Annotated in this window: 51 protein-coding genes and 1 other RNA gene (2 of these 52 cut by a window edge); 24 read left to right on the top strand and 28 right to left on the bottom strand. The window is 64.3% G+C overall.

Going from position 1 to position 56,919, the window contains the following annotated elements; all coding sequences use genetic code 11:
• The 4 genes from BLV27_RS03890 to BLV27_RS03875 all read right to left on the bottom strand — a co-directional run.
• On the bottom strand, nt 1-43 hold the 5' end (the start) of the coding sequence (locus tag BLV27_RS03890) for a hypothetical protein (protein ID WP_092642682.1). 587 nt of this gene lie to the left of the window's left edge; only the first 43 of its 630 coding nucleotides appear in the window; the start codon lies at nt 41-43; the stop codon falls past the left edge of the window.
• A gap of 97 nt (nt 44-140) precedes the next feature.
• Nucleotides 141-1,670 carry a cryptochrome/photolyase family protein gene (locus tag BLV27_RS03885; RefSeq protein ID WP_092642679.1) on the bottom strand — a complete coding sequence of 510 codons (1,530 nt, stop codon included), beginning with the start codon at nt 1,668-1,670 and terminating at the stop codon, nt 141-143.
• Nucleotides 1,664-2,311, bottom strand: coding sequence for an SDR family NAD(P)-dependent oxidoreductase (locus BLV27_RS03880; protein WP_092642676.1), 648 nt, complete (start codon nt 2,309-2,311; stop codon nt 1,664-1,666). The genes BLV27_RS03885 and BLV27_RS03880 overlap by 7 nt, the downstream gene beginning before the upstream one ends.
• Nucleotides 2,312-2,410: 99 nt before the next feature.
• On the bottom strand, nt 2,411-2,743 hold the full coding sequence (locus tag BLV27_RS03875; RefSeq protein ID WP_092642673.1) for a hypothetical protein: 333 nt from the start codon (nt 2,741-2,743) through the stop codon (nt 2,411-2,413).
• Nucleotides 2,744-2,993: 250 nt separating this feature from the next.
• Between BLV27_RS03875 and BLV27_RS03870 the strand changes: the two genes are divergently transcribed.
• From BLV27_RS03870 to rodA, 6 genes are all read left to right on the top strand, one after another.
• Nucleotides 2,994-4,568 carry a 2-isopropylmalate synthase gene (locus tag BLV27_RS03870; RefSeq protein ID WP_092642671.1) on the top strand — a complete coding sequence of 525 codons (1,575 nt, stop codon included), beginning with the start codon at nt 2,994-2,996 and terminating at the stop codon, nt 4,566-4,568.
• A 418-nt stretch (nt 4,569-4,986) separates the two neighbouring features.
• Nucleotides 4,987-6,024 (top strand): rod shape-determining protein, encoded by a 1,038-nt coding sequence (locus BLV27_RS03865; protein WP_092642669.1) that lies wholly within the window; start codon nt 4,987-4,989, stop codon nt 6,022-6,024.
• Between the two features lie 6 nt (nt 6,025-6,030).
• Nucleotides 6,031-6,951 carry a rod shape-determining protein MreC gene (mreC, locus tag BLV27_RS03860; protein WP_092642666.1) on the top strand — a complete coding sequence of 307 codons (921 nt, stop codon included), beginning with the start codon at nt 6,031-6,033 and terminating at the stop codon, nt 6,949-6,951.
• 3 nt (nt 6,952-6,954) lie between these two features.
• On the top strand, nt 6,955-7,482 hold the full coding sequence (locus tag BLV27_RS03855) for a hypothetical protein (protein ID WP_092642663.1): 528 nt from the start codon (nt 6,955-6,957) through the stop codon (nt 7,480-7,482).
• 36 nt (nt 7,483-7,518) lie between these two features.
• Complete coding sequence (mrdA, locus tag BLV27_RS03850; RefSeq protein ID WP_092642660.1) at nt 7,519-9,462, top strand: penicillin-binding protein 2; 1,944 nt, start codon at nt 7,519-7,521, stop codon at nt 9,460-9,462.
• A gap of 1 nt (nt 9,463) precedes the next feature.
• Nucleotides 9,464-10,630: a rod shape-determining protein RodA gene (gene rodA / locus BLV27_RS03845; protein ID WP_092642657.1), complete on the top strand. Its 1,167-nt coding sequence runs from the start codon at nt 9,464-9,466 to the stop codon at nt 10,628-10,630.
• 231 nt (nt 10,631-10,861) lie between these two features.
• Here the strand turns inward: rodA and BLV27_RS03840 are convergent, their stop codons facing one another.
• Nucleotides 10,862-11,644 carry a Bax inhibitor-1/YccA family protein gene (locus BLV27_RS03840; protein WP_092642654.1) on the bottom strand — a complete coding sequence of 261 codons (783 nt, stop codon included), beginning with the start codon at nt 11,642-11,644 and terminating at the stop codon, nt 10,862-10,864.
• A gap of 248 nt (nt 11,645-11,892) precedes the next feature.
• Here BLV27_RS03840 and BLV27_RS03835 point away from each other — a divergent pair, with 248 nt between their 5' ends.
• Nucleotides 11,893-12,783: a LysR family transcriptional regulator gene (locus BLV27_RS03835; RefSeq protein WP_092642651.1), complete on the top strand. Its 891-nt coding sequence runs from the start codon at nt 11,893-11,895 to the stop codon at nt 12,781-12,783.
• A gap of 66 nt (nt 12,784-12,849) precedes the next feature.
• On the opposite strand, the gene BLV27_RS03830 is transcribed toward BLV27_RS03835, so the two are convergent.
• Nucleotides 12,850-13,809, bottom strand: coding sequence for an NADPH:quinone oxidoreductase family protein (locus BLV27_RS03830; RefSeq protein WP_092642648.1), 960 nt, complete (start codon nt 13,807-13,809; stop codon nt 12,850-12,852).
• Nucleotides 13,810-14,097: 288 nt separating this feature from the next.
• Here BLV27_RS03830 and BLV27_RS03825 point away from each other — a divergent pair, with 288 nt between their 5' ends.
• Genes BLV27_RS03825 through BLV27_RS03815 form a run of 3 tightly spaced genes read left to right on the top strand, consistent with a single transcriptional unit; the run spans nt 14,098 to nt 16,615 of the window.
• Nucleotides 14,098-14,457, top strand: coding sequence for a helix-turn-helix domain-containing protein (locus BLV27_RS03825; RefSeq protein WP_092642645.1), 360 nt, complete (start codon nt 14,098-14,100; stop codon nt 14,455-14,457).
• Between the two features lie 48 nt (nt 14,458-14,505).
• Nucleotides 14,506-15,294, top strand: coding sequence for a histidinol-phosphatase (gene hisN, locus BLV27_RS03820; RefSeq protein WP_092642641.1), 789 nt, complete (start codon nt 14,506-14,508; stop codon nt 15,292-15,294).
• Entirely contained in the window at nt 15,287-16,615 is a 1,329-nt protein-coding gene (locus tag BLV27_RS03815; protein WP_092642638.1) for an 8-oxoguanine deaminase, read from the top strand. The genes hisN and BLV27_RS03815 overlap by 8 nt, the downstream gene beginning before the upstream one ends.
• On the opposite strand, the gene BLV27_RS03810 is transcribed toward BLV27_RS03815, so the two are convergent.
• The 7 genes from BLV27_RS03810 to carB all read right to left on the bottom strand — a co-directional run bounded on the left by BLV27_RS03810 (nt 16,612) and on the right by carB (nt 25,982).
• Nucleotides 16,612-17,214: a thymidine kinase gene (locus BLV27_RS03810; protein WP_092642635.1), complete on the bottom strand. Its 603-nt coding sequence runs from the start codon at nt 17,212-17,214 to the stop codon at nt 16,612-16,614. The genes BLV27_RS03815 and BLV27_RS03810 overlap by 4 nt on opposite strands.
• A 40-nt stretch (nt 17,215-17,254) precedes the next feature.
• Nucleotides 17,255-18,382, bottom strand: a complete 1,128-nt coding sequence (locus tag BLV27_RS03805; RefSeq protein ID WP_092642632.1) for a beta-ketoacyl-ACP synthase III — start codon at nt 18,380-18,382, stop codon at nt 17,255-17,257.
• A 146-nt stretch (nt 18,383-18,528) separates the two neighbouring features.
• A complete protein-coding gene (locus BLV27_RS03800; protein WP_092642629.1) occupies nt 18,529-19,089 on the bottom strand; it encodes a PDDEXK family nuclease in 561 nt (186 codons plus the stop codon).
• Nucleotides 19,090-19,600: 511 nt separating this feature from the next.
• On the bottom strand, nt 19,601-20,524 hold the full coding sequence (locus tag BLV27_RS03795; protein ID WP_092642627.1) for a homocysteine S-methyltransferase family protein: 924 nt from the start codon (nt 20,522-20,524) through the stop codon (nt 19,601-19,603).
• A gap of 104 nt (nt 20,525-20,628) precedes the next feature.
• Entirely contained in the window at nt 20,629-20,994 is a 366-nt protein-coding gene (locus BLV27_RS03790) for a hypothetical protein (protein WP_092642624.1), read from the bottom strand.
• A gap of 42 nt (nt 20,995-21,036) precedes the next feature.
• Nucleotides 21,037-22,278 carry a calcium-binding protein gene (locus BLV27_RS03785; RefSeq protein WP_092642621.1) on the bottom strand — a complete coding sequence of 414 codons (1,242 nt, stop codon included), beginning with the start codon at nt 22,276-22,278 and terminating at the stop codon, nt 21,037-21,039.
• A 383-nt stretch (nt 22,279-22,661) separates the two neighbouring features.
• Nucleotides 22,662-25,982, bottom strand: coding sequence for a carbamoyl-phosphate synthase large subunit (gene carB, locus BLV27_RS03775; protein WP_092642614.1), 3,321 nt, complete (start codon nt 25,980-25,982; stop codon nt 22,662-22,664).
• Nucleotides 25,983-26,257: 275 nt separating this feature from the next.
• Here carB and aspS point away from each other — a divergent pair, with 275 nt between their 5' ends.
• The 3 genes from aspS (at nt 26,258) to BLV27_RS03760 (ending at nt 30,777) form a co-directional block, all read left to right on the top strand.
• On the top strand, nt 26,258-28,198 hold the full coding sequence (gene aspS, locus BLV27_RS03770) for an aspartate--tRNA ligase (protein WP_092642611.1): 1,941 nt from the start codon (nt 26,258-26,260) through the stop codon (nt 28,196-28,198).
• 69 nt (nt 28,199-28,267) lie between these two features.
• On the top strand, nt 28,268-29,614 hold the full coding sequence (locus tag BLV27_RS03765; protein ID WP_092642608.1) for a DUF1800 domain-containing protein: 1,347 nt from the start codon (nt 28,268-28,270) through the stop codon (nt 29,612-29,614).
• A 5-nt stretch (nt 29,615-29,619) separates the two neighbouring features.
• Nucleotides 29,620-30,777 carry a DUF1501 domain-containing protein gene (locus tag BLV27_RS03760; protein ID WP_092642605.1) on the top strand — a complete coding sequence of 386 codons (1,158 nt, stop codon included), beginning with the start codon at nt 29,620-29,622 and terminating at the stop codon, nt 30,775-30,777.
• Here the strand turns inward: BLV27_RS03760 and BLV27_RS03755 are convergent.
• The 8 genes from BLV27_RS03755 to gatC form a co-directional block, all read right to left on the bottom strand.
• Entirely contained in the window at nt 30,774-31,286 is a 513-nt protein-coding gene (locus tag BLV27_RS03755; RefSeq protein ID WP_092642602.1) for a GNAT family N-acetyltransferase, read from the bottom strand. The genes BLV27_RS03760 and BLV27_RS03755 overlap by 4 nt on opposite strands.
• A gap of 403 nt (nt 31,287-31,689) precedes the next feature.
• Entirely contained in the window at nt 31,690-31,857 is a 168-nt protein-coding gene (rpmG, locus tag BLV27_RS03745; RefSeq protein WP_055082637.1) for a 50S ribosomal protein L33, read from the bottom strand.
• A gap of 122 nt (nt 31,858-31,979) precedes the next feature.
• Nucleotides 31,980-32,357, bottom strand: coding sequence for a hypothetical protein (locus BLV27_RS03740; protein ID WP_092642596.1), 378 nt, complete (start codon nt 32,355-32,357; stop codon nt 31,980-31,982).
• A gap of 124 nt (nt 32,358-32,481) precedes the next feature.
• An RNA gene (rnpB, locus tag BLV27_RS03735) (RNase P RNA component class A) lies at nt 32,482-32,876 on the bottom strand.
• 103 nt (nt 32,877-32,979) lie between these two features.
• The gene (locus BLV27_RS03730) at nt 32,980-33,651 is read right to left on the bottom strand and encodes an N-acetylmuramoyl-L-alanine amidase (protein ID WP_244504522.1); all 672 of its coding nucleotides are present in this window, start codon (nt 33,649-33,651) and stop codon (nt 32,980-32,982) included.
• A 13-nt stretch (nt 33,652-33,664) separates the two neighbouring features.
• Entirely contained in the window at nt 33,665-34,456 is a 792-nt protein-coding gene (locus BLV27_RS03725) for a hypothetical protein (protein WP_244504521.1), read from the bottom strand.
• 28 nt (nt 34,457-34,484) lie between these two features.
• Nucleotides 34,485-35,972, bottom strand: coding sequence for an Asp-tRNA(Asn)/Glu-tRNA(Gln) amidotransferase subunit GatA (gene gatA / locus BLV27_RS03720; RefSeq protein ID WP_092642590.1), 1,488 nt, complete (start codon nt 35,970-35,972; stop codon nt 34,485-34,487).
• Complete coding sequence (gene gatC, locus BLV27_RS03715) at nt 35,969-36,256, bottom strand: Asp-tRNA(Asn)/Glu-tRNA(Gln) amidotransferase subunit GatC (protein WP_092642587.1); 288 nt, start codon at nt 36,254-36,256, stop codon at nt 35,969-35,971. Before gatC ends, gatA begins: the two co-directional genes overlap by 4 nt.
• A 533-nt stretch (nt 36,257-36,789) precedes the next feature.
• Between gatC and BLV27_RS03710 the strand changes: the two genes are divergently transcribed.
• Nucleotides 36,790-37,122 carry a GYD domain-containing protein gene (locus BLV27_RS03710; protein WP_170831343.1) on the top strand — a complete coding sequence of 111 codons (333 nt, stop codon included), beginning with the start codon at nt 36,790-36,792 and terminating at the stop codon, nt 37,120-37,122.
• A gap of 80 nt (nt 37,123-37,202) precedes the next feature.
• Here the strand turns inward: BLV27_RS03710 and arfB are convergent, their stop codons facing one another.
• From arfB to BLV27_RS03695, 3 genes are all read right to left on the bottom strand, one after another.
• The gene (arfB, locus tag BLV27_RS03705) at nt 37,203-37,619 is read right to left on the bottom strand and encodes an alternative ribosome rescue aminoacyl-tRNA hydrolase ArfB (RefSeq protein WP_092642581.1); all 417 of its coding nucleotides are present in this window, start codon (nt 37,617-37,619) and stop codon (nt 37,203-37,205) included.
• Between the two features lie 319 nt (nt 37,620-37,938).
• On the bottom strand, nt 37,939-38,541 hold the full coding sequence (locus tag BLV27_RS03700) for a queuosine precursor transporter (protein WP_092642578.1): 603 nt from the start codon (nt 38,539-38,541) through the stop codon (nt 37,939-37,941).
• Between the two features lie 60 nt (nt 38,542-38,601).
• A complete protein-coding gene (locus BLV27_RS03695; protein WP_092642575.1) occupies nt 38,602-39,678 on the bottom strand; it encodes an NAD(P)/FAD-dependent oxidoreductase in 1,077 nt (358 codons plus the stop codon).
• A 10-nt stretch (nt 39,679-39,688) separates the two neighbouring features.
• Between BLV27_RS03695 and mnmC2 the strand changes: the two genes are divergently transcribed.
• Together mnmC2 and BLV27_RS03685 are read left to right on the top strand one after the other, a co-directional pair.
• Nucleotides 39,689-40,342, top strand: coding sequence for a tRNA (5-methylaminomethyl-2-thiouridine)(34)-methyltransferase MnmC2 (mnmC2, locus tag BLV27_RS03690; protein WP_092642572.1), 654 nt, complete (start codon nt 39,689-39,691; stop codon nt 40,340-40,342).
• On the top strand, nt 40,339-41,199 hold the full coding sequence (locus BLV27_RS03685; protein ID WP_092642569.1) for a DMT family transporter: 861 nt from the start codon (nt 40,339-40,341) through the stop codon (nt 41,197-41,199). Before mnmC2 ends, BLV27_RS03685 begins: the two co-directional genes overlap by 4 nt.
• Here the strand turns inward: BLV27_RS03685 and BLV27_RS03680 are convergent.
• Nucleotides 41,196-43,166, bottom strand: a complete 1,971-nt coding sequence (locus BLV27_RS03680) for a lytic transglycosylase domain-containing protein (RefSeq protein ID WP_244504520.1) — start codon at nt 43,164-43,166, stop codon at nt 41,196-41,198. The two genes, BLV27_RS03685 and BLV27_RS03680, sit on opposite strands and share 4 nt — an antisense overlap.
• Nucleotides 43,167-43,304: 138 nt before the next feature.
• Here BLV27_RS03680 and dapA point away from each other — a divergent pair, with 138 nt between their 5' ends.
• The 4 genes from dapA (at nt 43,305) to BLV27_RS03660 (ending at nt 47,091) form a co-directional block, all read left to right on the top strand.
• Nucleotides 43,305-44,177 (top strand): 4-hydroxy-tetrahydrodipicolinate synthase, encoded by an 873-nt coding sequence (dapA, locus tag BLV27_RS03675; RefSeq protein ID WP_092642566.1) that lies wholly within the window; start codon nt 43,305-43,307, stop codon nt 44,175-44,177.
• 20 nt (nt 44,178-44,197) lie between these two features.
• A complete protein-coding gene (locus tag BLV27_RS03670; RefSeq protein ID WP_170831342.1) occupies nt 44,198-45,364 on the top strand; it encodes an MFS transporter in 1,167 nt (388 codons plus the stop codon).
• Between the two features lie 10 nt (nt 45,365-45,374).
• The gene (gene smpB / locus BLV27_RS03665) at nt 45,375-45,851 is read left to right on the top strand and encodes an SsrA-binding protein SmpB (protein WP_092642560.1); all 477 of its coding nucleotides are present in this window, start codon (nt 45,375-45,377) and stop codon (nt 45,849-45,851) included.
• Between the two features lie 97 nt (nt 45,852-45,948).
• The gene (locus tag BLV27_RS03660; protein ID WP_092642991.1) at nt 45,949-47,091 is read left to right on the top strand and encodes an MFS transporter; all 1,143 of its coding nucleotides are present in this window, start codon (nt 45,949-45,951) and stop codon (nt 47,089-47,091) included.
• Here BLV27_RS03660 and BLV27_RS03655 read toward each other — a convergent pair.
• Nucleotides 47,054-48,235 (bottom strand): alpha-hydroxy acid oxidase, encoded by a 1,182-nt coding sequence (locus BLV27_RS03655; RefSeq protein ID WP_092642557.1) that lies wholly within the window; start codon nt 48,233-48,235, stop codon nt 47,054-47,056. The two genes, BLV27_RS03660 and BLV27_RS03655, sit on opposite strands and share 38 nt — an antisense overlap.
• Before the next feature lie 77 nt (nt 48,236-48,312).
• Nucleotides 48,313-49,083, bottom strand: coding sequence for a tRNA pseudouridine(38-40) synthase TruA (gene truA, locus BLV27_RS03650; protein WP_092642554.1), 771 nt, complete (start codon nt 49,081-49,083; stop codon nt 48,313-48,315).
• A gap of 136 nt (nt 49,084-49,219) precedes the next feature.
• On the opposite strand from truA, the gene BLV27_RS03645 reads away from it, so the two are divergent.
• The 3 genes from BLV27_RS03645 (at nt 49,220) to BLV27_RS03635 (ending at nt 54,911) form a co-directional block, all read left to right on the top strand.
• Nucleotides 49,220-50,629, top strand: a complete 1,410-nt coding sequence (locus tag BLV27_RS03645) for a YcjX family GTP-binding protein (protein ID WP_092642551.1) — start codon at nt 49,220-49,222, stop codon at nt 50,627-50,629.
• Between the two features lie 66 nt (nt 50,630-50,695).
• Nucleotides 50,696-51,742 carry a YcjF family protein gene (locus BLV27_RS03640; protein WP_092642548.1) on the top strand — a complete coding sequence of 349 codons (1,047 nt, stop codon included), beginning with the start codon at nt 50,696-50,698 and terminating at the stop codon, nt 51,740-51,742.
• 343 nt (nt 51,743-52,085) lie between these two features.
• Entirely contained in the window at nt 52,086-54,911 is a 2,826-nt protein-coding gene (locus BLV27_RS03635; RefSeq protein ID WP_170831341.1) for a DUF2339 domain-containing protein, read from the top strand.
• Nucleotides 54,912-55,075: 164 nt separating this feature from the next.
• Here BLV27_RS03635 and BLV27_RS03630 read toward each other — a convergent pair whose 3' ends face one another.
• Nucleotides 55,076-56,254: an FAD-dependent oxidoreductase gene (locus BLV27_RS03630; RefSeq protein ID WP_244504519.1), complete on the bottom strand. Its 1,179-nt coding sequence runs from the start codon at nt 56,252-56,254 to the stop codon at nt 55,076-55,078.
• Between the two features lie 173 nt (nt 56,255-56,427).
• Here BLV27_RS03630 and ileS point away from each other — a divergent pair, with 173 nt between their 5' ends.
• A protein-coding gene (gene ileS / locus BLV27_RS03620; protein WP_092642539.1) for an isoleucine--tRNA ligase crosses the window boundary here: on the top strand, nt 56,428-56,919 show its 5' portion. The gene runs 2,499 nt beyond the window's last position; only the first 492 of its 2,991 coding nucleotides appear in the window; it begins with the start codon at nt 56,428-56,430; the stop codon falls past the right edge of the window.

Below are 56,919 nucleotides of genomic sequence, written 5' to 3'. Positions count from 1 at the left end.
TGATACGTGTCATGGCCTTGGCCATCAGGCGATCGAGCTGCATGTCGGGACCTCGGGTAAACGTTACTGAGGCTTTGTTTGAACCCAAGACGCGGCTTAATTGGGGCGAGCCTTGGGAAAATCGGCGGTCTTGTCGTGCCTCAGATGCGTTTGCCCTCGTCCAGCCGGGCCAGGATCGAGGCGGCATCCGACAGCACCGTCTCGCGCCGCGTTTCGTCCATCCGGTCCCACGTGCTGTACATCTGCGCCATGCGTGGATTGTTCTCGAACCGGTCGCGGTGACGGTTCAGGAAATCCCAGTAGAGCAGGTTGAACGGGCAGGCCCCTTCTCCCGTCTTCTGGCTGACGGAATAGGTGCACGTCTTGCAGTAGTCCGACATCTTGTTGATGTAGTTGCCGCCCGAAACATATGGCTTCGATGCGACAACACCGCCATCGGCAAACTGGCTCATCCCGATGACGTTCGGGGCTTCCACCCATTCATAGGCGTCGGCATAGACGACGAGGTACCAGTCGCTGACCTGTTGCGGGTCCAGTCCGGACAAGATCGCAAAGTTCCCCGTCACCATCAGGCGCTGGATATGGTGGGCATAGGCCTCGGCCATGGTGGTGTGTACCGCCTCCGAGACGCATTTCATGTCCGTATCGCCCGTCCAGTAGAAATCCGGCAGCGCGCGCGTGGCCTCAAGGGCGTTGCGCGACGTGTAATCGGGGCCTTCTCGGAAATAGATGCCGCGGATGTATTCGCGCCAGCCGATGATCTGGCGGATGAAACCTTCGGCCGCGTTGATCGGCACGTCGCCCGCCTGCCAGGCGGCCTCCGCCGCCTCGCAAACCTCTTGCCAGCCCAAGAGCCCCGCATTGATGTAGGGCGACAGCAGGGCGTGAAACATGAAAGGCTGCCCGCTGACCATCGCGTCTTGGTAGTCTCCGAACGTCGGCAGGCTGTGGTCGACAAAGTGCTCCAACGACGCCAACGCCCCTGCCCGGTCTGTCGCGAACCAGAAATCATCGACCGAGCCGTAGCGGTTGCCGAACCGCGCGCGCACCAGTTCGATTACATCTTCGGTCACTTTGTCGGGCGCGTGCCGCAGCGGTCCGGGCGGGTCGAGGTCTTTGGGTGCGCGTTTGCGGTTGTCGTGGTCGAAATTCCACTTGTCGCCGGCGGGCTCGTCGCCCTCCATCATCAGGCCCGTTTTGCGGCGCATCTCGCGGTAGAACCATTCCATCCGCAGTTCCTTGCGCCCCTCGGCCCACTCCTCGAATTCGGCGTGGGAGCACAGGAACCGGTCGTCGGGGAAAAGGTGAACCGGTATCGGGGCGTCTTCCAGCGCGGCGATCAGGCGAAATTCGCCCGGCTCGGTGCTGATCGCCTCCTCCGCGCCCGTCGCCTCGGCGGCGCGCAGCAGTTCGCCGGGGATCGACTGGGTGTTTTCGACATCATCGAGCGTGGTGTAGCGCACGGTCCACCCGTCGTCTTTTAGGTGGGCGGCAAATTTGCGCATCGCGGCAAACAGAAACGCGATCTTTCGTGGGTGATGGGGGACGTAATCCGTCTCGGCCTGGACTTCGGCCATGACCACCACGTCAGTTTCTTTGGACCCCTCGCGCAGCGCGCTCAGGTTGTCGGAAAGCTGGTCACCCAGGACAAGGATTAGACGCGTCACCACTCGATAACCTTGCCTGCGTAGTCGAAAAAGCCGCCGGTGTCCTCGGGTGCCAGGCCCATCAGTACGTCGGTGAGGTTTGCCGCCGCCTCCGCCGCCGAGACCTTGGGGGCTTTGTAGTCCTTCGTGAAAGGCGTTTCGACCGTACCAGGGTGAAGTGCCACGATGACGGCCTTCTTGCATTTGCGCCCGATTTCGATGGCGGCCCCATGGGTGATCTGGTTCGCCGCCGCCTTGGACGCGCGGTACGAATACCACCCACCCATCCGGTTGTCCCCGATGGAGCCGACCCGCGCGGTAAGAACACCCACGCGCGCCGTGTCGGTAAGCTTGGGAGCCAGATGTTTAAGGATCAGCGCGGGGCCGATGCTGTTGACCGCGAAGGTGTGCGCCATGGCGGTCGCGTCGATCGCATCCAGCGCCTTTTCCGGACCGCGTTCGTCGGGGGCCAGAATGCCCGTCGCGACGAAGGCGATGTCGACCGGATCAAGGTCGGCGAGGGCTGCAGCGACGCTCGCCTCGTCGGTGATGTCGAGGCCAGTCGTGCTGCGACCCAGGCGGGTGACTGTATGCTCCGCGGCAAGGTGATCGGCCAAAGCCGCGCCAACCCCGCCCGAAGCGCCGATAATGAGTGCGTGTGTCATGCAAGTCGACCTAGCGGGGTGGCGCGCGACGTCTAGGGGCGGGGGGGAACTCCGCCCCACGCAAGGGCCGTTCTCGAAGGAGGCGGTGTCATGGAACGGTTAACCCAGCTGCCGCAGCCAAATGCGTCGGATGTAGTCGATTGAACACCGCTGGCCGCCGCCGTGGGTGCAATGCTCAGGCATCGCATCGGCGTCCCCGTCCCACCGGGCGCAGATCAGGCCGTCGGGCGAAGGCGTGCGCATGGTGCCGGTTAGTCTGCGGTTGGCGACGTAGAAGGCGATGGCCGTGGCTATATCGCCTTGTCGCGTGGGGCAAGTGCGCCGCCCGCCGATTGGCACAACGCGGTTGGCGGTTCCGTGTACGTGGGTGACGATCGCATCCGAGTCGCAGGCGCAAGGCGGGCCCTTCCAGACGGTGCCAGGCAGGGGCAATCGGTATCCGTCCCGCAGGCGAAGGTTGGAGGGGCATGCAGGGCGAAAATCAGGAGAAGAAAGCGCATCGGGCAAAAATTGCGCTAAATCGGGGCTTCACATCCCCACGCGTTTCCGTATCTTAAGCGACATGACGAAGAGCCTACTGATCCTGGACCTGCTTCTTACCCGCTCCTGAGCGTGCCTTTCGGCGCGACCGCTCAGGAGGGATGCAGCGCCGGACCGGATCAACCAACCTCAGGACTTCGCCATGACCACCTCCACTCCCCCGTCCGACAGCCGCGTCATCATTTTTGACACCACCCTGCGCGACGGTGAGCAATCGCCCGGCGCTACCATGACCCACGACGAAAAGCTGGAGATTGCCTCCATGCTCGACGACATGGGCGTCGACGTGATCGAAGCGGGCTTTCCCATCGCCTCCGACGGGGATTTCGCCGCCGTCTCCGAGATCGCGAAGAACGCCAAGGACGCCACAATTTGCGGTCTGGCGCGGGCGAACTTCAAGGATATCGACCGCTGCTGGGAGGCGGTGAAACACGCGAAATCTCCGCGTATCCACACTTTCATCGGCACGTCGCCGCTGCACCGCGCCATCCCGAACCTGACCATGGACGAGATGGCCGAGCGGATCCACGACACCGTCACCCATGCCCGAAACCTGTGCGACAACGTGCAATGGTCGCCGATGGATGCGACGCGGACCGAGTGGGACTACTTGGCCCGCACGGTCGAGATCGCCATCAAGGCCGGGGCAACCACCATCAACATCCCCGATACGGTCGGATACACCGCGCCCAATGAATCCGCCGACCTGATCCGCCGCCTGATCGCCGAAGTGCCCGGCGCAGAGGACATCATCTTCGCGACGCACTGTCACAATGACCTCGGAATGGCGACGGCCAACTCGCTGGCCGCGGTCGAAGGCGGCGCGCGACAGATCGAATGCACGATAAACGGTCTGGGCGAGCGGGCGGGCAACACCGCACTTGAGGAAGTCGTGATGGCCCTGAAGGTGCGCCACGACATCATGCCTTTCAGCACCGGCGTCGATTCACGCAAGCTGATCGCGATCTCCCGCCGCGTGGCCAGCGTTTCTGGCTTTGCCGTGCAGTTCAACAAGGCCATCGTCGGCAAGAACGCCTTTGCCCATGAGAGCGGCATCCACCAGGACGGAATGCTGAAAAATGCGGAAACCTTCGAGATCATGCGCCCAGAGGATGTCGGCCTGACGGAGACCAATCTGGTCATGGGCAAGCATTCGGGCCGGGCGGCGCTGCGCTCCAAGCTGAAGGAGTTGGGCTACGAGGTGGAGGGCAACCAGTTGGCCGACGTCTTTGTGCGCTTCAAGACGCTGGCCGATCAGAAGAAGGAAATCTACGACGAGGACCTGATCGCGCTGATGCAAGCCGAGGAACGCGCCGGAGAGGACCGCATCAAGGTCGAGCATCTGCGCGTGGTCTGCGGCACCGATGGGCCCCAGACGGCCGATTTGACCCTTATGATCGACGGCGAGGCGAAGTCGGCAAAGGCGACAGGCGACGGCCCCGTGGACGCGGCGTTCAACGCCGTCAAGGCACTGGTCCCGCACGACGCGCGGCTGCAACTCTACCAGGTGTCCGCCGTGACCGAAGGCACCGACGCGCAGGCCACGGTGTCGGTGCGGATGGAGGAAGACGGTCGCATCGTGTCGGGCCAGTCGGCGGATACGGACACGGTCGTGGCGAGCGTGCGCGCCTATGTGAATGCGCTCAACCGTCTGCTGGTGCGTCGGGAGAAGGCTGGCAAGGACGCGCGGGAAATTTCTTACAAGGATGTTGGCTAGGCCTGTTTCGGACCCGACAGGCCCGTCCACTTTGCTCCGTGCCGCAGGCTTTCCTTAATTGCGATTGCCTGCGCCGCACGGCTCCCCAGGGATCGCCCCCGGTCAGATGTGGAGCATGGCGACGCGGGCGACTGTTATTTGCGAGGCGAGTGCAGTCAAACGCGGCCTGTCGCGGACGATAAAGGCGAAGCCGGGTCCCGGTGCCGGGACCGGCATATTTGGTGCACATTGCCCTCAGGCGGCGACATTGTTGGTTGCCTATGTCGATATTCGACTGTGCCCCCAGATCGAATTCAGGCGTACCTCCGCCGAAATCGGTCCAAACCGGCACTGGAACCCATGATCCGAAACAGATAAACCGCACTAAATCTTCCGGGCTATCGGCCACGGGGGCAGGCATGGTTTGGGGACGCTTGACATGAATATCTTCGGAAGCCTGTTCAGCTCGGACATGGCCATCGACTTGGGCACGGCGAACACGCTGGTCTACGTCAAGGGCAAGGGCATCGTGCTGAACGAACCCTCGGTTGTCGCCTATCACATGAAAAACGGGCGCAAGGAAGTGCTGGCCGTGGGCGAGGATGCCAAGTTGATGCTGGGCCGCACGCCGGGCAGTATCGAGGCGATCCGCCCAATGCGCGAGGGCGTCATCGCCGATTTCGACACCGCCGAAGAGATGATCAAACACTTCATCCGCAAGGTGCACAAACGCTCTACCTTCACCAAGCCCAAGATCATCGTTTGTGTGCCCCACGGTGCCACGCCGGTGGAAAAGCGCGCGATTCGTCAGTCGGTTCTGGGGGCAGGTGCCCGTAAGGCCGGGCTGATCGCGGAGCCCATCGCGGCGGCCATCGGGGCGGGTATGCCGATCACGGACCCAACCGGCAGCATGGTTGTCGACATCGGTGGCGGCACCACCGAGGTGGCCGTGCTGTCGCTGGCGGATATCGTCTACGCCCGCTCGGTCCGCGTGGGCGGAGACCGGATGGACGAGGCGCTGATTTCCTATCTGCGTCGGCATCAGAACCTGCTGGTGGGCGAGGCCACGGCCGAGCGTATCAAGAAGGAGATAGGCACCGCCCGCATGCCCGAGAACGGGCGGGGCGAAGTCATGCGCATCCGGGGTCGTGACCTTCTGAACGGTGTCCCCAAGGAGACCGAGATCAGCCAGGCGCAGGTTGCCGAGGCGCTGGCCGAACCGGTGCAGCAAATCTGCGAAGCGGTGATGACCGCGCTCGAATCAACGCCGCCTGATCTGGCCGCCGACATCGTGGACCGGGGCGTGATGCTGACCGGGGGCGGCGCGCTTCTGGGCGACCTCGACCTGGCCCTGCGCGAACAGACGGGGCTGAATATCTCGGTCGCGGACGAATGCCTCAGTTGCGTTGCTCTGGGGACCGGCAAGGCGCTGGAATACGAGCGTCAGCTGAGTCACGTCATCGACTACGACAGTTGATCCAGGGTGGCGCGGACTCGGCCCGGCGAAGATATCTACAGCCGCCCGTTGCGGCGGCTGTTTATCACGCTGATCTGTGTCGTGTTGGTGGCGCTTGTCCTTCTCTGGCGCATCGACAATCCGCGCGCCGAACGCATTCGCGCGGCACTGGTCGACCGGGTGGTCCCGAACGTTGAATGGGCTCTGATCCCGGTCACTTGGGCGGGCCGCCTGGTCGAGGATTTTGAAGGCTACGCCCGCGTCTACGATCAGAATCAGGAACTGCGGCGCGAACTGCAGCAGATGAAGGCCTGGCGCGAAGCGGCGATCCAGCTAGAGCAGGAAAATGCGCGGCTGCTGGACCTCAACAAGGTGCGGCTGTCACCTGAACTGACTTACGTGACCGGTGTCGTCCTGACCGATTCCGGGTCGCCGTTCCGGCGTTCGGTGTTGCTGAACATCGGGGCGGATGACGGCATTCAGGACGGCTGGGCGGCAATGGATGGCCTGGGCCTGGTTGGTCGGATTTCGGGCGTCGGCGTACGCACGTCGCGGGTTCTGTTGCTGACCGACGGCAACAGCAGGGTGCCGGTCACGATCGAGCCATCGGGCAAACGTGCGATCCTGGCGGGCGACACGACCGCAGCTCCGGCGTTGGATTTCGTGGAGAACCCGGAGGACGTGCGCGCGGGCGACCGTATCGTCACCTCGGGTGACGGTGGCGTCTTCCCGCCGGACCTGACCGTGGGGCAAGTCGTGCGTGGGGCCGACGGTCGCCTGCGGGTGCGTCTGTCGGCGGATACGAACCGACTGGAGTTTCTGCGCGTCTTGCGCACCCGCGAGGCGCAGACCATCGGCACTACCGGCGACCTTCTCCCACCGCTGCCGGGACCGGAACAGGGCCCGCCGGCCCCAGTGGCGACCGACGCGCCTGCGGACGGGGGTTAGGGCATGGCCGTTCGTCTGGTCTGGCGGTACCGTGCGATCTTCGTGGCGCTTTGTGCGGCGGTCATCTTCTTCGCGATCCTGCCCTTTGATACGGGGCAGGGCGGGGTTCCCGGTCCCGACCTGATCTATTGCCTGATGGCGGCCTGGATCCTGCGACGGCCCGATTACCTGCCAGTCTGGCTTCTGCTTGGTGTGTTTTTGCTTGCCGATTTCCTTCTGATGCGACCGCTGGGGCTCTGGACACTGATTCTGATCTTGGTCAGCGAATACCTTCGCCGCCGGGTGGACCACGCGGAGGCATTGCCGTTCTGGTCCGAGGTGGGGTTGGTGTCGGCCTGCATTGCGGGTGCATTCGTGGTCGATTATCTCGCGCTTGTGCTGCTTCTTGCCAAGACGCCGCCTTTGCTGGGACAGGGGTTGCATGCGCTGGCCACGATTGTCTTTTACCCTGCTATCGCCATATTCTCTCAAATGATCGGGGTGAGACGGCTCGCCCCCGGCGAGTTGGACAGCCTCGGCACCCGCGCCTGACGCGGACACCCGACCTTTGACCCATCAAGGCAGGCCATGAAACGCAACGCGCACGACATCTCGCTGTCCACCCGCCAGATCAGTCGCCGGGCCCTGCTGCTTGGCGGGGCGCAACTGGGATTTGGGGCGCTGCTTCTCGGACGTATGCGGCACCTTCAGGTGGATCAGGCAGACGAATTTCTGCTCCTGGCGGAAGAAAACCGCATCAAGGTGCGACTGATCGCCCCTGCGCGGGGCATTATCTATGACCGCAACGGCGTGGAGCTTGCGGGCAACGAACAGATCTACCGCGTCTCCATGATCCGGGAGGATGCCGACGATGTCGACGCGGTCATCACACGCCTGCGCGGGTTGGTCCGCCTTGATGAGGAGGTGTTGCAGCGCGCCCTGCGCGAGATGGATCGCCGGCCGCACCAGGCCGTGACGCTGGCCGATCGGCTGAGCTGGGAAGAGCTGTCCACGATTGCGGTCAATGTTCCCGCGATGCAGGGCATCACGCCCGAGGTGGGGCTGAGCCGTATCTATCCGCTGGGCCAGGATTACGCGCATGTCGTGGGGTATGTGGGGCGCGTGTCGGAGCGGGATATCGAGGCGGCCCAGACGCCGGATCCGTTGCTTCAGACACCGCAGTTCCAGATCGGCAAGCTGGGCGTGGAGCGCCAGTTAGAGGATGTCCTGCGGGGCAGGGCGGGTGCGCGCCGCGTCGAACAGAACGCCGCCGGCCGGATCATGCGGGAGTTGGGCCGCTCCGAAAGCACGTCGGGCGGCGATGTCCAACTGACCATCGATGCGGGGCTGCAGAATTTCACACAGGCGCGTCTGGGCCAGGAATCCGCCAGCGCCGTTGTGATGGATGTGCGCAACGGCGACTTGTTGGCGGCTGTGTCGTCGCCCAGTTACGATGCAAACAAGTTCGTTTCCGGGATCAGTGTGCCCGACTACGCAGAGTTGCGTGAAAACGATCACCGTCCGCTGCACAACAAGATCGTTCAGGGCCTGTACCCGCCGGGATCGACTTTCAAGATGGTGACCTTGCTGGCCGCACTGGACGCGGGCGTGATTACCCCCAGCGATACGTTTTATTGCCCTGGTCATACCACCGTGGCCAATCGGAGGTTCCATTGCTGGAAGCGGGCGGGCCACGGTTGGGTCGATGCGGCTATGTCGCTACGGGAAAGCTGTGACGTCTTCTATTACGAACTGGCCCAAAAGGCCGGGATCGACAACATTTCCAAAATGGCACGCAAGCTTGGCCTGGGTGTCGCGCACGATCTGGAGATGACCTCGGTGAACGAGGGGCTGATCCCCGATCGGGACTGGAAACGCGCGCGGTATGGCGAGGCCTGGGTTGTCGGTGACAGCCTGAATGCCGCCATCGGACAGGGTTTCGTTCTGGCCTCGCCGATGCAGCTGGCGGTGATGACCGCGCGGATCGCCAGCGGGCTGGAAGTGTCCCCGCGGTTGGTGCGGTCGGTCGATGGCATCATGCGACCGACGGGCGTGAAGGGGCCGCTGGACCTGCCGCGCAGCTGGCTCGACCGTGCGCGGGACGGTATGTACCAGGTCGTGAACGCGCGCGGCGGTACGGCCGGGCGGTCCAAGTTCGACATGGGTGGTCTGAAATGGGCGGGCAAGACTGGCACCAGCCAGGTCCGCAACATCACCGCGGCCGAACGCGCGCGCGGCGTCAGCCGCAACGAGGATCTGCCGTGGGAACGACGGGATCACGCGCTGTTTGTGGGGTACGCGCCGTATGACGACCCGAAATACTCGGTCTCTGTCGTCGTGGAACATGGCGGCGGCGGATCGACCGCGGCGGCTCCCATCGCCCGTGACGTGATACTCTATGCGCTCAACGGGGGTATGCCGCCGTTGGAGGCCTATCCCAGCAGCCAGAGAGAAGAAGCGGAACAGAGGCTATCATCGCTTGAACTGAACCCGGCCGTCGTTCGGCGCGGGTCCGGCATCTCAGAGGCCTGAGATGAGCTATCTTGAATACAACGTCGCCCGCGTCCCAAGTGGGCTGGGCAAGGTTGTCGCGCTCAACTGGGGTTTGATCCTGCTGGTGACGGCCGTGGCCTGCATCGGGTTCTTGGTGCTCTATTCCGTGGCGGGCGGCGACTGGCGCTGGGCCGAGCCGCAGATGCAACGGTTCGTGCTTGGCTTGGGCGTGATGCTGATCGTAGGGATGATCCCGATCTGGTTCTGGCGCAACATATCGGCTGCGATGTACGGGATTTCGGTCCTGTTGCTGCTGGCGGTGGAATTCGTGGGCTCGACCGGGGGCGGGGCCCAGCGATGGATAGACATTGGTTTCATGCGCCTGCAACCGTCCGAGCTGATGAAGGTCACGCTGGTTCTGATGCTGGCGGCGTACTACGACTGGCTGCCTCCGACCAAGGTCAGTCGCCCGATCTGGGTCATCATCCCGATTCTGTTCATCTGCGTGCCGACCGCGCTTGTCCTCAAGCAGCCCGATCTTGGAACCTCAATCCTGTTGCTGACCGGGGGCGGGGCCGTGATGTTCCTCGCCGGTGTCCATTGGGCCTATTTCGCCACTGTCATCGCGGCGGGCGTGGGGCTGGTGACGGCGGTGTTGCAGTCGCGCGGCACGACCTGGCAACTTATCAAGGACTACCAGTATCGCCGGATCGATACCTTCCTCGACCCTGACAGCGATCCCTTGGGCGCTGGATACCACATTACCCAGTCCAAGATCGCGCTCGGCTCAGGCGGCTGGACGGGCAAGGGTTTCATGCAGGGCACGCAGGCGCGGTTGAACTTCCTGCCCGAGAAACATACCGACTTCATCTTCACCACACTGGCCGAGGAGTTCGGCCTGATCGGCGGGGTCAGCCTGCTGGCGCTCTACCTGCTGATCATCGCGTTCTGCGTGGCTTCTGCCCTGCGAATGAAGGACCGGTTCGCGTCGCTGGCAACGCTGGGCATCGCGGTCGCGTTCTTCCTGTTCTTCGCAGTCAATATGTCGATGGTGATGGGGCTGGCCCCTGTGGTCGGCGTGCCGTTGCCCTTGGTGAGCTATGGGGGATCAGCGATGCTGGTTCTTATGCTCGCCTTTGGGATCGTGCAGTCTGCTCACGTGCATCGCCCGCGCGCGCAGGGCGAAGGACAGCTTTTCAAGCGCTAGCAGGGGGGGGCGGGTCAAGTAGCCGCTCGCTACGCCGGATCACGGATGCACCGGAGTTATCGTGCGTGACCCGGTAACAGGACACCAAGACGTGCCCGAAGCCGACCACGTCTGCCTTTGCACGGTCGGGCGTGTGTGCGTCGCTACGTGGCACGGGACAATCCCGCATGTAGCCGTCAACCAAAAAGGGCCGCCCCGAAGGGCAGCCCTTTGTCCGTCATGTAGCGCAGGTTACTCGCGGTTGCCGAGGAACTGTAGCAGGAACATGAACATGTTGATGAAGTCGAGATAGAGCATCAGCGCGCCCATGATCGCAGACTTCCCAAGCCACTCACTGTCTGCATGCATCGCGTGGGCGATGTACTCGGTCTTGATCTTCTGCGTGTCGTAGGCGGTCAGGCCCGCGAAAATCAGCACGCCGAGGGCCGAGATAGCCATCCCGAGGGGACCGGACTGAATGAACAGGTTCACGATCATCGCAACGATCAGGCCGATCACACCCATCATCAGGAACGTGCCCATCGCGGACAGGTCCTTTTTGGTGGTGTAGCCGTAGAGCGACAGGGCCGCGAAGGCGATCGAGGTCACCAGGAAGGTCTGCGCGATCGAGGTACCGGTGAAGACCAGGAAGATCGAGCTGATCGAGATACCCATTACTGCGGCGAAGGCGTAGAAAACGATCTGCGCAGTGGCGGCAGACATCTTGTTGATCATCGCCGAGAAACCGAACACGAAGGCCAGCGGCGCAAACATCACAACCCACTTAAGCGGCGAGGCGTAGAGCGCATAGCCGAGGTTGGTCAGGTACTGACCTTCCGACAATTCTGCGACGCCAGCACCGGCATCTGCGGTTACGGCCAAACCCGACAGAGCCCAGGCAGCCGCGAATGTGATCAACATGCCCACGGACATCGTGCCGTAGACCTTGTTCATATGAGTACGCAGGCCCTGATCGATCTCGGCGGCACGGGCGCCACCGATCGCTCCGGTCTGCATGGTGTCGAATTGTGCCATTAGGCTCCTCCAGAAGGATAACACGTTGGGTGGAGCGCGGTATGCGCCCCTCACGAGGGAATATCGGGCGCACCGGAGCGATTTTCAAGCGGTCATTATCATCGTTTGGTCGCTTTTTGATTGATATTAGCTATTGAAATGTCGCAGTTCCCCTATTGATGCCATCGCTTTTGGTGATGGATGACATAAGGCCTTCGAACTTCCTTTGATTGTTCCGGGTTGCTAGCCTATCGGGGAAGGAGCATCAGATGGTCCGAAATATTGATACAACCGCACTCCGCGCCTTTGCGACCGTAGTGGCCGCAGGCGGCGTCACGCGCGCCGCCGCTTTGCTGCACCTGACGCAATCCGCTGTGTCCATGCAGGTCAAGCGATTGGAGGAGGCGCTGGACGTGCAGTTGCTGGACCGGACGGGCCGGGGAGTAACGCTGACCCCCCAAGGAGAGCTAGTGCTGGCCTATGCCCGGCGGATGCTGATGCTGAACGACGAATTACTGGACCGAATGCGCGAGAGCGCGCCTGCGGGCGAGATCCGGCTGGGCGTCCCCCACGACATTGTTCCACGCTGTATTCCGGCGATCCTGCGGGCCTTTGCCGCAGACTATCCCAGGGTGACGATCACGCTGATCTCTGGTGCGACCCGCATGCTCAAAGAGATGTATGCTGAAGGGGCCTGCGACGTGATCCTGACCACCGAAGCCGCGCCCGACGCCGGTGGGCAGGAAATCGTGCGTCTGCCCCTGATCTGGGTCGGCGCGGAAGGCGGGACGATGTGGCAACAGCGGCCGCTGCGCCTGGCGTTTTCGCAGAATTGCATTTTCCGCGCGGCGGCGCAGGACGCGCTGGACCGGGCTGATATCCCCTGGGCAATGGCGCTGACCGCCGACAGCGACCGGGCCGTGGATGCAACCGTCAGCGCCGATCTGGCCTGCCACGTGCTGATCGACGGATTCGACATGATGGACTTGGCCCCGGTCCCCCATGGTGGCAGCCTGCCGAATTTGGGCGAACTGGGCATCTCACTCTACTCTGCGCCCGGCGCGCCCGATCCGGCACGCGCGCGGCTGCTTGAGATTATCCGCGATACCTATAGCTCGCTGCGCTCGGAACGAAAGCGGCCGGTTCTGGTCAGCGGCTAACAGGTTGTGGGGCTGTCGACTTACCTTAGGATGGCAGTGCCGCGATCGAACAGCGCACACTCGACTTCAAGGCGTAATGACTACTTTGCCAGTTGATTTGCGGTCCCGCAGAAGGGCGAGGCCGTCCTCAACCTGTTCAAGTGGCAGGACGTGGCTGATGTGAGGGCGGATCTCGCCGGACTCGTACATCGCGAACAGGGCTGCGATGCTGTCTGTCACCGGCTTGGGATCAAACTCCATGTAGCCGCCCCAGTAGAACCCGATCAGGTCGACGTTCTTGACCAAGAGATGATTGGCCGGGAACACCGGAACATCGCCGCTGGCGAAACCGATCACGACATAGCGCCCGCCGGGGTTGGTGGCGCGGAAGGCCGCCTTGGCAGCGGTACCTCCGACGGCGTCATACACAACGTCCGCGCCGCCCAGGGCCTTGATCTGTTCCCGCAGGTCGGTGGCCTCGGCATCAATGAGGTGGCATGCGCCGTGATCGCGTGCGACGGCGAGCTTTTCGGCCCCGCGGGCCACCGCGATGACGTCGGCCCCCATTTTTGCCCCCAGTTCCACTGCTGTCAGGCCGACGCCGCCAGCCGCCCCCAGCACGACAAGGCGTTCGCCGGGTTGCAATCGGGCCCGGTGCGTCAGGGCAAGGTGGCTGGTCGACCACGCGACGATGAAGCCCGCCGCGATGTCCGATGGCATATCCTCCGGTACAGGCACCAGGCGGTCGACCGGAAAAACCCCGTATTCGGCCAGCCCGCCCTGACCGCCGAACACGGCAACCCGCGTGCCTACGGCGGGGCCGTTGGTGTTTGGGCCGATCGCGGTTACCGTGCCGCAGACTTCCAGACCGGGAATGAAGGGGGTGGGCGGGGTCGCCTGATATGTGCCCTTCACCATCAGCAGATCGGCGAAGTTCAGGCCGGTCGCCTCGATCCGAAGGGAGACTTCACCCGAATCAGGTGCCGGAATGCCCTGATCGGACATGAGAGCGGCTTCGTCCGCCCCAGTTACAACGTATCCGCGCATATTTTGTCCCGCTTTTCCTGTGTTACCTTGCAACTAACGCGCGCGGGCGAAAGCCCTTTCCGCAGGCAGATGATATCGGGCACGATCTTGCAACGCTCTGGAAACAGGAGAAATTTGGTCGCCGGGAAAACTCCGGATGGCGTGAGGGACCTTGCCCCAATGGATCATCCATCGCGGTGTGAGCAATATCTAAAAGATAGTTTTGTGTTTGTGCATAGGGATAACACACCGCAACTCTGTCAGCATAATCCGAGTTTTAGAGTATCGCCGCCGAAAGGGATCACGCAAATGAAACACCCCGTGGATGTGCATGTGGGCGCACGTGTACGCCATCGGCGATGGCTGGTGGGGATGACGCAACAGCAACTCGCCGAGGCGGTGGGAATCAAGTTCCAGCAAATCCAGAAATACGAAACCGGCACGAACCGCGTTTCGGCGTCCCGCCTGTGGGAAATTTCTGAAGCGCTCGATGTCCCCGTCGATTATTTCTTTCAAGGCTTGAAGGAAGGCACCGCGTCTGCGGAGGGTCAGGATATCGTTGCCGATAAGGAATCGTTGGAGTTGGTCCGCGCCTACTACGCGATGCCCAAGAACCAACGCCGCCGCTTGTTCGAGCTGGCGTGCTCACTGTCGGAGGGGGCGGCCTGATCCGCGCGGTGACTTGACCGTCTGGCAGCGGGATGCGACCTGCGACGCATGAAATCAGAACCTTTCGACGAAGCGATCCGGGCCGTTGCCCACAAGGTGGCCGACGCCGCGCGTGTCGTGACCCTTGGGCACTTCCGCCGACCGCTGTCCGTTGAAAGCAAGGCCGCAGCGTTCGACCCCGTCACCATCGCGGACCGCGAGGCAGAAGCGGCGATGCGAGCGATCCTGGCCGAGTTGCGCCCCGACGACGGCATCCTGGGCGAGGAGGCCGAGGCCGTCGCGGGGACCAGCGGCTTGACCTGGGTGCTCGACCCGATCGACGGGACGCGGGGTTTCATCTCGGGCACGCCCACCTGGGGTGTCCTCGTTGGTCTGCGCAACGCGGAGGGGCCGCTTTTTGGTCTTATCGACCAGCCTTTCACCGGTGAGCGGTTCGAGGGCGGGTCCTTCGGAGCGCATTGGACACGAGGCGAAGAGCACCGCCAGCTAGCTGTCAGTGAAACCCGTACGCTGGCCCAGGCGACGATTCTGACCACTTTTCCGGAAGTCGGTACGCCGGATGAAGGGGCCGCGTTCCACCGCGTCGCGCGCCAATGCCAGCTGACGCGGTATGGGATGGATTGCTATGCTTACGCGCTTTTGTCCGGCGGGCATGTCGACCTGGTGATCGAGGCGGGACTGCAATCCTACGACATCGTGGCTCCAATCGCAGTGGTACGGGCGGCGGGCGGTATCGTGACCGATTGGTCGGGCAATCCGGCGCATGACGGCGGCACCTGCATCGCCGCTGCCACACCGGAGTTGCACGCCGCCGCATTGGCCCTGCTAAATGCCTGATATCCTGATCCGGGGGGCGGGTGACGTCCTGACGATGGATGCGGCCGCCGGTGGCCCGGACATCCTGATCCGCGATGGCGTCATCGCGGCGATCGGATCGGGGCTGCAGAACCAGGGTGAGGTGATCGACGCAAACGGATGCTTTGTTACGCCGGGCCTCGTGAACACGCACCACCATCTTTATCAGACGCTGACCCGTGCCGTGCCTGCCGGTCAGGATGCGCTCCTGTTCGGGTGGCTCAAGGCGCTTTATCCCATCTGGGCGCGTTTCACGCCGGAACATGTGCATGTCGCGACGCAAATCGGGCTGGCGGAATTGGCGCTTTCGGGCTGCACCACGTCTTCGGACCATTTGTACCTGTTTCCCAGCGGCGTGCGTCTGGAAGACACGATCCACGCAGCGAACGAGGTCGGCCTTCGGTTCCACCCGACCCGGGGCGCGATGTCCATCGGCGAAAGTGCGGGGGGCTTGCCCCCCGATTCGCTGGTCGAAGGGGAACGCGCAATCCTGAACGATGCAATCCGGGTAATCGACGCCTTCCACGACCCCGCGACAGGGTCGATGTGCCGCGTCGGCGTGGCTCCTTGTTCGCCATTTTCGGTCAGCCGGGAGTTGATGCGCGACGCGGCCCTTCTGGCGCGGGACAAGGGCGTGATGCTCCATACCCACCTGGCCGAAAACGAGGAGGACGTGCGCTACTCCGAGGCGATGTTCGGCTGCCGTCCCGGCCAATATGCGCAGGACCTGGGCTGGACCGGGCCAGATGTCTGGCACGCGCATTGCGTCAAGCTGGACGCTGGCGAGATCGACTTGTTCGCCCGCACCCGGACCGGGGTCGCCCATTGCCCTTGTTCCAACTGCCGCCTCGGCTCGGGTATTGCGCCGCTGCGCGCGATGCTGGACGCGGGCTTGCCGGTGGGGCTGGGTGTCGACGGGTCCGCGTCGAACGACCGGGCCAACCTGCTGGACGAGGCCCGGCAGGCGATGCTTTTGCAGCGGGTATTGCACGGCGCGGATGCGATGTCGGGGGCGGAGTCGCTGCGCGTAGCCACGGCAGGCGGGGCGCAGGTGCTGGGCCGCGACGACATCGGGCGGCTTGTCGTGGGAATGCGCGCTGATATCGCCATCTGGGACATGTCGGGCGTCGAGGTTGCGGGCAGTTGGGACCGCGCCGCCCTTCTGCTGGCAGGGCCGCGCCGGGTGCGTGACCTGTTCGTCGAAGGCCGGCAGGTGGTGCGTGACGGTCAAGTCATCACCATCGACCTGCCGCGTGTGATCGCGCGGGCCGAGCGGCTGCTGCGCGATCTGATGACAGGCTAGACTGGCGGATCCGGCGTGACGCGGTCGCCGGTTGCTTCGCGGAAATGGCGGCGGCACAGGCTGACGTAGCGGTCGTTACCGCCGACCTCGACCTGTGCGCCCTCGGAGAGGGCCTGCCCGTCTTCGCCCACGCGGATCACCATCGTCGCCTTGCGCCCGCAGTGACAGATCGTACGCACTTCGCGCAAATCGTCCGCCAAAGCCAGAAGCGCGGCCGAGCCTGGAAAAAGTTCTCCACGAAAATCGACGCGCAACCCGTAAGCCATGATCGGCACGCCCAGATCATCGACAGCGCGGGCCAACTGCCAGACCTGTTCACGCGACAGCCACTGCGCCTCGTCCAGAAAGACGCAGTGACACGGTCCCTGCGCCAGGCGCGCCTCGATCATTTCGTAAAGGTCGGTCGTAGCCGCATAGGTGTCCGCCTCGGCATCGATGCCGATCCGGCTTGCGATGCGTCCCGTCCCCGCGCGGTCGTCAAAGTTCGCCGTCAGCAGATAGGTCTGCATCCCGCGCTCGATGTAGTTGTACGACGCCTGCAGGAGCAGCGTGCTCTTGCCTGCATTCATGGTGGAGTAATGAAAATACAGCTTGGCCATGGTCGCTCCTTGCCGCGCCGGGCTGCCGGGGGCAAGGCCGTCAGGCGCGGGTGACCAGCACAGATCCAACGGAATAGCCCGCCCCGAACGAACAGATAAGCCCGGTGTCGCCGGGTCCCAGATCGGCGGAGTATTTCGTGAAGGCGATGATCGACCCGGCGGAGGACGTGTTGGCGTAATCCTGAAGGATATTGGGCTGCTCGGCGGGGTCGGGCACGCGCCCCAGGACCTTCTTGCCGATGAAGTCGTTCATTGCCTTGTTCGCCTGATGCAGCCAGAGCCGCTTCAGGTCGTCGGGTGCCACACCTTCGTCGGCCATGTGGTCCGCGATGTGCCTCGACACCATCGGCAAGACTTCCTTGAATACCTTGCGGCCGTTCTGCACGAACTGCATATCGCGCCGGTCGTCCATGGCGTCGCGGGTGCGGCGCAGGAATCCGTCGTTGTTGCGGATATTGTTGGAGAACTGCGTGGCACAGCGGGTCGAGCGGATGACGAAATGGTCGCTCTGCGCCAAGTCCTCGGCCTCCAGCACCAAGGCGGTGCAGACATCTCCGAAAATAAAATGGCAATCGCGGTCGCGCCATTCGAGGTGGGCAGAACAGATTTCGGGGTTCACCACGATGGCACGACGGATCGACCCCGCGCGGATCATGTCGGCGGCGGCCTGAATGCCGAAGGTGGCCGACGAACAGGCGACGTTCATGTCGAAGGCAAAGCCGCCGGTGCCCAGCAGGTCCTGAATCTCGATCGCGATCGCCGGGTAGGCGCGTTCGTGGTTCGAGGCGGCGCAGATCACCGCGTCGATCTCTCCGGCGTCCACACCCGCCTGCGCCAACGCGTCGGTGCAGGCGGCAACCGCCATCTCGGCCATTTGGCATGGTGCGTCATCGGGGCGCGGGGCCAAACGCGGATACATCCGGTCCGGGTCCAGTACGCCGGCCTTGTCTAGGACGTGGCGTTGTTCGATCCCGCTGGCGGACTTGATGAAACCAGCGCTGGACTGGGGGATGGCGTCGCGTTCGCCTGCCGCAATTGCATCGGCATGCAGTGCGTTCTGACGATCGGCGTAGGCGTTGAAGGCAACAACAAGCTCGTCGTTCGTGATGATCTGCGAAGGTGTGAAAACGCCCGATCCGGTGATCGCGGCGCGGCGTTGGCTCGGCATCTTGGCCTCCTCCTCGGGTTGAGGAGGTGTGACGGGCAGGGCCGTTCAGGTCAAGGCGGATGGCGGTGCCGTGACGCCACGGACAAACGCAACGCAGCCCCGGATGACAGGTCCGGGGCCGCGGTCACGGTCGCGTAACTTCAGGATCAGGCGGCTTCGACGCTGCCTTCTTCCTGCGGATCGTTCACCGGATCATCGTCCAGCCGAAGTGCATTCACCAGCTGGCAACGGCAGACATTCCAATCGGCGTAGTCGTGCAGGGTCAACAGCGGCAGCTTAGCGCCGTCAAATGCCATGCGGCGGACCGCATCGCGGTACGCGGGGCCGCGTCCGGCAGGCAGTTCGACACCGCACAACGGCGTTCCGTCCATATCGGAAATCACGACGTCGACGCGACGCTGGCGCAGGGCGCTTGCCACGTCGCGATCTTCATCGTCGTCGAACAGAGCGGAGAGGGAGACCTGCATATCGATGCGCAGGCCCTGACTGGCGGCAAAACGCGCAAGGGCGTGCAGCATGTCGGATTGGCCGGGTGCGAAAAGCTTGCGCTTCTTGAGGCCCGCGGCGAGGGTCGCGAGGACCGACGTGCGGGGTGACGCGTCAACGCGGTGTGCGGGAAAGTCGATAACACCATCGTCCCTGACCGAGCGGCATGCGGCCAAGCCACAGGAGCTGATCGCAAGAAGGGACATCGAGATCGGTTCCATAGGAAGCTCCGGTTCTGGTTTGTTACTGGAATCAGGTTAGCGCCCGGTGGTGGCCTGATCTGGGTGCGACTGTGGCCATTACAGGTGCCAACATGCCGGTTTGCACGCTATGATTTTCGCAATCGGCATCGATTGTTTCGATATCTGCACTTCCTGACACATCTTCGCCGCAACCGCGTGGCCGATCCGCAACGAGGGAGTACGATGCGGTCGCTGGCACCCGTACTGATGCGGAAGGTGAAACAGTTGTGACTGTTCCCGGCCGCCTTGTGGCGCTGAAAGGTCACCGGCGCGGTCGGGTTTCGGGCGGGTCGCAATTGGCGGGTGATGGTTGAGGGGCCAGAAAATGGCCGCCGCCACAGTTCATGCGCCGGATTATGGCGGATCGGAGGGCTTGCGTTGCCAAGCCTTTGACTAGGGGCGTTGGCGGCCGCGATTCCCCGCCTCGCCCTGTGACGGTCGCCCGGGCAGCCCTTTCCATGCCAGTCAAAGGCTCAGGGTCGAGCTTCGTTCAGCCGGGCGCGCCGCCAAGGTTCGCGATGGTGTGTCCTGATGCAATCAGCCGGTCAGCCAGATGTTTGATGTGCGCGGGGGCAACTTCGCAACATCCGCCCACGATCGTTGCGCCGAGATCAACCCATTGCTCGACAAAGTCCGCATACACGTCCGGAGACAGATCCCGCCGCGCCCGGAGGGAATCGACTGTGCCGCCCGGTTCAAAGGCCTCTACGGATGTGAAGCCATTGGCATAGCCACCGAACCTGATGCCCGATTGCGCGAGAATGGGCATGGCCTTGGTTATGGCCTCGGGCGTGGAGCAATTGAGTAGAATTCCATTAGGGCTTTTGCGCGCGAGGGCGGAAATGGCAGCTTCCAACCGTTCACCGGACCGAAGTGTGTTGGACATATCGTCCGACAGCGTCAGGCCCAAATAGACCGGCCTGCCTGCCTCCGTTGCCGCGTCCAGTGCGGCAGAGGCCTCTTCGATATTCGACATGGTTTCGATGAGGAAGAGATCGACATGCTCCACTTGGCCGCGAACGATCCGCCGAAATTCCTCAAGGGAGTCGGCGTAGTTCTTGCTGACCTCGGATCTGAAGCTCGCCACCAACGGCGGCAGGCAACCGGCGATCTGAACGTAGTGCGCAGACTGCCCCGACTTCGCGATCGCGCTCCGGGCCAGTTGGATCGCGGTGGCGTGTGCTTCCTCGAAGCGGTCACCATAGCCGTGGTTTTCCATGCGGGTCGGCGTCGCGGCGTAGGTGTTGACGGTAAGAACTCGCGCACCGGCCTCGATAAACTCCGAGTGCACATCTACGACCAGCTCCGGCGTTTCGAACATGACCTCCACAGACCAAAGGGGATGAGTGACGCCCCGCGAACGCTTGCTGATTTCCTGGCCGTTGCCACCGTCCAGAAGGGCTATATCGGCCATACTTCATCTCCCGCATCACGCTGTTTTCGGATTGCCAAGGCCTTTGCGGGTTTCGCGGCCCATAGTCCAGACGCAAACACAAATGTACTGGCACCGCCAAGTTATCACACGGCAGACATCTGTTGAAATTCAGCAATCAGTCCGAACCTGAAGCCTTCGGACGCAGGCTGCGAAAAGGGAACTCCGCCCGGTTTCGCGTTTTGCAATGACTGCAACCCGACAAATCCGTTCGCCTTGCGCCTGTGTAGAGGGTGGCACCGTCGTGCACGGGAAGGCCTTGTACCACCCAAGTCCGGGCCGCGGTCCGTGGGGGCGACGTTGCGCTTGGAGCGGTTGCCTTCAATGATCGCCGCGACCTGATTATCCTTGCCGACTTGGCGGTGCGCGAGGTGCCTATCGCGGATGAAGCCGCCCCTCGCTTCGTTGATGGCTCCGAAATCCTGAAATTGGCAGGAAAGCGCCCGTTCCAAAGCCACCCGTCCGGACGGGCCCCGCGTCACGCACCGGTCGGCTCAGGCAACAAACAGGAAATCGCTCTCGGTCAACCCGGTCACGTCAAGCAGGGTGACGACGTCTCTGTCGGCTTGCCAGCCGCGAGCCGCTCCAAGGTCCATGGACGTGCTGCCGTCATCAAAGGTCACAAAGGCGTCGCCTACGTCCAGAACTCCGCTGTCGTTCACGTCGAAGCGGGACCAGGAAAGCTGGCGCTGTCCGGACAGGTCGATCACATCCCCATCGCCGCTGCGGAAATCCATGATCGTGTCGATCCCGCTTCTGTCATTGAAGATGAATGTATCGGCACCGCCATTCACGTCTGTGATGGACACTTCGCCCTGAACTCGTATGAGACCGTCCCCATAAAGGATGTCATCGCCGCGACCGCCGTTGATCGTGTCATCGCCGCCGTCCAGTGTATGGAACTCAGGGGCAACCCCGCCTGATTGCACATCGCCGTCCCCAAAAATCAGATCGTCGCCACGACCGCCCAGAAGCAGGTCGTTGCCCCCGGTCATGGTCCCCGGCGAACGTCCTACATTCGTCGTTCCGTCCCCATAGATCGTGTCATCGCCGTGCCCTCCGACAACCGTATCGGCACCGCCAATGAGTTCGTGGGGTCCACTGTCGCGCCCCCAGACCACGCCATCGCCCCAGAGGACGTCAGCATCGCGACCGCCAGAAATGTTGTCGTCTCCGCCGATGAGAATGGCGCTTCCTCCGAAGGCTGCTGCTGCGGCTCCGTCGCCCTGAATTTCGTCGCGGCCCTTTCCTCCGTTCAGAAGATCGTCCCCGCCCTTCAGTAAGGCTTCCGCAGAGCCGTATTCGGCGCTTTCGCCGTCGCCCCGCATCGTATCATCGCCGGTTCCACCGAAAACCGTATCGTTCCCGCCGACCAAGACCGCATCATCTGTCAGGAAATCGGCAAAAATCGTGCCGTCGCCATCGAGCACATCATCGCCGGCCTGCCCCTTGATAAGATCATTCCCGCCAGTGATGCGCGTTATGCCACCGGCGTCGCCGGGCACCACAAAGATGTCCCCGTCGCCGAGAACTGTATCGTTTCCGGAGCCGCCCAGCAGAATATCCGCCGCACCCGTGACCTCCACCCCGGCACCGTTGGGCGAGCGGATACTGAAATCACCGTTGATGGTATCGTCGCCCGGTAAACCGAGAATGAAATTCTTCCGATAGGTTCCCGTGAGCAAGTCCGCGTCAGGAGTGCCCAGAATTCTGTTGATGATATATCTGCTGAACATGTTGAAAATCCTTTGATCAGGCGAGACTGAAGTTCCGCGAGCGTCAATGGCTCAGCCGTCAAAGTACCAGCGCTTGTACCGACCGAATTGACCGATGTCACGGACAGCAAGGAAGGCACCGCGGCGGTTTCTTCGATCGCATGCGAATCACCATCGGATACCGTTTTGGCGACTTTGGTGTCGCGTATGGCTCGGCCCCGACCGACGCCATGCGCCAGACCATCCGGCGCTGGCGTCCGATTTGGCAATGTCCCGACTGCCGGAATTCGACTGAGAACGCTGAAATCGCCCGGACCGGCCCCTCGGGGCCAGATCATCATTCGCTGGTTGTGATCAGACCCTGGCGGGCGCGGTCCTTCGGGTGAAGGGCCGGAGCCCTTTGTTCACTGCAAGGAGCGTACTTCGACGTCGCCTTCGACCCGTGCCTGCATTGCCAGAGCTGCGGCGTGCGCCCCAGACAGCGTGGTGTAATAGGGGATGCGATCCATTAGCGCGACGTTCCGCATGGAGCGGCTGTCCTCGACGGCCTGCGCGCCTTCCGTGGTGTTCATCACCAGCGCGACTTCGCCGTCCTTCATTACGTCGACCACGGTGCGCCCGCCTTCATAGGCCTTGTTCACGTGCCGGCTCTCGATTCCATGGCGCGACAGGAATTCGGCTGTGCCGGACGTCGCGAGGATGGAAAACCCCAGGTCTGTCAGCAGAGCGGCGGTTTCGACCAATTGCACGGTCTTGTCGGCCTCCTTGATCGACAGGAAGGCTGTGCCGCTGTCGGGCAGGACGACACTGGCCCCAAGCTGCGCCTTGAGGAAGGCGCGGGCGAAACTGCGGTCCCATCCCATGACTTCGCCAGTGGAGCGCATTTCGGGTCCCAGCAGGGTATCGACGCCCGGGAAGCGCGCAAATGGCAGCACCGCTTCCTTGACCGAGAACCACGGCGTGTCTGGATGGCTGAGCATCATGGTATCGCCCATGGGCACGTGTTCGATTGCCGCGTCAGCCGGGTAGGGGTCGCGCAGCGGGAAATTCGACAGCGGCTCCCCGGCCATAAGGCGCGCGGCGATGGAGGCGATGGCACTGTCCACGGCCTTGGCGACGAAGGGCACGGTCCGCGAGGCGCGGGGGTTCACCTCGATCAGGTAAACCTCTTCTTCCTTCACCGCGAACTGCACGTTCATCAACCCGACCACGCGCAGTGCCAAGGCCAAGGCGACGGTCTGGTCGCGGATGGTGTTGATCACATCCTGGCTGAGCGTGTGGGGCGGCAGGCAACAGGCGGAGTCGCCCGAATGCACGCCGGCCTCTTCGATGTGCTGCATGATGCCCGCGACGTGGACGTTCTCGCCATCGGACAGGGCATCGACATCGACCTCGATCGCGCCCGAGAGATACCCGTCAAGCAGGACGGGGCTGTCGCCCGACACGACAACGGCGTCGCGGATATAGCGCTCCAGCTGTGCGGTATCGCGGACGATCTCCATCGCGCGCCCCCCCAGAACATAGGAGGGGCGGATTACTAGCGGATAGCCCAGTTCCTCGGCACGCAGGCGGGCTTCCTCGTCGGAATGGGCGATCGCGTTCTGCGGCTGCTTCAGGCCCAGCTTCTCCACCAGGGCCGAGAACCGCTCCCGATCCTCGGCAAGATCAATGGCGTCAGGTGTCGTGCCAAGGATCGGGATGCCCGCATCGTGCAGCGAGTTGGCCAGCTTCAGGGGCGTCTGGCCACCGAACTGGACGATGACGCCGTGAAGGGTGCCGTTTTCCTGCTCCACACGCAGGATTTCCATCACGTGTTCGAAAGTCAGCGGTTCGAAATACAACCGGTCCGAGGTGTCATAGTCGGTCGAGACCGTCTCGGGGTTACAGTTGACCATGATCGTCTCATACCCCTGATCGCTGAGGGCGAAACACGCGTGGCAACAACAGTAGTCGAACTCGATCCCCTGACCGATCCGGTTCGGGCCACCGCCCAGAATGACGACCTTCTTGGCATCCGACGGCCGGGATTCGCATTCGGCCTCGCCCATGACGGGCGTCTCATAGGTGGAGTACATGTATGGGGTCTGCGCCTCGAACTCGGCGGCGCAGGTGTCGATGCGCTTGAATTGCGCAACGACGCCAAGGTTCTGGCGCGCGCGCCGAACGTTGTCTTCGGTGCGCCCCGTCAGTTTGGCAAGGCGCGCATCCGTAAATCCAAAGGTCTTCAGTCGGCGCAGCGGAGCCTCCTCGACCGGCAGGCCGTTCTTCTTGATATCGGCTTCCAGGTTCATAATTTCCCTGATCCGGGCAAGGAACCATGGGTCATAGGACGTCACAGCGTTTATCTCGTCATCCGAGAGGCCCTGACGCATGGCCTGGGCGATGACGCGGATGCGATCCGGCGTCTGCTTGCCCAAGGCCGCCTTGATGGCTGCCGGGTCATTGGGCAGTTCGATTTCGTCGAACCCGGTCAGGCCGGTTTCCATCGAGGCGAGGGCCTTCTGCATCGACTCGTGGAAGGTGCGGCCGATGGCCATCACTTCGCCCACGGATTTCATGGCCGTGGTCAGGTGCGGTTCGGAACCGGGGAATTTCTCGAAGGCGAAGCGCGGGATCTTTGTGACGACATAGTCGATCGTTGGCTCGAACGAGGCGGGCGTGACGCGCGTGATGTCGTTGTCCAGCTCGTCCAAGGTGTAGCCAACGGCCAATTTGGCGGCGATCTTGGCGATAGGGAAGCCTGTCGCCTTGGACGCCAGCGCGGAGGAGCGCGATACGCGCGGGTTCATCTCGATCACGACCATGCGGCCGTCGGCGGGGTTCACGGCCCACTGCACGTTCGATCCGCCGGTCTCCACGCCGATCTCGCGCAGCACGTTGATGCTGTGCGTACGCATGATCTGGTATTCCTTGTCCGTCAGCGTCAGCGCGGGGGCGACCGTGATGGAATCGCCGGTGTGGACGCCCATCGGGTCAACGTTCTCGATGGCGCAGACGATGATGGCGTTGTCGGCGGTGTCGCGCACCACCTCCATCTCGTATTCTTTCCAGCCCAGCAGGCTTTCGTCGACGAGGATTTGCGCCATCGGCGACGCTTCCAGCCCAGAACGGCAGATTCGTTCGTAATCGGCGCGATTATAGGCCACGCCGCCGCCCGTGCCGCCCAGCGTGAAGGCGGGGCGGATGATCGCGGGCAATCCGACGAATTCGATCGCATCCATCGCGTCCGACAGACCTGCGTTGATGTCATACTTGCCGTTGGCTTTCTTCGGGGCGGCGACGATCGTGGCCTTGGGGTTTTCGATGCCCAGACGATCCATCGCTTCGCGGAAAAGCTTGCGATCCTCGGCCATTTCGATGGCCGCGCGCTTGGCCCCGATCAGTTCGACGCCGAATTTCTCCAGCACGCCCATATCGTCGAGGGCAAGCGACGTGTTCAGGCCGGTCTGTCCACCCATCGTCGGCAGGAGCGCGTCGGGGCGCTCCTTCTCGATGATCTTGGCGACGACGTCCGGCGTGATCGGTTCGATATAGGTCGCGTCGGCCAGACCGGGGTCGGTCATGATCGTCGCGGGGTTCGAGTTCACCAGGATGACGCGATAGCCTTCCTCGCGCAGAGCCTTGCAGGCCTGTGCGCCGGAGTAATCGAATTCGCAGGCCTGCCCGATCACGATGGGACCGGCACCGATGATCATGATCGACTTTATGTCGGTGCGCTTGGGCATCGCGGCCTCCCCGGGGTGTGTTGGCAAACGTGCGCCGTTTAGGCCGCGCGCGCGGCGGGGACAAGAGGCGGCGTTGGCAAACCGGGCCCAGCATAATCTTCACGCAGGCGTTTTCTATCTTTGCCGAGTGTCCTGCGATGCGGACGTGCAGGTACAAATCGATTGCCCGGACACCACGCGGACAGTGGCGGAGTAGGTTGACACCCGGCAAGGGGGCGTGTTGATCGGGCCGAACCCGATTTCGCACCGATCTCGTACTGACCCGGAGACCCACCATGCATGCCTTTCGCACCCACACCTGCGCCGGTCTGACCAAGGACGACGTGGGCGATACGGTCCGTCTGTCGGGCTGGGTCCATCGTATCCGCGACCATGGCGGCATCCTGTTCATCGACCTGCGCGACCATTACGGCATGACGCAAGTGCTGTGCGATCCCGACAGCCCGGTCTTCGCCGAGATGGAAAAAGTGCGCTCCGAGTGGTGCATCCGCATCGACGGGACGGTCAAAGCGCGCGACCCCGAGTTGGTGAACGCCAAGATCCCGACCGGTGAGATCGAGGTCTTCGTGCGCGATCTCGAAGTCCTCGGCGCGGCCGCGGAACTACCGCTGATGGTCTTCGGCGATCAGGAGTACCCCGAGGAGACGCGCCTCAAGTACCGGTTCCTCGACCTGCGGCGCGAACAGATGCAGCGCAACATGATCCTGCGGTCCAATGTCGTGCGGTCGATCCGCAACCGCATGTGGGACAAGGGCTTCAACGAATTCCAGACGCCGATCATCACCGCGTCCTCCCCCGAGGGCGCGCGCGATTTCGTGGTGCCGTCGCGCCTGCACCCGGGCAAGGTCTATGCGCTGCCGCAGGCCCCGCAGCAGTTCAAGCAGCTGTTGATGGTGTCAGGGTTCGATAAGTACTTTCAGATCGCGCCCTGCTTCCGCGACGAAGACCCGCGGGCCGACCGCTCCCCGACCGATTTCTACCAGCTCGACATGGAGATGAGCTTCGTCTCGCAGCAGGATGTTTTCGATACGATTCAGCCGGTCGTCGGCGGCCTGTTCGAGGAGTTTGGCGGCGGCAAGAAAGTCGATGCCGAGTGGCCGCTGATCTCCTACAAGGATGCGGCGCTGATGTTCGGAACAGACAAGCCGGACCTGCGCAACCCGATCCGGATGCAGGACGTGTCCGAACATTTCCGCGGCTCCGGCTTTGCGATCTTCGCGTCGCTTCTGGAAAAGGACGGCACCGAAATCCGCGCCATTCCCGCACCCACCGGCGGGTCGCGCAAGTTCTGCGACCGGATGAACAAGTTCGCGCAGGAGCAGGGCCTGCCGGGCATGGGATATATCTTCTGGCGTAAACGTCAGGAGAGAAGTCCCGCTTGGGACAGGCTCTACGGTATGTTGAAAGGTGAGCAAGCTGTCGAGGAATTGGCTCTCTCAGACGCGATAGAGAATGACGCTCAGAAACGGATTATTGCTGCTTTGAGAGCCGGGGATGCTGAGCAGGCCAAGTTCATTACAGAAGCTTTCTTCGGTGACCATGAAGCCGCCGGCCCGCTGGCCAAGAACATCGGGCCCGAGCGGACCGAGGCGATCCGGCAGCAACTGGGCCTGGGCGTCGGCGACGCGGCGTTCTTCCTGGGCGGCAAGGCCGGCGATTTCGAAGCGGTTGCGGGCCGTGCGCGCACCGTTATCGGCGACGAACTGGGCCTGACCGATCAGGATCGCTTCGCCTTCGCCTGGATCGTCGACTTCCCGCTCTACGAGAAGGACGACGAGGGAAAGATCGACTTCAGCCACAACCCGTTTTCCATGCCGCAGGGCGGAATGGAGGCGCTGGAGGGCGATCCGCTGGACGTTCTGGGGTATCAATACGATCTGGCCTGCAACGGCTATGAATTGATTTCGGGCGCGATCCGGAACCACCGCCCGGAGATCATGTTCAAGGCGTTCGAACTGGCCGGGTACGGCAAGGACGAGGTTGAAAAGCGCTTCGGCGGCATGGTCAAGGCGTTCCAGTACGGCGCGCCGCCCCACGGCGGGTGTGCGGCGGGCATCGACCGTATCGTCATGTTGCTGGCCGAGGAGGCGAACATCCGCGAGGTCATCCTGTTCCCCATGAACCAGCGCGCGGAAGATTCGATGATGGGGGCCCCGTCGGAGCCGATCGCCGGTCAACTGATGGAACTGGGCCTGCGGTTGGCCCCCAAGGACTGATCGGGCCAGCCCAGTTCGTCATACGCCGCGCCCCTGTGCAAGGTGGCGCGGCGTACGTATGTTCAGGCCATGAAATCGACGCTTGCCGCCATCCGGTTCGGAACCGGTCTGTCCCCTGACATGCCGCCGCCCGCCGACGCGGGGGCGGTTCTGGATGACGTGCTGGGGCCGGACGATCTGGCTGCGGTCTTTCCCGTCGAAGAGTGGGGCACGCGGGTTCTGAGGATCAGGGAGTGGGGGCGCTTGCGCCGCGCGCGGCGCGAGGATGACGCCGCCGCCGAAGCGTTTCGTGCCATCAACCGCGCAGTCACCGACGGCTATCATCAGGATCTGGTTCAGACGATGCGCCGCGCGGCGGCCACCCCGGTCGGCTTCCGGGAACGCCTGACCTGGTTCTGGTCGGGGCATTTCGCCGTGGCCGACGGACCGGGCCTGCTGCGGCGCAATGTCGGCTCCTATCACGATGCGGCGATCCGTCCCCATGTCGCGGGATCTTTCGCGGAGCTATTGAAATCTGCGGTGACGCATCCCGCGATGCTGGCCTATCTGGACCAGGCGCAGTCGATCGGACCGAATTCGGTTCGCGGTCGTCGCGGTGGCGGGTTGAATGAAAACCTCGCCCGCGAGGTTCTGGAACTGCACACGTTGGGCGTCGGCGGCGGGTACGCGCAGGTAGACGTGCGGCAACTGGCTGAACTCCTTACCGGGCTGGGCATCGACCGGGAGGGAACACCCGTCTTCCGCCGGAACTTCGTCGAGCCCGGCGCAGAGATCGTCCTGTCGCGCAGCTATGGCGGCGATCTCCCAAATCGCCATGATATCGACGCGGTGCTTGACGATTTGTCCGTGCATCCTGCGACCGCTCGGCACCTGTCAGGCAAGCTGGCGCGGCATTTCATCGCCGATATCCCGCCGCCGGACCTGGTTGAGGCGATGACCGCGACCTGGGTCCGCACAGACGGTGCGCTTGCGGCAGTCTACAGCACGATGCTTGATCATCCGGCGGCTTGGGGGGAGGCATTACAAAAGGCGCGCCAGCCGCTCGACTTCGTGGCGGCGGCCTTGCGGGTCACCGGCAGCGCGGAACGGCTTGCCGGTGAACGGATACGGCTCATTCGGGGCAACCTGACGGCCCCGCTGGCACAGATGGGGCAACCCTGGTTGCGCCCACCCGGACCGGATGGCTGGCCGGAAGAGGCTGAGGCCTGGATCACGCCGCAGGGCCTTGCGGCGCGGCTGGACTGGATCGCCGCTCTGGTCGGGTGGCTTGACCCCGTGCCGGATCCGCGTGCCTTCGTGGATGTCGCGCTTGGTCCGCTGGCAGGCCCTCGCACGCGGTTCGCCGCGCGGGCGGCGGAGGATCGCGGTGCCGGTGTCGGCCTCGTCCTGGCATCCCCTGAATTTCAAAGGAGGTAGCGGCGATGAACCGTATCAACCGCCGCGACGTTCTGACGATGCTTGGCTGTTCGGCTGCGGCCTTCCCGCTGATGACGCCGATGGCCTTTGCCGCACTGCCTTCGGACAATCGGCTGGTCGTCGTGATCCTGCGCGGCGCGATGGATGGGATGGACGCGCTGCAACCTTACGGCGATCCGGGTTTGGCGCGACTTCGCCCACAGTTCGAGATCGGCCCGGAGGCGGGGGCGACGGACCTGACGGGTTTTCACGCCCTGCACCCCTATCTTTCCCCGTTGCTGCCGCTGTGGCGGTCGGGGGACCTGGGCTTTGTTCAGGCCGTCAGTACACCATACCGCGCAGGCCGCAGTCATTTCGACGGGCAGGACATTCTGGAGGCGGGCACCGCCGGAGACATTCCCCCCATGACCGGCCGCGACGGCTGGCTGAACCGTTTGCTGCCGCTGATCCCCGGTGCCCACGGTCGCACGGCGTTTGCCGTGGGGCGGGAGGAGATGCTGATCCTGCGCGGTCCCGCCGATCATGCCAGTTGGGCCCCGGACACGCGGCTGGACATGGCCCCGGCGACGGCGGACCTGCTGCTGCATGCCTATCACGACGATCCGCTGTTCCGCGAAAGCGCCGAGATCGCACTAGGACTGGCCGGGACAACGCCCTCGGTCGAGGGGAAGCGGGGCGACGCGCTTTTCGGTTTCGCGGCAAGCCAGTTGCGGCAGGATGCGCGGATCGCTGCGCTGTCACTGGGCGGCTGGGATTCGCACCGGGGGCAATCACAACAGTTGCGCCGCGCCTTTTCGGCCCTTTCGGCAGGGCTTTTGCGGCTGCGGGCCGACCTCGGTCCGACATGGGACAAGACAATGGTTGTGGTGATGACGGAGTTCGGGCGTACCGCCTTCGAGAACGGCTCGCGCGGGACGGACCACGGGACCGGCGGTACCATAATCCTGGCCGGAGGGGCGCTGAACGGTGGGTGCGTTTGGGGCGACTGGCCGGGCCTCGACGAGGCGCAGCTGTTGGACCGCCGTGACCTGATGCCCACCCGCGACGTGCGCGCCTATGCAGCCTGGGCGCTGCACGGTTTGTTCGGGACAGGGCGTGCGGCCCTGTCCTCGGTCGTATTTCCCGGCCTCGACATGGGAACGGACCCCAAGCTGCTGATCTAGGCCAAGGCGTGGGCGTGCAGGCGCGCTTCCATCTTGACCGCGGGAAATGGCACGCCGCCGCCGATGTCCGCGATGATCTCGCGCTGCGTCTTGAAACCCATGCCGGCGTAGAACTTTCGCGCGGTCACGGTCGACAGGCACTCCAGCCGGGCAAGGCCCGCATCCTGCGCTTCGTCAAGGACTCGGCGCATGATCCGTCCAGCGTGCCCTTTGTGCAGATGGTCCGGGTGGGTCGCAACGTGGCGCACGTGTCCCGTATCGCCTGCATCCTTGGCGGTGGGATAGCCGCGCGACCAGCCTCCGATCGAAACCAGAACGCCGTCTTCCTCGATCAGGTGGTAAGTGCCGCTGGACAACAAATCCGGGTTCGACTTCGCAATAAGTGGATGCGCGACGCGCAGGACGTCCGCAGGATAATCGCAAGCCAGCATGTGCGGATAGACGGTGCCAAGAAGCCTGTCCACGGCCGCTCGATCGGCGAGATTGGCCGTGCGAAGTGTGACGTTCATTTGAGCCTCCAATGGGATGGCGTCCTGACCGTGACGGTCAGAACACGGATTTATCCGCTGGAAAGGGGGGCTCAATTTGGGTCCAGTCTTGGTCCCTATGGGGCGCGAGGACCGGATTCCCGGCACAAGTATCGACGCTTGTTCCAGACTGTTGAGGCATGGGAAACGATTACGCCGTCCCGCTCGTGGACAGGTCGGTGGCCGTTGGCCTCACATTGGCCGGGCGAGACGGCACCACGGTCCGCGTGTCGCCCAGGCCCGCCGGCGCGTCGCCGCGTCAGGAGGCGAGACGCGCGGCGCTGGCGCGTGATCCTCGTTTAATGCATGACAAAACAAAAGGGCCGCTGCGGTTTGCCCGCGCGGCCCTGTCGTAATCTGGTCGGTAGGTCTTTCAGGCGTTGCCTTACTTGATCTTGCCTTCCTTGTACTCGACGTGCTTGCGCACGACCGGGTCATATTTCTTGACGACCATCTTTTCAGTCATGGTGCGGGCATTCTTCTTGGTCACATAGAAGTGGCCGGTGCCGGCGGATGAATTCAGCCGGATCTTGATCGTGGTGGGCTTCGCCATCGGGTGTCTCCTGCAACGGGCGGAAGAACGCGTCGGGTCCTTCCGTTAAATCCGGGAAGCTGCCTTCTAGCCGCCTCAGGGGGGGTGTCAACCCGATCCCGAGCGTGCCGATAAGGGGTTCTTCAGATCAGTGTCATCAGCACCATGCCGCCCGGACCTGCGGAGGAGAGCACCAGGGTACATTTATTGCCGCGACCGCGGATATAGCCAAGGTCGAGCCGGACCCGCGTTTCTTCGCCCGCACGGGCACGGCGCAGGGCTTCGGCGGCGGCGGCTCGCTCACGATGATCCCAGAAACTGGTGAACGGGAGGCCCCTGAGGTCATCGGTGGGCGCGAACCCCAATTCCTGCAGCAAGCGATGCGCCGTCGTGGCGATTCGTCCATCTGCCAGGATCAATCCCTCGGGAATCATATCATCCTTGATCTTCCGAACCGCCTGTCGTGACAGGTCGGATCCGCGCGATCCGAAAGCCAGATGACCCGTTTCGGGGTGTGGCACCGTACTCTCCACTGTTTACCGATTGTGCAGAATTGAGAGTTCAGAGGAATATTGGACATTGCAAGGGCGCTGCGGACAAAAACGCAACATAGGCCGAGTCTGGCGCATCTATCTTTTGGAAAAGTTGTGCGGGGGGCCTGTAAGCCGGATTTTGTTCCCCGGATTACTCCGGTTCGACGACCATTCATCTGGACCGCGAATCGCTTCGCGGCCTCAAGCTGCCAACCCGGACCCCTGGGGCGAAGCGCCTTGCCTGCCTTGCGGCGGACGCGGGATCCCTATTTGGCATTGCTCCCGGTGGGGCTTGCCATGCGGGGGACGTTGCCGCCCCCCCGGTGCGCTCTTACCGCACCGTTTCACCCTGGCCGCGGGCGAACCCGCGGTGGTCTGTTCTCTGTGGCGCTGTCCGTCGGGTTGCCCCGCCCGGGCGTTACCCGGCACCGTCACTTCGTGGAGTCCGGACTTTCCTCCGACGTTCATCGCAAGCGATTGCCCGTCGGCGGCCGTCCGGCCCCCCGCACGGATCGCGAGGTATGCTTGCCGCGCCAGTGCGTCAATGGAAATGGTGTACCGGTTCGGGCGTAGGAGCCTCCGGCGGGGATATTTTTTACAAGGGGAAGGCTCAGGCCGGAAAGCGAATGGCGAGGTCGCGCGCCATTCCGGCATCAATATTGTCGAGTGGACCTCTCGCCTGGGGGCGGAAGTGCAGGCGGAAGGCCGAGAGGAGCGTGTCTTCGTCCACGTCGGCGGTGAACCCGAAGGCACGCGCGTGATCGCGGAACGTCTCGGTCGCGGCGGTCGCGGTCTCGGGCCAGACGGCCAAACCCCGGAGTGCAAGCCTGCGCCAGTCGAAACGGCGGCCGGGATCGATCTTGCGTCCCGGTGCGCAGTCCGAGTGGCCGATGACGCCTTCCGGTTCGATGCCATACCGGTCGAGCAGGTCGTGGAGCAGCGCGTCGAGTGCCTCCATCTGCGGCGCGGGAAACGGCGAGAAACCGTCGTTCGACAATTCGATCCCGAGGGAGCGGGAGTTGATGTCCTCCGATGCCCCCCAACGGCCCGCGCCCGCGTGCCATGCGCGGCGGTCGTCGGGAACGAGCCGCGCGATATCCCCCGTCTCGCCCACGACATAGTGGCAGGAAACTTCGGTCGACGGATCGCAGAGCCGCTTGATCGCAGGACCCGGTCCCCCTTGCATCGCGGTGTAATGGATCAGGATCAGGTCGGGTTCGGTAACGCCCCCCTTGCGGGGGCCGTGGTTTGGGCTGGGGCAATCGCGGATATCGAGGGTCACGCGCGACGCAGGGCTACTGGCTCTGGACAAGGCGTCGGACGACCGCCGGGTCCCAGCCGCAGGCGTTGCCGTCGCCATCGGGATCGATGCCCAGCCGGTCGCGCTCGGGCCCACCGGAGGCCAGGAAGTCTTCCTGCGCGATGTCGTCGCTGCGATAATTCTGGCAATTCGCCGCAGCCCGGTTTTCCGAAGCCCTGAGACCACGGCGATAGGCCCCCTGCGTACCCACCGGTTTTGCGGGCCCGAGTGCGTAGGCGAAAATGTTCGGCCCGGTCGAGTCGGGGCGCTGCAATTCGGTCGGGGTGACCAGTTGGTATTGCTGGCGCGCGGCGCGCAAACGCTCGGCGTCGGCCTCGATGTCACGCTGCGCCGATACGGCGGCGAAGTCCTGTTCGCTGCTGATTGTCGGGTTGTCGCGGTCGAGATTCAGGTCGGCCGCGCTCGTCTGGCTTGAGTCGGGAAGGGCGGCGGGGCCCCCTGCGCCGGTCGCGGAGTCCGTTGTCGGACGTCCAAGCGCGATGCGGGTCTGGTTGGCAAGGTCTTCCGCCTCGGACGCGGCGGGGGCAGGCTGCGTCGTGCTGGTGCCGGCAAACACACTGCCGGGTGCCGGCGGACGCACAGTGGCGGACGGCCGCAGCGGTGTCTGCCCCCTGAGCAGGGCCTCGCGCCGCTGAGCGACTTGCGAGGGGCTGTCGAACCCGGCACCGCGCGCGCCGCTGTCGGGCACCGTCGGCTGGCAAGCTGCGAGCAGGACGACGCTGGCAAGGCCCCCGAGGCCACGGATGATCATTGTGGTCGTTTGCATATCTGCCTCGACTTCAGTTTCGGACGGCTTACCACCACTTGCTCGGCTGCGCCACGAAGCCCGCGCGATCCTCAAGGCATTGTGCGACATTCAGCAGGGCACCCTCCTCCCAAGGCTTGCCTATCAGTTGCAGGCCCATCGGCAGGCCGCGCTTGTCCTGGCCCGTCGGAACCGCCACGCCGGGCAGGCCTGCAAGGTTCACGGTCACGGTGAACACATCGTTGAGGTACATCTGGATTGGGTCGGCGTCTTTCATTGCGCCCAATTCGAAGGCCGATGATGGCGTCGCGGGCGTCAGGATGGCATCTATGCCGTCGGCGAAGACATCCTCGAAATCCTTCTTGATCAGCGCGCGGACCTTGCGGGCGCGGTTGTAATAGGCGTCGTAGAACCCCGCAGACAGAACGTACGTGCCGACCATGACACGGCGCTGAACTTCGTCTCCGAAGCCTTCGGCGCGGGTCTTTTCATACATCTCGGTGATGCCATCGCCCTGGCTCAGCTTGGCGCGGTGGCCGAAACGTACGCCGTCATAGCGCGCAAGGTTCGACGAGGCTTCGGCGGGCGCGATCACGTAGTATGCGGGCAGCGCGTATTTCGTATGCGGCAGGGAGATGTCGCGGATCTCGGCCCCCGCATCCTTGAGCATGGCGATACCGTCCTGCCAGAGTGTCTCGATCTCCTCTGGCATGCCGTCCATGCGGTATTCGCGGGGGATGCCGATGACCTGACCCTTGATGTCGCCCGTCAGCATCGCCTCGAAATCCGGCACGGCCAGATCGGCGGAGGTGCTGTCCTTTGGGTCGTGGCCCGACATGGCGGCCAGCATGATGGCGCTGTCGCGCACCGTGCGCGTCATCGGTCCGGCCTGATCCAGCGAGGAGGCGAAGGCCACAACGCCCCAGCGGGAGCAGCGTCCATAGGTCGGCTTGATCCCGGTGATGCCGGTGAAGGCGGCCGGTTGTCGGATGGAGCCACCCGTATCGGTGCCAAGCGCGCCCAGGCAAAGCCTTGCGGCCACCGCGGCAGCCGACCCGCCGGAGGAGCCGCCGGGCGTGAGGGCCGCGTCGGAATTTCCAGCCTTCCACGGGTTCACCGCGTTGCCGTAGGTCGAAGTCTCGTTGCTGCTCCCCATGGCGAATTCGTCCATGTTGAGCTTGCCCAGCATGATGGAACCCGCGTCGAAAAGCTGTGACGTGATGGTCGATTCGTACTCGGGCTTGAACCCCTCAAGGATACGCGACCCCGCTTGCGATGCGACGCCTTTGGTGCAGAACAGATCCTTCACGCCGATTGGGATGCCGCACATGGCGGGCGCATCCCCGGCCTTGATCCGCGCATCGGCGGCGGTGGCCTGCGCGCGCGCGATTTCCGGTGTGTGGTGTACGAAGGCGTTGAGCGCGCCTGCGCCTTCGATCGCGGCCAGATGCGCGTCGGTCAGTTCGGCGGCGGTGGTGTCGCCGGCGCGCAGCGCGTCGCGTGCACCGGCAATGGTTAGATCGGTCAACTGGGTCATTCGACAACTTTCGGCACGGCGAAGAATCCTTCGCGGGCATCGGGGGCATTTGCGAGAACGGCCTCGGCCTGATTGCCGTCGGTGACGATATCTTCGCGCCGTTTCAGACGCTGGGGCGTGACCGAGACCATGGGCTCCACGCCGTCAACGTCGACCTCCTGCAACTGCTCGATGAAGCCGAGAATGGCGTTGAATTCACCGGCGAGCGGCTCCAGCCGGTCTTCGGGGACGGCGATGCGGGCCAGCTTGGCCACGCGGCGCGCGGTTTCCTTGTCGATGGACATGCGAGGCCTCCGGGATGTCAGGTCGCGTCCGTCTAGCGTCAGCGATGCCGGTGTTCAATATCGACCCGTGCGACGAAACCACGGTCTCGGCATAACAAGCGACGCAAGGTGGAAGGCCTGCTCCTTCGCCGGCGCGTCCGGGCCGTTCCGCAAGGGCGGGAAACCAACACGCGCAGTCAGCGGGGAAACCAGACGCCCCAAGGACGCGAAAAAGCCGAGTCCCGGTCTGATCGTGCGCCGTGCGCTCGGAGTGCCCGGTTCGTTGCGCGGGCCAAGGCATGGCCGCGTCGGGGCCGTGCTTGCTGCAAGCGCACACCGCCCACAACTCTCCACCCCACTCTTGAGCGCCGTAGTCCCCTTCGCGTCCTCTTCGCCGCGCCGATCACCGATTCCGCACCGATCGCTGTCTCGCTGCCCCCCGTCCGAACAAACCCGGACTCTGGGCACCCGAAATGTGGTATCCTTTAGTTTGGCGGACCCGTTGCGTGATCCGCCGTTCCGCATGTTTCACGCAACGTTTGGGAGGAAATATCATGCCGTTTTACATGCTTCAGGGTCAGTACACCGCAGAAGCCGTCAAGGCTCTCGTCGACAAGCCGCAGGATCGGACCGGTCCTGCGAAGAAGCTCTTCGATGCCACCGGTGTGAAGATGCATCACCTGTTCTTCTGCTTCGGGCGCGAAGACGTCATGGTGCTGGTCGAGGCTCCGGACGATGAGGCCATTGCCGCGTCTGTCCTGGCGCTCGGCGCATCGGGCGCGTTCGGCGGCATGATGACGACCAAGCTCATGACCGCGGCGGAGGCGCAGTCGGCGATGAAGAAAGCGCACGACGCCTCCAAAAGCTACGTCCCGGCGCACGCCTGAGCCCCGAAACCCGGCCAAGACACCCGGCATCGTGCGGTTGCCGCGCGGTGCCACTTCGGGTGCCACCCCGGTCGGAACGGTCAGAGCGGTCCTTGTCGCAGCGCCTTGATCTCCCCCCGTTTCTTCTTCGCCTCCACTCGCTTGCGCTTCTGGTTTTGCGACACCTTTGTCTTTACCCGCCGTTTGGGCACCACGGTGGCCGCGCGGATCAACTCCACCAGCCGGTCCCGCGCAATCTCCCGATTGCGAGCCTGCGAGCGTTCCTCGGAAACCTGGAAGATCAGTGCCCCCTCCTTCGTCCACCGCCGCCCGGCCAGCCGCCGCAACCGCGCCTTGACCGGGCCTGGGATCGACGGCGACCGTTCCGCCTCGAATCGCAACTCCACCGCCGACGACACCTTGTTGACGTTCTGTCCGCCCGGCCCGCCCGCGCGCACGAAGTGCTCGGTCAGTTCCCAGTCCTGGATCTCGATGGTCGGGGTCACGGTCAGGGGCATGGTGCGGGCCTTGGATCTGATGAACGTAGGACGTGGATCACCCGTGAAACATACCCGGATCATACGTCGTTTGGCAGGGGGTAGAAGCAAAGAAGGCCGCCCCCAAATACAGAGGGCGGCCTTCCGAAAGTATCAGGAGGTGTGGTCGGTTAGACGCATCAACCTCAACGGTTTCAAACGTTTAAGGGCTGCCCTAGACGCGAATCCCCGAAGTTGTCCCGACCATCTTCTCCACTATCTTTCTTGACACTGGATCACCTCCTTTCAATGGGTTTCACAGGTAGGAGGTTGGCACAGATTTTGTGTGGGTCAAGACCCTTTACGCAACCCTTTGTGCAAACTTGGTCGTAATGACACGGAATGGCACCAGCGCAAGCAGCGCGATCGAGATTTTCACCACCCAATCCGCAAGTGCCAGACCAACCCACAACGGGCCCACAACTGTCGCGTCCTGCGCCCAGGAAACGTCGCCCCAAGACGCTGGAAATGCGAGGAAACCTGCGAAGGCGATCGTGAAGAACAGCGCCGTGTCGACGACCGACCCGACCACCGAAGAGGTGAAGGGGGCCACCCACCAATCCCGGTCGCGAAGCCGTGAAAAAATAGCCAGATCAAGCAGTTGCGCCACGAGAAACGCCAGCCCCGATGCCAGCGCGATCCGCAGGGTCACCAGTGGGCCGAACTCGCCCATGATTTGCGTTCCGATCAGCGAACAGCCAATCCCCACGACAAAACCGGCCAAGACCACTTTTCGGGCGGCATGCTGTCCATACAGGCGATTGGAGATATCCGTTACGAGGAAGGCGAGGGGGTAGGTGAACGCCCCCCAGGTCAGCCAGCCGTCGGCGATGATGAACTGGACGCCGATATTGGCGGCGACGACGATGAGAGCCATCGCGAGGATGGGGGGAAGAAGACGCATTCAAGTAACCCGTTTTGACATGGTGGTCGGAGACATGGCCCGATTGGGCGATGGGGGCGTCTAATCCCCGTTTGCCCACGGCGCAAGGGTATCGGAGCGGAACGGCTGCGGGATGGCGTCATGGTTATCCAGCATCAGGTCGGCCATGTCTTCGGCGACCTTGGGGACCATGCCGAAGCCGATCTTGAAGCCGCCGTTGGCGATGAAGTGGCCCGGCCGGTTCGGCCAATGTCCGAGGAGCGGCGCGCGGGAGCGGGCGCGCGGGCGCACACCGGCCCAACGCTGTATGACGTCGGCACCGGCCAATGCGGGCACGGCGGCACGGGCGCGGGTCAGGATGTCGTCAAGCTGCGCATCGGTGTCCGTATGCTCGAAATCCCGCTCGGAAGTGGAGCCCAAGGCAACCGTCCCGTCTGCATGCGGCACGATATGCAGGCCGTCGGCATAGAGTTGCGGCAGGTCGCGCCGGTCGAGCCGCAGGAGCGCGGCCTGACCCTTGACCCCGTTACCGGCAGGTCGGCCCTTTTCGTCCTGCATCGCGGACAGCCCCTGCCAACCGGTCGCATGCAGGATCATGCCTTCTGCGGTGGCGTCGGGCACGATCTTCCCGCCCAGAGCTTGCACCGCCTCGGCAAGCGCCGCGCAGGCGCGGCGGGGGTGAATGCGCGCGGTCAGCGTGTCGCGGATCACCTGAGCCGTGCCGGGCGACCATTCTTCGGGGGCGTCCTCGACGGTCCAGGTTGCATGCCCTTGCCAGAGGGTGGCGGCCCCGGTGGCGCGGCCCTGCGCGCGGGTCAGGGCGGCTTCGTCCTCGATCGGTTGCAGGCGTCCGGTGCGGGCATACCCCGGGGCACCGCCGCCGACCTGTGCGACCGCCTCCCACCAGTTTTCGGCCATCAGCAGGCTGTCGAGCTGAAACGCCTTCTTTTGGTTCCACTGCTCGGGCACGTGGGGGGCCAATGCGCCCACGATCCCGCCCGAGGCTCCGGCCCCCACGCCCGCCGGATCGACCACGCGCACCCGCGCGCCGCGCCGCGCCAGCGCCCAGGCGCAGCCCAACCCGAAGACGCCCGCGCCATAGATCGTCACGTCGATTGCCAAACTTCGGCCTTTCCTGTCCTGTCCGACCAAGGGCATAGGGCAGGCGATGACGGACATAAACCTCTCTCCGGATCTGGAATGGCGCGACGGAACCCCGGTGGCCGTTGCATTCGACGACCCGTATTTTTCGCTCGCCTCCGGCCCCGAAGAGACGCGGCACACGTTCCTGCGGGGCAACGACTTGCCCGCGCGAATGTGCGACGGATTCCATATCGCGGAGCTGGGCTTCGGGACCGGGCTCAACGCGCTGGTGACCGCTGCCGCGTGGACGGGGAAGGGGCGGCTGCGCTTTACATCTTTCGAGGCGTTCCCGATGGCGCGCGACGACATGGCACGCGCGCTTGCCGCCTTCCCCGAGTTCGATGCGACCGCGTTGCTGGATCAATGGCCGGGTGCGCGCGTCGCCCTGCCGAACATGGATGTCGAGATCATCATGGGCGATGTGCGCCGGGCGCTTCCCGACTGGAGCGGTCGGGCGGATGCCTGGTTTCTGGACGGTTTCTCGCCTGCCAGAAATCCGGAGATGTGGGGGGCCGACCTGATGGGCGAGGTGGCGCGGCACACGGCACCCGGCGGGACGTTTGCCACCTATACGGCCGCGGGACATGTGCGGCAGGCGCTGGCCGCGGCAGGGTTCGCGGTGGAACGTGTTCAGGGGTATGGGCGAAAACGGCACATGACAAAGGGTAGATTGCGATGACGGGCGACCGGTTGGGCATCTGGCTGATGGTGGTGACCACCTTCATTTTCGCCGTGCAGGATGGGTTCTCGCGCCATCTCGCCGGGGAATACAACGTGCTGATGGTGGTGATGATCCGCTACTGGTTCTTTGCCGCCTTCGTGATCGCCGTCGCCACGCGCAAGGCCGGGGGGCTTCGCGCGGCGGCGGCCACGTCGCAGCCATGGGTGCAGGCGTTTCGTGGCGTGCTGCTGGTGGCGGAGATCTGCGTGATGGTCGCTGGTTTCGTCTTGCTGGGGCTGGTCGAAAGCCACGCCATCTTCGCGGCCTATCCATTGCTGGTGGCGATGCTGTCAGGGCCGGTCTTGGGGGAGTCGGTCGGCTGGCGGCGGTGGGCGGCCATCGGTGTCGGTTTCGTTGGCGTGCTGGTCATCCTGCAACCGGGGGCAGGTGTTTTCAGCCCCGCCGCGCTTGTACCGCTGACGGCGGCCTTGATGTTCGCGCTCTATGGTTTGCTGACCCGCTACGTCGCCCGGCGCGATACCACGGCGACCAGCTTCTTCTGGACGGGCACGGTGGGCGCGATCGCGGTCACGCTTGTCGGTATCTGGTTCTGGGAGCCGATGACCTTGGGTGACTGGGGCTGGATGACCGCGCTTTGCGTGTCGGGGGCGACCGGGCACTGGCTTCTGATCCGCTGCTACGAGGTGGCGGAGGCCAGCGTTGTGCAGCCCTTCGCCTATCTTCAACTTGTATTCGCATCCCTGATCGGCGTCACGATCTTCGGCGAAGCGCTTGAGACGCATGTGGTTCTGGGCGCGGCCATCGTCATGGCGGCGGGGCTGTTCACGCTTTGGCGTGCAAGGGTTGCGGACTAGCCGCCCTGGCTTCGCGCCAAGTCGCCGTAGCCGTTTCTCAGCCAGTCAAGCAGGCGCACTTCGCCGACATTGCCGGTCAACTGCGCACGGTAGGGCAGCAGGCTTTCCGACACGCGCATGATATAATTGCGCGTTTCGGAAAAGGGCACGTCCTCGATCCAGTCGATAACGTCCAAGGTTGGGTCGGACGGGTTGCCGAACTCCGCCGCCCATCTGCGGGCGCGGCTTGGTCCCGCGTTGTAGGCCGCCGGCACGAGAATCGGGGAATAGCCGAATTCGAACTCCAGCTCGGCCAAATAGGCCGTGCCGAGTCGGGCGTTATAGAGCGGATCGCGCGTCAGGGCTGACTGGCGATAAGGCTCCCCAAGCAGAAGCGACATCTCTCGTGCGGTTCCGGGCATAAGCTGCATCAGGCCAGCCGCCCCTGCACCGGACACCACGACTGGGTCGAATTCGGACTCGCGGCGAGCGATGGACAGCGCCAGTTCCGGGGCCACCGGGCTGGCACGGCTCGCAAGATCGGTGACCGGGAAATACCCGCGATGCAACTCGTGCCCGTCCTGGGCCGCGCGCTTGGCCGTCAGAAGAGCGATGTGCGGGTCGTTCAGTTCGTCCAGCGCGATGTTGATCAGCGTGCCGATTTCCGCGCGTGGCAGGCTTTCCGCCAAGTGGGCGATAAAGCGTTCGGCCAGCGCCCGCTCCCCGATCCGGGCCAGCAGGCGCGCGGCGGCCAGAACAGTGCTGTCGGCAAAGCTGGTCTGGGCCAGCGGGGGAAACACCTCGGTCCCGGTCAGCAGCGGATCGGCGGTCAGGCCCGCGCGCTCGGCGGCAAGCTGACCGTAGAAGCTGGTCTGGTAACGCGCCCCCTGAGCGTAGGCAGCGACCGCCCCCGCGGCGTCGCCACTCGCCTCCAGCGCCCGGCCCAGCCAGTAACCGGCACGCCCCTTGGAAATGGGCGAGGCGACATTGGCGTCGAAGGTGCGGAAATGCGCAGCCGCATCGCCGGGTCGATTCAAGAATCGCAAGGCGACGTACCCCGCCAGCCATTCGTTCGGCGCAATATCCCGATCGCCGTCCGGCAGGTGATGGTTGGCGGCGACGCGGTAGGCATCCGCTGGGCGACCATCCTGCATCAATCCGCGGGCCAGCCGGTCGCGGTGCTTCCCCCAGATGGACGGCGCGGCCAGCGTGTCGGCGCTCTCGTCATAGGCATACAGCAGTTCCAGCGCATCGTCCGTCCGGCCTCGGTTGAGCCGCCAGCGAAACCGCTCGTAGGCCAATCCGGGATGCGCGCGGAGCGCGTCGGGCACCGCATCGATCAAGTCGTCGACCCCGTCGCGGTCGTCGCGCAACGCGATGCGGGCGCGGGCGAGGGCGGCTTCCGGGCCAGATACGCGGGTCAGCGTCCGCTCGGCGGACTGGATATCTCCGGACCAGATCATCGCATCAAGTCGCACGGCGTCGAAGGGGCGCAGGATGTCGCCAAAGACCTCCAGAAACCCGTCCTCGGAAGATGCCGGCATCGCCATCGTCAACCACGTATCGATAGCGACGATTTCGGCGGAGGTGACCTCTCCAAGCGCCCTCTGCGCGATCGCAAGCATCAGCGCCCCGCGCGATGTTCGCGGGGCCTCCTGATCGAAGAACGCGACGATTTCGTTCGGCGGCAGGATGAATGGCAGGTCAAGTTCGACCCGCGCGCGTAGAAGGTCCAATCCCGGCCAGTCCGGATTGCGGCCAAGGAACGCTTTCGCCTCGCGAAATGTGCCTTTCCGGCCGCGCAGTATGTGCCACAGGATCAGGTCGCGCGCGACCGGGTCCTGCGCGCGGGTAAGCGCGGCGCGGGCGGCATCCTCATCCCCGATACGCAGGGCTTGCAACCCGGCGGTCAGCGCCGGGGTTGCTTGGGCGGCGGGCACCGGCGAAAGGGCAAGGAACAATGTGGCGGCAAACAGTCTGATCATCATGAACGCAAACATAGGTCGGAAACGGCTGCCCGACGACTAACAGTCATGCGATTCATCACAAGTCACCGGGTTGTGAGAGCAGACAACCCCGGCTAGGTTCCGCCCAAATTTCCGACCGGATCAAAGGAGGACGCGTCGATGTTCAAAGGCTCCATGCCCGCACTGGTGACGCCCTTCAAAGATGGCGCAGTGGATTTCGAGGCGCTTGATGCGCTCGTCGACTGGCAGATCGCGGAGGGATCGCACGGGTTGGTACCCGTCGGCACCACCGGAGAAAGCCCCACCCTGACCCACGAGGAGCACGAGGCTGTAATCGCCGCAGTGGTCAGGCGTGCGGCAGGTCGTGTGAAGGTCATCGCCGGGGCCGGTTCGAACAATACCGCCGAGGCGCTGCGCCTTGTGCAGTTTGCCAAGGACGTGGGGGCCGACGCCGCGCTAGTCGTGACGCCCTATTACAACAAGCCGACGCAAGCGGGGCTGATCGCTCATTTCGCTGCGGTCGCCGAAATCGGAATCCCGATCATCATCTATAATATTCCCGGGCGGTCTGTTGTCGACATGACCCCTGCCACGATGGGCGAATTGGCCAAGCTGCCGATGATCGTCGGCGTCAAGGACGCGACCGGCGATCTGGCCCGCGTGTCGGCGCAGCGGATGACCTGTGGCACGGACTTCGCCCAGCTTTCGGGTGAGGATGCCACCGCGCACGGGTTCAATGCGCAGGGCGGTGTCGGCTGCATTTCGGTCACGTGCAACGTTGCGCCCAAGATGCTGTCCCGGATGCAAGAAGCGACGCTTGCGGGCGATTACGCCACGGCGCTGGAAATTCAGGACCGCCTGATGCCGCTGCACGAGGCCATCTTCGCCGAGCCGGGCGTTGTCGGGGCCAAGACTGCGTTGGCAATGCTGGGCAAATGCTCGGACGAGGTGCGCCTGCCAATCACCCCCGCGACCGAGGCCACGCGGACCCGAATCGGTGACGCTCTGCGCCACGCCGGCCTGCTGAATTGACGCCCGACACTGCCTCGGGATTGCCCCGAGGCTTGGTGCCAGTCCTGTCGGCGGCGAATTTCGTCATCGGGATGGGGGCCTTTCTTGTTATTGGTGCGCTGGCTCCGTTGGCGCGCGATCTGTTGATGACACCGTCTGAAGCTGGATGGGTCCTGACGAGCTACGCGCTGTCCTATGCCGTACTTTCTCCCATTCTGGTCGCTGCGACGGGAGGGTTCGGGCGCAGGCGGGTGATGGCCTTTGGGATGGCACTGTTCGGTCTTGCGGCGCTGGGGTCGGCATTTGCGCCGACACAGGAAACGCTGTTTGCCGCCCGCGCGCTGGCGGCTGCGGGGGCTGGTCTGACGACGCCCGTGGCCGCCGCCGTGGCCGCTGGATTGGCCCGACCCGAGGCGCGGGGCAAGGTGCTTGCCATGGTTTTCTTCGGCCTGACGTTGGCGCAGGTGATGGGTGTGCCCGCAGGCAGTTGGATTGCTTACACCTATGGCTGGCGGGTCGCCTTTGGTCTTGTTGCCGTGCTGGCTGCGGGATGCGCTACCCTGATCTGGATGCGCGTCCCGGCAGGCCTGTCGTTTCAGCCTGTGCGTCTGGCGGACCTCGCCTCGGTGTTGGGAAATGGGCGGCTGATGCTGGCGATCGGGTTCACGGCCGTGTTCCTTGGGGCGATCTACGTGCCATTCACTTATCTGGCTCCGCTTCTGGAAGAAAAGATGTCGCTGGGCCGCAACGGGGTCACGGCGGCGCTGGTGGTCTGCGGCTTGGGCGCGGTGGCGGGCAACTTTGCAGGGGGTTGGGTGGCCGACCGCCTGGGTCCGGCGCGCACGCTGATCGGGTTGGCCTGCCTGCAGGTCGCGATAATGCCGCTGCTCTCGCTGCTGCCGATCTCACTGCCGCTGGCGATGGCGCTGTTCTTCGTCTGGAATGCCTGCGGCTATGGCTTCATCGCGGGACAGCAGATGCGTCTGGTCGTCCTGGCCGGGACACAGGCACCGGTCGCGCTGGCGCTGAATGCCGCGTGTATATACGTCGGCGCGGCGCTGGGCGCAGTCATCGGTGGCTGGGTTGTCGCAGGGGCAGGATTGGCTGCGTTGGGCGTGGCTGGCGGTGTTACCTGTCTGCTTGCCGTCGCGACGATCCTGGTGTCCGCACGCCTGTCGCCCGTGGACACGGGGCCGTTGCGCACCTAAGTGGCAGGGCATGGCCAAGGACGACAAAGACAAGAACTACAAAGTTATCGCCGAGAACCGGCGGGCGCGGTACGACTACGCGATCGAGGACGACCTCGAATGCGGTATCATGCTTGAAGGCTCCGAGGTCAAATCCCTGCGGCAGGGGGGCGCGAACGTCGCTGAATCCTACGCCGAGGTGAAGGACGGGGAGCTGTGGCTGGTGAACGGCTATATCGCGCCCTATTCCCAGGCCAAGACTTTCGGCCACGAGGAACGCCGCCGCCGCAAGCTGCTGGTGTCCAAGCGAGAGATGTCACGCCTTTGGAACGCCACCGCGCGCGAAGGCTACACGATCGTGCCGCTGGTGATGTATTTCAATCACCGCGGGATGGTGAAGCTGAAGATCGGCGTCGGCAAGGGCAAGAAGAACCATGACAAGCGCGAAGCCTCGGCCAAGCGCGACTGGCAGCGTCAGAAGGCGCGCCTGATGAAGGATCACGGCTGACGCCGCATGGACCGGTGGCGCTTCAGGGCCTTTCGTTGCGCTGACCCGCTCCGTTTGACGCTTGCAAACCCACCCGGCCCTGCGCCACTTGGCGCGCATGAATGTTCTCTCCGCCCTTCGTCTCAGCCGCGCGCCGATCGCCGCCTTCATGGCCGTCGGCTTTACCTGGGGTTGCATTGCCGCGATGGCACCTGTCCTTAAGGCACGCATTGGGGTGGATGACGCGACATTCGGCCTGCTCCTCCTCGGCACCTCGATTGGCTTGTCGACGACCCTTTATGTGGCTCCGCGGTGGGATCGGCGCATGGGACGCTGGGCCTTGCCGGTGGGTACGGTGATGCTGGCCGGTGCCGCGATGCTTCCGACCGTGGGTTATACGGTGCCGCTGCTTTTCGTGATCCTGATGATCCTGGGCGGGCTGTCGGGCCTGACCGATGTCGTGATGAACGCCCGCGTCTCCGAGGTGGAGGCCCGCGAGGCGCGCAGCCTGATGAATGTGAACCACGCCATGTTCTCGGTCGCCTATGCAATCGCGGCCCTGCTGACCGGGGCCATGCGCGAAGCGGGCTGGGGACCTGCGATGATCTTTCCGGCAATGGCGCTTCTGATCCTTGCGACCGCGCCTTTTCAGGTCATGTCGGTATCCCCGACCGCCGATCAAGACGGCCCGGCACCGCGCCTTCCCTTCGGCCTGATCGCGTTGGGTGGGTTGATCGTGTTGATCGGGTTCATGGCAGAGGCCACGGTCGAATCTTGGTCGGCCCTGCACATCGAACGGACGCTAGGCGGGGGGGCCGCCGAGGGCGCATTCGGCCCCGCGATGCTGGGCCTGACAATGGCCGTGGGGCGCTTCTCCGGACAGGCCGTGGCGGCGCGACTGTCCGAAGTCGGGGTGATTCGCATCGCAACCGGTTGTGCCATTGTCGGCGTATTGATCGCCGCTGCCGCCCCCACGCCGTTCGTGGCCTACGTGGGGTTCGGCCTGCTGGGTCTGGGCATTTCGGTCATCGGGCCGATGGGGCTGGCGCTGACGGGGCGGCTGGCACCGCCGGCCTTGCGGACGGCGGCCATCGCCCGCGTAGCGGTGATCGGTTTTCTGGGCTTCTTCATCGCGCCCGCCCTCATGGGGCTGGGCGCGCAGGCGTTCGGGTTGCGCTGGGCTTTTGCCTGCGTGGCGCTTCTGCTGGCAGTGATCTGGCCGCTCACGCGTTTCGCTGAACGGTCTCCCACTCACCGGTGAAGCCTTTGGGAACCAACAAGTTGTGCGGCCCCAAGTTGTGGATGTTCTTTTCCCCGCAAAGGGCCATGGTCGTGTCCAGTTCCTTGTGGATGACGTCGAGCGCGTGCTCCACGCCCTTCTGGCCCATCGCGCCCAAGCCATAGATGAACGCCCGCCCGATGTAGGTGCCGCGTGCGCCCAGGGCCACGGCCTTCAGCACGTCCTGACCCGACCGTATGCCGCCGTCCATGTGCACCTCGATCTCCGAGCCGACCGCCTGCATGATCTCGGGCAACATGCGGATTGAGGACAGCGCGCCGTCCAACTGCCGCCCGCCATGGTTGGACACGATGATTGCATCGGCCCCCACCTGCAGCGCCATCTTCGCGTCCTCGGCATCCAGAATACCCTTGAGGATAAGCTTGCCGCCCCACTTCTCCTTGATGCGTGCGATCTTGGACCAATCCAGCGCGGGGTCGAATTGATCCGCGATCCAGGACGACAGCGATGACGTGTCCTTCACACCTTTCGCGTGTCCCACGATGTTCCCGAACTGGCGTCGCGTGGTCTTGGACATCTCCAGACCCCATGCGACCTTGGTCATCAGGTTGGCGATCGTCGCGGGCGTCAATTTGGGTGGCGCGGAAAGACCGTTTTTCAAATCCTTGTGTCGCTGGCCAAGTATCTGAAGATCCAGCGTCAGGACCAGCGCATCGCAGCCAGCGGCACGTGCGCGCCCGATCAGGTTGTCGATGTATTCCTCGTCCTTCATGACATAAAGCTGGAACCAGAACGGGGCCTGCGTGCGCGCGGCCACGTCTTCGATCGAGCAGATCGACATGGTCGAAAGTGTGAAGGGCACGCCGAATTTTTCGGCTGCCTTCGCCGCCAGGATTTCCCCGTCGGCGTGCTGCATCCCGGTCATGCCCACTGGTGCCAGCGCAACCGGCATCGCCACCTCGCGCCCGATCATGGTGGAGCGGACCGAACGTCCGACCATGTCCACGGCCACCCGTTGGCGAAGGCGGATCTTGTCGAAATCGGTCTCGTTTTCGCGAAAGGTCTGCTCCGTCCAGCTGCCCGACTCACAGTAATCGTAAAACATCTTGGGAACCCGGCGCTTATAGATCCGGTGCAAGTCTTCGATGTTGGTAATGACGGGCATGGTGGCGACTCCGGGAATTGGTAAGGCTTTCTAACCAATCTATGCGCCTCGGGCAATATTACTTTGAGCCTGCAGCGTTAGCGTATGAACGGATCTTCCGGATATTCGACCCCCGTCAGGCAAAGCCCATCCGGCGGTGACACCGGCCCGCAGGCGGCGCGGTCGCGGGCGGCCAGCGCCGTTCGTACGCGGTCCGGGGTCCAAGATCCGGCCCCGACACGCTCCAACGTTCCGGCAATCGAACGGACCTGGTTGTGCAGAAAGGAACGGGCCCGAAGGTGAATGCGGATGTCCTGCCCACCGGGGTAGGGGCGCTCCTCCAGCGCAATCTCGTCCATCGTCTTTACCGGCGATTTCGCTTGGCAGATCGAAGCGCGGAATGTTGTAAAATCGTGTTGCCCTACCAGATGCGCCGCACCCTCTCGCATCGCCTGCAGGTCCAGCGGCCCGATCACACGCCAGGCCTGCCCGACGTCCAGAGCCAGCGGCGCGCGGCGGGCGATGATGCGGAAGGTGTAGCGCCGCTCCAACGCGGAAAACCGCGCGTGCCAGTCGTTATCCACTTGGGCGCAGGCGGTCACGGCGACGGGTGCGGGCTTCAGGTGCCAGTTCACTGCTTCGGAGAGGCGAAACGCGTCCCAATCCTTGGCCATGTCGGCATGGGCGACCTGGCCCGTCGCGTGGACCCCGGCGTCTGTGCGTCCGGCGGCGGCGATCGACGGCATGTCCGGCTGCAGCGCGCGCAGTGCCTCCTCCAGCGTCTGCTGGACCGACGTGGGGCCGTCCTGGCGTTGCCATCCTGCGAAGGGGTGGCCGTCGTATTCGATGCGAAGAGCGTAGCGGGGCATATTGGGGGTGATAGGGCGGCTCGAAGCGAGGGGCCAGCCCCTCGCGCTCCTGGGGATATTTTGGGCAAGAGGAAGGGGGTGGGTTTTCGCGGCGCGGCATCGCGCCTAGATTCCGGGTAACTTGAAGGGAATTTTCATGATCGGACGGTTTGCGGATGCGGTGACGCGCGGGGTGGGGGACGTCGCCTTCTCGGTCACTGATGTGTTCGACCCGACGCTGCGGCTGGGCGTCACCGGGCTGAGCCGTGCGGGCAAGACCGTTTTCATCACGTCGCTGGTCGCCAACCTGATTGATCGTGGGCGGATGCCGGGTTTTTCGGCGGGCGACCGGATCGAGACGGCTTTCCTGCAGCCGCAGCCTGACGACACGGTGCCGCGCTTCGATTACGAGGCGCACTTGGCCGCGCTCACCTCCCGCACGCCGCACTGGCCGGCGGGGACACGGGCTGTGTCGGAGTTGCGCCTGTCGCTCAAGGTGCGTCCTGCGGGCCTGTTGGCCGGGTTGCGGGCGGCACGGACGGTGCACCTGGATATCATCGATTATCCCGGAGAATGGCTCTTGGACCTTGGGTTGATGGATAAGACCTATGCGCAGTGGTCGGCGCGCGCGCTGGCACGTTTGCAAGCTTGGGAGGTCGCCGATTACGCCGGGGCGATGGCACGCGTCGACGGCGCGGCCCGGCTGGAAGAACCGACGGCACAGAAACTGGCGCGGAGCTATACGGTCGCCTTGCAGGCCGCGCGGGCGGCAGGGGCCTATGACCTTACGCCGGGGCGATTCCTGCTGCCGGGTGATCTGGACGGCTCCCCGGCGTTGACCTTTGCGCCATTGCCTCCGGGGGAGGCCCCGCGCGGCAGTCTGCGAAAGGAGATGGAGCGACGGTTCGAGGCATACAAGGCGCAGGTCGTGCAACCGTTTTTTCGCGACCATTTTGCCCGACTGGATAGGCAAGTCGTCCTTTTAGACGTACTGGGCGCGCTTCGGCGCGGCCCCCGCGCACTGGAGGAGATGCGCGCCGCCCTGGCCGATATCCTGACGGCGTTTCGCCCCGGCGCGCTGGGCTGGCTGATGCAGTTGCTGGGCGCGCGCCGGGTGGATCGGCTGCTGTTCGTGGCGACCAAGGCGGACCACCTGCATCACACGCAGCACGCCCGCCTGACGGCGCTGACCGAGGCGATGGTTCGCGATGCCCGAAGCCGCGCGGATTTTGCCGGGGCGCAGACCAAGGCGCTTTCGATGGCTGCTTTGCGCGCGACGGTCGAGGAAACGCGCACACACGAAGGCAAGGAGCTGCCCGTGGTGCGCGGTCGCCTTTTGAACGCGGACGGCACCGCCGGACGGGAGGCGGCGCTCTATCCCGGAGAGATGCCCGCCGATCCGTCGCACGTTTTGACCCCCGCGCGGCAGGGCGCGGACCATTGGCATGATGGGGAGTACGACCTGATGGAATTCGCGCCCGCCCCTCTGACCCTGCGTCCCGGCGAAGGCCCCCCGCATATCCGGCTGGACCGCGCGGCGGACTTTCTTCTGGCTGACCGGTTGTGAGGATCAGGTGAAAACCGGATGCGATCACCCTATGTCAGGGGTCAACCTGCCGCACGAGAGTCCCAGATGACTGACACCCGCCGCCGCGCCGTCCTGTTCGATCTGGACGAAGATACACCCCCCACCCGGCCGGACACGGTGAAAGCGGATGGGGACGCGCCGCCCCTTGATCCCGCAAGTGCCCCTCCCGTGCCCGATGACGAGATCGTGCCGCCCGCCTCTGGCCGCGCGATGCAGACCGTCGCGCTCCTTGCTACGCGGCGTGAGCGTGGGCTGGCCGGGTGGTTCTTCGGCCTTTTGGGCGCGTTGCTGACGTTTGCCTTGTCGATCGCAATGTGGAACTTCGTGACCGGACTGCTGGCCGCGAACCCGGTTCTGGGCTGGGTCGCGACGGCGCTGGTCGCGTCCTTCATCGCGATCTGCCTTGTGATCGTGTTGCGGGAGCTTGCGGCGCTGTCACGGCTGAAACGGATCGACGGGTTTCACCGCGATGCGGCCGCGGTCGCGGACCTGACCTCGGCGCGCAAGTTCGCGGATCGGCTGGCCGCTTTCTATGCCGGGCGGCCCGATACCCGGTGGGGGCGGGAGGAGTTGGCGGCGCGCAAGGCCGACGTCTTCGACGCCGACGCGATGCTGGCCCTGACCGAACGCAGCCTGCTTGCCCCTCTCGACGCAGCCGCCACGCGGGAGGTGGAGGCCGCCGCGCGGCAAGTCGCGCTGGTGACCGCCGTCGTGCCACTGGCGCTGGCCGATGTGGTTGCGGCGCTGACATCGAACCTGCGGATGATCCGCCGCATTGCCCTGATCTACGGTGGGCGGGGTGGTACCCTGGGCAGCTGGCGTTTGGCCAAGACGGTGCTGACGCATCTGGCGGCGACCGGTGCCGTTGCCGTGGGCGACGACCTTATCCACTCGGTTGCGGGCGGCGGGGTTTTGTCCAAGATCTCGCGGCGGTTCGGGGAAGGCGTCGTCAATGGCGCTCTGACGGCGCGCGTCGGCCTTGCGGCAATGGAAGTCTGTCGACCCCTGCCGTTCACTCACGAACGCCCACCGCGCATCACCGCGGTGGTGCAACGCGCCCTGACCGGCCTGTTCGGCCAGAAAGACACCTGACTGGGGGGCTTTGGCGGAGGCCCGGGCACGATATCCGCATGCCTGTAAGGACGACCTCTTTCTGTATTTGCGGGAAGTGGGCGACCGCGACCTGTGCCCGGACGATGGGCGTAGAATGGTGAGGAAATGCCCCCGTTCGCCGCCGGGCGTTCTGGATGTGTTGGAGAGGGCGGCGAGTGATCTACAGGGTCCTAGAAGATGTCGCCGCGTCATGGTCCGAGCGCGATCTGCGGCGGATGCGCCACGTCTGACGCCGTCGGTGCCGCCGGGCGTGCATTTCCGCTGACGGCGCTTACGCGCTTGTTCTAGATATCGGGCACCGCCGTTGACCGGAGCCACCGACTTGGTAGACATCTATATCATCCTGGCCATTGTGGTTGTGATCGTTCTCCCCGTGTCGGTTATTGTACTGCTGATCTGGGTTGCCGCTCACGGCCGGCGCCTGAGGGAAGCAGAAAGCCGGATTGTCGACCTGCAAGCGCTTGTGAACAAGGTCGAAGTGTCCAACCTCAGGACGGCGACACCCGACACGCCGACGCGGACGGCGAGTGCGCCCGGACCGGGGCCGTGGGAAAAGACGGAGGCCGCACCCACCAAGTCCCTCGGGACTCCATCGGCAACGAAAGCGGCGCGCGGACCGTCGCCTTCAGGTCTGCCCGAACCCGATGACCTGGGCGGCAAACGTCCTTCGCGGCCCACACGCAGTGGACCGACCGTCATCGATCGGGCGCTGGCCTGGCTGCAGGTGAACTGGTTCTACGCCGCTGCGGCTGCCGCGTTGACACTGGCGGGAATATTTCTGGTGCAGTACGGGGCAGAGCAGGGCCTCCTGCCGCCGCGCCTGCGGGTGATTGCGGCCGCTTTGTTCGGCCTGGCGTTGATCGGAGGGGGCGAATGGTTGCGGCGTCGTTTCGGCGACGGCGAGGAGGTGGCGACGGCTTATCTGCCATCCATTCTTTCAGGCTCGGGCGTGGTCACGCTTTTCGGTGCGATCTTGGGCGCGCGGCATCTGTATGACCTGATCGGGCAGGGCCCGGCGCTGACCGGTCTTTCGGTCGTTGCCTTGGGTGCGATCGTGCTGGGCTGGTTTCACGGGCCGCTCCTGGTGGCCATTGGCCTGCTGGGCGGGGCGCTGGCACCTTTTATGGTCGGTGGGGCGCGCGGTTCGGATCTGCGCCCGCTGCACGGCTATTTTCTACTGCTGACATTGGTCGGCCTGTCCGTCGATGCCGTCCGGCGCTGGCGCGGACGCTGGGTCAGCGCGCTCGCCTTGATATCGGGCTTGGGCGCGTCGACCTTGCTCGTGCTGGGCGCGGCCGAGACGACTCTCTGGCATCAGCTGGCCGTGACGGCGATGGCACTGGCGGCAATGACGTTGCCGGTTTCGCGACTTTTGCCGGATCATGCCGGACCGATGACACTGTCGGTGTTGCGCAACGAACGACCTGCGCCGGAGGAGGCGATGGCCTTCGTTGTGGTCGCGGTCGTGTCGGGGCTGGCCGTCTTAACGGCAAAGGTCGAATTCTGGTCCGCGCTGGCAATGACTGTCGTTCTGTTTGCCGCGGTATCGGTCTGGGCCAAGCGCGCATGGGGTTTACAGGATGCGGCCTTGGCACCTGTGGCGGCGGTCCTTGCAATGTTGACACTTTGGCCCGCGCCCGAAGGCACTGCCGCAATTTCGCTGGCGCTCCTTGCGGGCGGTGCGATGTCGGTCCTCGCGCTCCTCCGCTCGGTGGAGCCGGAGGCAACATACAAGCTTGGTTGGTCACTTGCTGCCGTCCTGATTGCGCCGGCCGTGGGGCTGGTCTTACACCTCGCCTGGGGCGCGCCGGACGTGCTGGGTGCCTACCGTTGGGCGCTGCATGCTTTGGTGGTCGCAGCGGGGCTGACATTCGCGGCGACGGCCTGGGCGTGGCGTGACGGCCACGACCGGCTGCGTCCTTCTCTGGCGGCGCTGATCGCGGTGACGCTGATTGCCTATGCCTTGGGCCAAATCGTCGGAGAAGCCGCGCTTACGGCGTCCGTCGCGCTCATGACTGCGGGGGCGGCGTGGCTGGACCGACGGTTCAAGCTGCCGCTGTTGTCATGGTTCGTGGCCCTTGCCGCACCCTTTGTCTTTTGGCGGTTAATGGCGGTCCCCGGCCTGTTCTGGCACGTAGACGGGCCGCTCGTCCCGGCGCTGATCTCGATGGTTGGGGCAGTGGCCGGTTTCGCGCTTGCCGCGCTCTGGCTGCGTCGGGCGGAAGGGGAGGTCCCGCGGGCCGAACCGCTTGTCGTCGCTGAAACGGCTGCACTGGGGGCGTTCGGGTTCTTGGTTACCGTTCTCACGTGGCGCGGGTTGATCGCGCTGGAAGTAGATACTCCGCATATGAGTTCGGGACTTACCGCAACAATCTGGCTGCTCCTGGGGTGGCTCCAACTGGTCGTTTGGGGGCGTGGCGGACGGATGCGCTGGCTGCGCCTCGGGCTGGCCGTATTGTTTGGCGGGCTTGGTCTTGCCGCACTGCTGCCAGGGCTGACGGTCGGTAATCCCATCTTCAACGACTGGGGGGACAATCGCATCACCGGTTGGCCGGTCATCAACACGCTGATCCCGGCTTACCTTGTTCCGGCGCTGGTTCTGTTGGTTGCCTGGCGGGATCAGGTGCGGCGGTATCCGGCTGCGGGTTGGCCCTTGTTCGCGGGCGTCCTTGGGCTCGCGCTCGTCGGCGGATGGGCCGTGCTGGTGATCCGCCATTTCTGGCAGGGTCCGGAGAAGATGCAGTTCTGGGAGGGCGTGAGCCAGCCCGAGATGACGACCTATACAATCGCACTGATCTTTTTGGGGGCCGGGCTGTTCTACAGTGGCGTTGCCAAGCGGTCGGACCTGTGGCGTCGCGCCGGGACAGGCGTGTTGGCGGTGACGATGCTGAAGGTATTCCTGATCGACGTCTGGTCGCTGGACGGGTTGTTGCGCGTGGGTGCTCTCATCGCGCTGGCGGTGGCAATGGGCGGTCTGGCTTGGCTTTACCGCTGGTCCGGTGGGGCTGCGGCGGATGGCGGAAACCCAATGCCGACCGACCCCAAACGGGATGCGGGCGCACCCGAAGGTTTTGCCCCTGACAAGAGTGGCCCCGACCAAACGGGCCCGTCGGAGACAGACCCGGAAGCGCCGAGAACGGACCCCTAGCTGCGGCGGTCAGTCCTTGGTGGCCGGCAGACGGCGAGCCGGGACGCGCAGGCAAAGCGGGACGAGGACGATCAACGCGGTGCCCATAAAGGCGATCATCAGGGACAAGGTCATATGAAACTCCTTCAGGCCCCGATCTTGCCCGAGGGGGTGTGAAGGCTTCGTTAATACCCCAGCCCCGCCGCCAATGGCGGCAGAACATCGCCCCGAACCAACCGGGGCAGCACCCGTGTGGCGGGCCAGATCTGGCTTACGGGGAACAGAATGCGATCACGCAACGCCGGCAGGCTGCGACTGTTTGACTGATACATCGGCGTGAATGCGGCGCTGAACCCCTGGTAGGCTCGGACATGCATTCGCCGCGCGTTAAACATCCGCTGGCCGGCTTCGGCGATCGGCCCCTGTGCCACCGCGCGGATCAGGGCCCAGGCGTCCAGCAATGCCATGTTTGCACCCTGACCCAATTGCGGGCTGGCCCGGTGCCAGGCATCGCCGATATGCGCGATTCCATCGGCGAAGGGTCGCCGCAGGGTACCGTGGGAATAGCGAGCCATCGTCATCTGGTTGTGGTCGTCGATCCGCGCCAAAAACGGCGCGATGGCGGGCCAGAGATGCTGCGCCTCGGCCTTCCAATCGTCAAGCGGGGCCGCGCGCCATGCGCCGTGGCTGTCGCGGGGCATGGACCAGAATATCGCCGCCTGTTGCGGACCGCCCGCAACGGGCCGCCCGATCGGCAGCACTCCGATCATGTGGGCGGCCGCGCGGTAACACTGGCGCAATTCGTCCGGCGGCAGGTCGGTCGCGTCGGGCCAATCGACGGTGCCCCAGATCGCGCCGAATGGCAGAGGACGGGTCTTGATGGGGGACAGGGGCGATCCCGCGCCCGCCGCGTCGACCAGCAGGTCGAAGGCATCGGTGAGGGTCTCGCCCACGCGAAATCGGGTGCCGTCAAGCGCCGTGACCGATGCCCCCAGTTCGAAACGGACGCCCGCCCCCTGCGCCCCTTGCAGCAGGACACCATGCAGGGCCGCGCGGTGCATCGCCAGACCCTCACGAGCCTGGCCGTCCGGATCGTAGGTGACGTCCAGGGCCTGACGCCCCGTTGTCGCTTCGTGCCCGGCCATGCGCACGATCCGCTGACCCAAGGCGCGCGCCGCGTTGGCCAAGCCCAGACCGTCCAGCACGCTCAACCCCACCGGCTGCACCACGAGGCCGGAGCCGACGGGCAGCGCCCGCTCATACTGGTCGAAGACCGTGTCACCGCATGTCCCGCCTGTGCCAATCCCGTGGCGGCGGTGAGGCCGCCAATTCCGGCCCCGGCGATCCCGATCCGTGCCATGCACTCAGCCTCCTTGCTGTTCCTTGGGGACAGTGCCTATAACGCGCGCGATGACGGGACGAGTGTCAATATCGACGCGAATTATTCCCCCGGCACCCTGATCGCAGGGTCGGCCGGGCAAAAGGTGCAGGCAATCGCACCGATACGAACGAAATTCCGAGATGAAGGACGCCTGAGATGAGCGCCGAGACCCCCGACTACAAAGCCACGCTGAACCTGCCGGTTACTGACTTCCCGATGCGCGCGGGCCTGCCCAAACGCGAACCCGAATGGCTGGACCGCTGGGCGCGGCTGGGCGTGTACGACCGCCTGCGCGACAAGGCCCGTGACGGTTCGCGCAGCAAGTTCACGCTGCACGACGGACCGCCATATGCAAACGGGCACCTGCATATCGGTCACGCGCTGAATAAGACGCTCAAGGACATGGTCGTGCGCTCTCGTCAGATGATGGGACACGACGCGCGCTATGTGCCCGGCTGGGACTGCCATGGCCTGCCCATCGAATGGAAGATCGAGGAAGCCTACCGCAAGAAGGGCCGCGACAAGGATGCCGTGGACGTGGTCGAGTTCCGCCAGGAATGTCGCGACTTCGCCGCCGGCTGGGTCGATATCCAGCGCGATGAATTCAAACGTCTGGGCATCACCGGCAACTGGGCCGATCCCTACCTG

Origin of the sequence: Jannaschia faecimaris, from assembly GCF_900107415.1 — a bacterium.
In the GTDB taxonomy this organism is placed as follows: Bacteria; Pseudomonadota; Alphaproteobacteria; order Rhodobacterales; family Rhodobacteraceae; genus Jannaschia; species Jannaschia faecimaris.
The sequence above is the reverse complement of the archived record's forward strand: the minus strand, read 5'-3'. Positions and strand labels throughout refer to the sequence as shown.

What these genes read in the sequence shown, in the direction of transcription:
- hisN (WP_092642641.1), top strand. Translation starts at nt 14,506, where the DNA reads ATGAAATCAGAACCTTTCGACGAAGCGATCCGGGCCGTTGCCCACAAG.
- BLV27_RS03865 (WP_092642669.1), top strand. Translation starts at nt 4,987, where the DNA reads ATGAATATCTTCGGAAGCCTGTTCAGCTCGGACATGGCCATCGACTTG.
- gatC (WP_092642587.1), bottom strand. Translation starts at nt 36,256, where the DNA reads ATGTCCATCGACAAGGAAACCGCGCGCCGCGTGGCCAAGCTGGCCCGC.
- BLV27_RS03700 (WP_092642578.1), bottom strand. Translation starts at nt 38,541, where the DNA reads ATGCGTCTTCTTCCCCCCATCCTCGCGATGGCTCTCATCGTCGTCGCC.
- BLV27_RS03855 (WP_092642663.1), top strand. Translation starts at nt 6,955, where the DNA reads ATGGCCGTTCGTCTGGTCTGGCGGTACCGTGCGATCTTCGTGGCGCTT.
- BLV27_RS03755 (WP_092642602.1), bottom strand. Translation starts at nt 31,286, where the DNA reads ATGAACGTCACACTTCGCACGGCCAATCTCGCCGATCGAGCGGCCGTG.
- BLV27_RS03785 (WP_092642621.1), bottom strand. Translation starts at nt 22,278, where the DNA reads ATGTTCAGCAGATATATCATCAACAGAATTCTGGGCACTCCTGACGCG.
- BLV27_RS03825 (WP_092642645.1), top strand. Translation starts at nt 14,098, where the DNA reads ATGAAACACCCCGTGGATGTGCATGTGGGCGCACGTGTACGCCATCGG.
- BLV27_RS03830 (WP_092642648.1), bottom strand. Translation starts at nt 13,809, where the DNA reads ATGCGCGGATACGTTGTAACTGGGGCGGACGAAGCCGCTCTCATGTCC.
- BLV27_RS03880 (WP_092642676.1), bottom strand. Translation starts at nt 2,311, where the DNA reads ATGACACACGCACTCATTATCGGCGCTTCGGGCGGGGTTGGCGCGGCT.
- BLV27_RS03835 (WP_092642651.1), top strand. Translation starts at nt 11,893, where the DNA reads ATGGTCCGAAATATTGATACAACCGCACTCCGCGCCTTTGCGACCGTA.
- BLV27_RS03870 (WP_092642671.1), top strand. Translation starts at nt 2,994, where the DNA reads ATGACCACCTCCACTCCCCCGTCCGACAGCCGCGTCATCATTTTTGAC.
- BLV27_RS03810 (WP_092642635.1), bottom strand. Translation starts at nt 17,214, where the DNA reads ATGGCCAAGCTGTATTTTCATTACTCCACCATGAATGCAGGCAAGAGC.
- dapA (WP_092642566.1), top strand. Translation starts at nt 43,305, where the DNA reads ATGTTCAAAGGCTCCATGCCCGCACTGGTGACGCCCTTCAAAGATGGC.
- BLV27_RS03640 (WP_092642548.1), top strand. Translation starts at nt 50,696, where the DNA reads ATGACTGACACCCGCCGCCGCGCCGTCCTGTTCGATCTGGACGAAGAT.
- BLV27_RS03760 (WP_092642605.1), top strand. Translation starts at nt 29,620, where the DNA reads ATGAACCGTATCAACCGCCGCGACGTTCTGACGATGCTTGGCTGTTCG.
- BLV27_RS03765 (WP_092642608.1), top strand. Translation starts at nt 28,268, where the DNA reads ATGAAATCGACGCTTGCCGCCATCCGGTTCGGAACCGGTCTGTCCCCT.
- arfB (WP_092642581.1), bottom strand. Translation starts at nt 37,619, where the DNA reads ATGCCCCTGACCGTGACCCCGACCATCGAGATCCAGGACTGGGAACTG.
- mnmC2 (WP_092642572.1), top strand. Translation starts at nt 39,689, where the DNA reads ATGACGGACATAAACCTCTCTCCGGATCTGGAATGGCGCGACGGAACC.
- carB (WP_092642614.1), bottom strand. Translation starts at nt 25,982, where the DNA reads ATGCCCAAGCGCACCGACATAAAGTCGATCATGATCATCGGTGCCGGT.
- BLV27_RS03655 (WP_092642557.1), bottom strand. Translation starts at nt 48,235, where the DNA reads ATGCCCGTCATTACCAACATCGAAGACTTGCACCGGATCTATAAGCGC.
- BLV27_RS03695 (WP_092642575.1), bottom strand. Translation starts at nt 39,678, where the DNA reads ATGCCCTTGGTCGGACAGGACAGGAAAGGCCGAAGTTTGGCAATCGAC.
- gatA (WP_092642590.1), bottom strand. Translation starts at nt 35,972, where the DNA reads ATGACCCAGTTGACCGATCTAACCATTGCCGGTGCACGCGACGCGCTG.
- BLV27_RS03710 (WP_170831343.1), top strand. Translation starts at nt 36,790, where the DNA reads ATGCCGTTTTACATGCTTCAGGGTCAGTACACCGCAGAAGCCGTCAAG.
- BLV27_RS03795 (WP_092642627.1), bottom strand. Translation starts at nt 20,524, where the DNA reads ATGGCCGATATAGCCCTTCTGGACGGTGGCAACGGCCAGGAAATCAGC.
- BLV27_RS03805 (WP_092642632.1), bottom strand. Translation starts at nt 18,382, where the DNA reads ATGCCGAGCCAACGCCGCGCCGCGATCACCGGATCGGGCGTTTTCACA.
- BLV27_RS03685 (WP_092642569.1), top strand. Translation starts at nt 40,339, where the DNA reads ATGACGGGCGACCGGTTGGGCATCTGGCTGATGGTGGTGACCACCTTC.
- BLV27_RS03800 (WP_092642629.1), bottom strand. Translation starts at nt 19,089, where the DNA reads ATGGAACCGATCTCGATGTCCCTTCTTGCGATCAGCTCCTGTGGCTTG.
- BLV27_RS03645 (WP_092642551.1), top strand. Translation starts at nt 49,220, where the DNA reads ATGATCGGACGGTTTGCGGATGCGGTGACGCGCGGGGTGGGGGACGTC.
- truA (WP_092642554.1), bottom strand. Translation starts at nt 49,083, where the DNA reads ATGCCCCGCTACGCTCTTCGCATCGAATACGACGGCCACCCCTTCGCA.
- BLV27_RS03725 (WP_244504521.1), bottom strand. Translation starts at nt 34,456, where the DNA reads ATGCAAACGACCACAATGATCATCCGTGGCCTCGGGGGCCTTGCCAGC.
- BLV27_RS03680 (WP_244504520.1), bottom strand. Translation starts at nt 43,166, where the DNA reads ATGATGATCAGACTGTTTGCCGCCACATTGTTCCTTGCCCTTTCGCCG.
- BLV27_RS03840 (WP_092642654.1), bottom strand. Translation starts at nt 11,644, where the DNA reads ATGGCACAATTCGACACCATGCAGACCGGAGCGATCGGTGGCGCCCGT.
- smpB (WP_092642560.1), top strand. Translation starts at nt 45,375, where the DNA reads ATGGCCAAGGACGACAAAGACAAGAACTACAAAGTTATCGCCGAGAAC.
- BLV27_RS03815 (WP_092642638.1), top strand. Translation starts at nt 15,287, where the DNA reads ATGCCTGATATCCTGATCCGGGGGGCGGGTGACGTCCTGACGATGGAT.
- rpmG (WP_055082637.1), bottom strand. Translation starts at nt 31,857, where the DNA reads ATGGCGAAGCCCACCACGATCAAGATCCGGCTGAATTCATCCGCCGGC.
- rodA (WP_092642657.1), top strand. Translation starts at nt 9,464, where the DNA reads ATGAGCTATCTTGAATACAACGTCGCCCGCGTCCCAAGTGGGCTGGGC.
- BLV27_RS03660 (WP_092642991.1), top strand. Translation starts at nt 45,949, where the DNA reads ATGAATGTTCTCTCCGCCCTTCGTCTCAGCCGCGCGCCGATCGCCGCC.
- mrdA (WP_092642660.1), top strand. Translation starts at nt 7,519, where the DNA reads ATGAAACGCAACGCGCACGACATCTCGCTGTCCACCCGCCAGATCAGT.
- aspS (WP_092642611.1), top strand. Translation starts at nt 26,258, where the DNA reads ATGCATGCCTTTCGCACCCACACCTGCGCCGGTCTGACCAAGGACGAC.